Here is a 56518-nt window from a genome sequence, read left to right as displayed (position 1 = left end):
ATCGAGGAAATTCTCGGCGCGCTGCTCGACATTTCACGGCTCGACTCCGGCGCGATGACGCCATCAATCTCCAGCTTCCGCATGAGCGACCTGATGCGCTCGCTGGAGGTGGAATTCGCGCCGATCGCAAAAGCGCGAAAACTCAAACTGACCTTCGTGCCCTGCGCGCTGGCTGTCACGTCGGACCGCGTGCTGCTGCGGCGTCTGCTGCAAAACCTGATTTCCAATGCCATCAAATACACGCCCAAGGGGCGCGTGCTGGTCGGCTGCCGCCGCAAGGGAAAATCGCTGGAGATCGGGATCTACGATACCGGCCTCGGCATCCCGATTCTCAAGCGCACTGAAATCTTCAAGGAATTTCATCGCCTCGACCAGGGCGCGCGGATCGCGCGCGGACTTGGTCTCGGGCTATCGATCGTGGAACGGTTGGCCCGCGTCCTGAACCACGGCATCGCGGTCGATTCGAACCGCAGCGGCGGCTCGCGCTTTTCCGTGACAATGCCGATCGCCAAGACCATCACCCATACGGCGGCGTTGTCGGGCACCAACATGTCCACCAAAACGCCGATGAGCGGCACGCTCATTGTCTGCATCGAGAACGACCGCGCCATCCTCGACGGCATGAAGACCTTGCTCACCGGCTGGGACGCCAAGGTCATCGCGGCGGTGGACCCGGTCTCAGCCGCGGAAGCGATCGCCGCCACCGAGGAGCGGGTGACGGGACTGCTTGTCGATTATCACCTCGATCGCGGCAACGGCATCGCGGCGATCCGCGACATCCGCCAGCGGTTCGGCGAGGGAATTCCGGCCATTCTGATCACCGCCGACCGCAGCCCGCATGTCCGCGAGGCCGCGCGCGCGGACGGAATTGTTGTGCTCAACAAGCCGGTCAAGCCGGCAGCGCTGCGCGCCCTGCTCGGGCAATGGCGCACGCAGCAGATGGTGGCTGCGGAATAATTACTGCGTTGTATCGGCCTGCTTCCATTGTCCGCCGGATATTTTGGCGGCGGCAATCACGGCCTGGGTCCGGCTTTCGACACCCAGCTTTTGCAGGATGGCGGAGACATGCGCCTTGATGGTCGCTTCGGAGACACTCAGCTCATAGGCGATTTGCTTGTTGAGCAAACCTTCCGACAGCATCATCAGCACCCTGACCTGCTGTGGCGTCAGCGTCACCAGGCGGTCGCGCAGCCGCGTCATGTCGGGATCGGCCGCCGCGGACATATCGATGTCAGCCGGAATCCAAACGTCGCCGTTCATGACCTTGCCGATGGCCTCGCGCAACGTCTCGACGCCGAAGCGCTTGGGGATGAAGCCCGACGCACCGAAATCCATCGACCGGCGGATCGTGCCCGCATCGTCGCTGGCCGACACAATGACCACCGGAATTGCCGGGAATTGCGCCCGCAGGTAGATCAACCCGGAAAAGCCGCTGATTCCAGGCATCGACAGGTCGAGCAGGATTAGATCGACATCCGATTCGCGCTCAAGCAGCGCTGTCAATTCCTCGAACGATCCCGCCTCGTCGATGCGCGCGGATGCAACGACGGTCGCGACCGCTTGTCGCAGAGCGTCACGGAAAAGCGGATGGTCGTCGGCGACGACGAGATGCGTGCTGGAAGCGATGGTCATTTATCCCGTTTGCAATAGCCGAGTGAGCCCCACGGTAATACTGGATTCAAGTGTTTACCGCGCCGTTTAGTCTTGCAACCCGCGAGCGAAAACGACAAGCGCTCGTGCCCGCAAATGCAACGATTGTGCAGTGCAAGGTATGTCGGACCTCCATATGCGCTGGCCGAAAGTCTTATAGGGCGTTGTTTCACGCCGATGTTACCGTATTTGCGAACTTCTCGCGTTTTTGAACCGGCGAAAGAACGGCGCGCAGAAGCGATTTTTTCAGCAACACGTTTTGGGGAGCATTGAAATGGCCACTGTGACTACGACCTCGCCACGCGCGGGCGGCATGACGAAGGACGAACGTTTCGTCATCTTCGCTTCATCGCTCGGCACCGTTTTCGAATGGTACGATTTTTACCTTTACGGCTCGCTCGCCGCGATCATCGGCGCGCAGTTCTTCTCGGCCTATCCGCCAGCGACCCGCGACATCTTCGCGCTGCTCGCGTTCGCCGCAGGCTTCCTGGTTCGTCCGTTCGGCGCCATCGTGTTCGGCCGCATCGGCGACATCGTCGGCCGCAAGTACACGTTCCTCGTCACCATTCTCATCATGGGCCTGTCGACCTTCATCGTCGGCCTGCTCCCGAACGCTGCCACCATCGGCATCGCGGCTCCGATCATTCTGATCGCCCTGCGTCTGGCGCAGGGCCTCGCGCTCGGCGGTGAATACGGCGGCGCAGCTACCTACGTCGCGGAGCACTCGCCTCCCGGCAAGCGCGGCTACTACACCTCGTTCATTCAGACCACCGCGACACTCGGCCTGTTCCTGTCGCTGCTGGTGATCCTGTTCACCCGCACGATTCTCGGCGAGGCGGAATTCGCGTCCTGGGGCTGGCGCATTCCGTTCCTGCTCTCGGTCGTGCTGCTCGGCGTCTCGGTCATCATTCGACTGAAGCTGAACGAATCCCCCGTGTTCCAGAAGATGAAGGACGAGGGCAAGGGCTCGAAAGCGCCGCTGACCGAATCCTTCGGCAACTGGAGCAACGCCAAGATCGTTCTGATCGCGCTGCTCGGCGGCGTCATGGGTCAGGGCGTGGTCTGGTACACTGGCCAGTTCTACGCGCTGTTCTTCCTGCAATCGATCCTGAAGGTCGACGGCTACACCGCGAACCTGCTGATCGCGTGGTCGCTGCTGCTCGGCACCGGCTTCTTCATCGTGTTCGGCGCCCTGTCCGACAAGATCGGCCGCAAGCCGATCATTCTGGCAGGCTGTCTGATCGCGGCGCTGACCTTCTTCCCGATCTTCCGCATGATCTCGAGCAACGCCAACCCGCAGTTGGAAAAGGCCATCGAGACGGTGAAGGTTTCGGTGGTGGCGGATCCGAAGGGTTGCGGCGACTTGTTCAACCCGGTCGGCACCCGCGTGTTCTCGGCACCTTGCGATCTTGCCCGCGACTTCCTTGCGAAGTCCTCGGTCAAGTACGAAACCGTCGCTGGTCCGGCAGGCTCGCCCGTCGCCATCAAGATCAACGGAACGGACGTACCCTACACCACGCCGGCAGCATCTAACGCTGGTGCAACCGCCGCCCTACAGGCTGCCGGTTATCCGAAGCCCGGCGCCAACACGACACTCGTGAAGATGAGCAATCCGTTCGATATCTTCCGGCCGCAGGTGGCCGCGATTATCGGACTTCTGTTCATTCTCGTGATCTTCGTGACCATGGTGTACGGCCCGATCGCGGCGATGCTGGTCGAACTGTTCCCGACCCGCATCCGCTACACGTCAATGTCGCTGCCCTACCATATCGGCAACGGCTGGTTCGGAGGATTGTTGCCAGCAACGTCCTTCGCAATCGTGGCGTCGACCGGCGACATCTACGCCGGCCTTTGGTACCCGGTGATCTTCGCATTGATCACCGTGGTGATCGGCTTCTTCTTCCTGCCGGAAACCAAGGACGTCGATATCACCAAGTAAAATTCGAGGGTCAGACGGCATCGTCGCCTGACCCTCACATTCCAAACCACAACGGCCGCGGAACAACCCGCGGCCGTTTTTTTACGCCGATAAATCTCAGATCTCGGACAGTCTTTTCTGAAGACGGACGGCCATTTCGATCAGCCGGTCCCATACGCGATCGATCAGCGCCATCAGCTTTTCGTGTTCTGGCGGCAGTTGCAGTTCGATCTTCTTGTCGGGCGACGATTTGTTGTCCGGCAACGCCTGCGCGCTTTTCTTCGAATCTTCTTTCGCCAGCGGCGCGTCCGTCTTGCCGTTCACGGTGTCGCGCTGCGCGAGTTCGTCTTTCAAGCGCTTGTTGTCAGCCTGAAGCCGTCCGATCTCGGAATCGAGCGCCGCCCGTTCGTCCGGCACAAGGCGGCATGTCCACCCGCCACTATTGGTACAAGTGGAGACCGTTCCGTTGCGGGTATCGAGCCGCAGGAATCCATCCGGAACGGGTGACAGCACAAAACGGCCATTCTCGGTGTCAGGCGCTGACTGAGCCCGCGCCTCGCCGTTGAACATCAGCACCGATGCCACCGCCATTGCAGCAAGCACCCTCGCTGCAAGACAAGCCGGACGGCGCGACACCGGGAATGGTGCTTCAACGCGCAAGTCATGCCCGCGCATGACTTCAGCAAGCATGTCACTCACAAGCATGGGCTTCCTCGTCTGCTCGAAGCCGTCGCCTGCCTCAGACTTCGGAGGTGTAGGCTTTTCGGCCGGACTTCAACGCATCGGCCAGCAATTCGATCCGGTCCTGGCCCCAGAAAACCTCGCCGTCCAGCACCCAGCAGGGTGAGCCGAATACACCTGACGCAATGGCGTCCTGACGGTTCTGTTCGTAAGCGGCCCTGATTTCGTCCGAGACCGCATGCGCCACAATCTTTGCCCCCGGCAACCCCGCTTCATCCGCCAGCCGGGTCACTGTCGCCGGGTCCGCAAGATTGAGTTCTTGCTCCCAGAGCCCCACGAATGCGCGGCGCACGAACGGCTCGGGATTGAGCCCCACGGCGGCCGCCGCAACGGCCACGCCATCTGCAAGCCGGGGATCGGCTGGAAAAAATTGCGGCTTGAGATTGAACGTGAGACCGCGCTTGTCGCGCCAGCGCTGCAACTCCATCATCCGATAGCGCTGTCTGGCCGGATGACGTTTTGCCAGTGGCAAGCCTCCCGTTTCGGAAAAAACCTCGATCAGCTGAACCGGCTTGTAATTGACCTTGAGCTGGTGCGCGGCGGCGAGATCCTCAAACAATGCGTGCCCGATGTAGGCCCATGGCGACTGGGTGGAAAAATAGTAGTCGATCTGGCGCGCCATCTGGCCTCCGGCTGTCCGAATTCTGGAAATTGCGAAGCTATCACAACGAGCCGAAAACGCGCCCGTCAGCGCCGCATGGCATACCCTGTTATCGCAGTGCGGCGAGTGCGCGCAGCAGCAGGAATTTTTCCATAATTTTCCGAGATATTTCAATCTGATAGATGGTAATTAGGCAATCTTGACTTGACCGTAGGCCGTCAGTATGGTCCGCGCGGTTTCCGTGGGTGGCGGGGCGTTTTTCTCTGAAATCGCGCGACGGGCGTAGGTGTCGACAGCAATGGCGAACGGCACACACGGCAAGGGTCGCGGCGAAGGTGAGCAAGACAAGCCGACGGCCGACGAAGCTGCGCTCTCCGCAAGGCTCGACCGTCTGAATCATCGGCTTTCCGAAGTCCGGAAAGACCGCAAAATCCAGACCGATCAGTCGGGAAGCGGGGCAGGCCCCTCCAACGCATCCGCGATGGCACGGGGGTTTCGCCTCTCCTCCGAATTGATTGCAGGCGTGCTTGTCGGAGCGGTCATCGGCTGGGGTATCGACCGTCTATTGTCGACATCGCCCTGGGGTCTCATCGTGTTTTTTCTGCTTGGCTTCACCGCCGGTGTGATCAACGTGATGCGGGCAGCCGGCGTCGCAAACCGCGACGCGTCCGACCGCTCCTGACAGGGTCCCGCGACCGATCCTGGGAATCGCTTGGAATTTCAAGCCAGTTCGCTGGCGGGTGTTACTGTCCGGCATGCCGGCAAAGATGAAAGACGAACGTGGATGGCCGATCCGATCCATCAATTTGAGATCCACAAGATCTTCTCGCTGGGCCATATCGGCGGCCAGGAGATCGCGTTCACCAACTCGTCAGCCTACATGTTCGGCTCGGTCGCTCTCGTCGCGCTGCTGATGATCGGCGGCAGCGCCGGCCGCCGTCTGGTGCCGAACCGTATCCAGTCCCTCGCGGAACTGTCCTACGAATTCGTCGGGAATACGCTGAGGGAAAGCGTCGGCGAAGAAGGCATGAAGTTTTTCCCGTTCGTGTTCTCGCTGTTCGCCTTCATCCTGACCGCGAACCTCATCGGCCTCATTCCGTACACCTTCACCGTGACCAGCCATCTGATCGTCACGCTGGCGCTGGCGCTGATGGTGTTCCTGACCGTGCTGCTCTACGGCCTCTACAAGAACGGCTTCAAATTCTTCAAGCTGTTCGTCCCCTCGGGCATTCCCCTTTATATCCTGCCGCTGATCATGGTGATCGAGGTCATCTCGTTCCTGTCGCGGCCGGTGTCCCATTCCGTGCGTCTGTTCGCAAACATGCTGGCGGGTCACATCACCCTCAAGGTGTTCGCGGGTTTCGTCACGTCGCTGAGCGCGCTCGGCGCACTTGGCATTTTCGGTTCGGTATTGCCGCTGGCGATGACGACCGCGCTCACCGGCCTCGAATTTCTCGTGGCTTTCCTGCAGGCCTACGTCTTCACCATCCTGACCTGCATCTATCTGAACGACGCACTTCACCCGGGACACTGAATTCAAGACCCGGATTTCACTTCATCCAACGACACCAACATCCCAAGAAGGAGTTTCTACTATGGATCCAGTCGCAGCAAAGTACATCGGCGCCGGCATTGCATGTCTCGGCATGGGCGGCGCGGGTATCGGCGTCGGCATGATCTTCAGCCAGTTCCTCAACGGCGCGCTTCGCAACCCGTCCGCCTCGCAGGGCCAGTTCGCGAACCTGATCTTCGGCTTCGCCGTGACCGAAGCGCTCGGCATCTTCTCGCTGCTGATCGCGCTGCTGCTGCTGTTCGCCGTCTGATTTCGGATGATGCGTTGCCGCGGTCTCGATTGAGCCGCGGCTGACGCAAACAGGAGACGCTCATGGCGACGGGTCAGAGCACTGCAAAGGGCACGACCGCCCACACTGCGGCAGACGGACATGGCAAGGCGGGGTTCCCGCCTTTCCAGAAGGAAACGTTTGCCTCGCAGCTGGTGTCGTTCGCGATCGCCTTTGCGCTGCTTTACTTCATCGTGTCGAAGTTCGCGCTCCCGCGCGTCGGCGGCATCATCTCCAACCGCGAAGGCGTGATCGAAAACGATCTCGCCGAGGCGCAGAAGCTCAAGGACGAGTCTGACGAAGCCCTGAAGGCCTATGAAACCGAGCTCGCCAATGCGCGCGCGCGGGCTCAGGCCATCGGCTCGGAGACCCGTGACAAGCTGAATGCGCAGGCCGAAAGCGATCGCAAGACGCTGGAAGCCAGCCTCGCAACCAAACTCGCCGATGCCGAAAAGACCATTGCCGCAACCCGCACGACGGCGATGGGCAATGTCCGCTCGATCGCATCGGATGCGGCTGCGGCCATCGTCCAGCGCCTCACCGGCGTTGCGCCTGACAGCAAGGCTGTCGACAGCGCAGTCGATGCGTCCTTGAAGGGATAACGACGATGTTCGAAGCAGAATTCTGGGTCGCCGTCGCTTTCGTCCTTTTGATGGGCGTGTTCGGCTATTTCGGCGTTCACCGCACTGTTCTGAAGGCGCTCGACAATCGCCGCGACCGTATTCAGCGGGAACTCAACGACGCCCGCCGCCTCAAGGAAGAGGCTGCGAAGCTGGTCGAGGAATATCGCGCCCGCCGCGCCAGCGCGGAACGCGAAGCGCAGGAGATCGTCACCAGCGCCAAGGCAGAGGCTGAACGTATTGCAGCCGAAGCCAAGGTGAAGATGGAAGACTTCGTCGCTCGCCGCACCAAGACCGCCGAAGGCAAAATCGCGCAGGCAGAAAGCCAGGCGATCGCGGATGTCCGCGCAGCGGCTGCTGAGGCCGCAGTGACCGCGGCGTCGTCGATCATGACGCAGTCAGTCAAGGGTTCGGTCGCCGACGACCTGATCGCCAAGGGCATCCAGGACGTTCGCAGCAAGCTGAACTGACAACATTACCGCTTAAACGAAAGCCGGCCGCGACAATCTCGCGGCCGGCTTTTTGTTTGGGCGCATGATGCGCGTTATTTCTTCCGCTTGCGCGCGGCGGGCTCCGGCTTCAGCGCGGCCGGATCGAAACCGACATAGAAAATGTATTTGTCGTTCGCTGCCGCCGTCGGCGTCGGATAGGTGACGTCTTCGGCGACGAGGCTGAACTCGGTGTTCTCACCTTCCATCGTCACGGTGGTCCGGATCGCCTTGGTGGTGATGACCTTCTCCGGCGCGCCTTCCTGCACGACGGCTACGCGCATCGGCACATCGACGGTCGCGGGCGCACCCGCAGGCCCTGTGATGATGCGGCCCATGATGCCGATCCGCGCGGTGACCTGACCGCCCTGCAAATTACAGTCGCGCGCCGTGCGCGTGATCGATCCCTGATAGCGCAGGTCGTTGCCCGAGGCGGGCTTGCCCGGCAGCCCGACGGCCAGCGTGGATGCGCCGAACCGGATCGCGACGCTGGGACAGGTCAGATCGCTGTTCTCGGATGCCTGCGTCGATGGCGCGGACGTCGTGGTGGCTTCCTGCGACTTCGAACTGAATAGCTGGCTGAACCTGCTGCCGAACGACGATCCCGACGACGACGAATCGCCGGATGACGAGCCCGACGAGCCAAACATGCTGCCGCCGCCGCAGCCCGACAGCGCCGCGCTTGCCGCAACCGCCAGCACAGCAACTGCTGTGCGCTTCAAAAGCCTGTCACCCGCCATCATTGCTTCCAGTCGGCCCGAGAGATCAAAGAGAGATCGGAGAGAAAAATCGGAGAGGGATCGGAGACGGCCTTATAGCAGGGCAAAGACGGCGAACCAAAGGCGCTGCATCGCCAAGACGGCGGCTGGTTAACCGCGGAAATCCTCGTCCAGCAGGCCGTAGAGGTAATGGTCCTGCCAGACCCCGTTGATGCACAGATAGCGCCGGGCCAGTCCCTCGCGGGCAAACCCGCATTTCTCCAGCACCCGGATCGAGGACTGGTTGGTCGGGATACAGGCGGCCTCGATGCGATGCAGGTTGAGTTCGCCGAACAGGGTCGGCAACAGCACACGCAGCGCCCGGGTCATATAGCCCTTGCCGGCATGAGGCTGGCCGATCCAGTAACCGACGGTGCCGGCCTGCACGATCCCGCGCCGCACATTGGCCAGCGTTACCCCGCCGATGAGCGTGCCGTCGTCCTCCCGAAGCACCACGAAGGGATAGGCCCTGTCCTCGGACACGTCTTCGGCGTAGCGGCGCAGCCGCCTGCGGAAACCCGAGCGGGTCAGATCGTCGGACGGCCAGATCGGCTCCCACGGCGTCAGAAACGAGCGGCTGATCTCGCGCAACTCGCTCCATTGCCCGTAATCGGCCATTTGCGGCGCACGCAGCAGAAGCCCGTGTCCGCGCGGGGCGAGCGCCGGAGCCGTTGCCGAGGGAAGACGAAACAGGGCCATGCCGGACCCTCCCCGTATCCGGACGCCGATGGCGCGTCCGCGTAGTATTCCGTTAGCACAATTCTCCGCTTATTCCGAACTCCACCTGTGCGGACAGGTGCGCTCTACGATGGCCGCGAGACGACATACACGGCGCCCGTCAGCATCAAGGCCGCAACGGCAAGCGTGAGCGACAAGCCGGGATTGACGGTCAGATGGAAGATCATGAAGCCCGCAGTCATTCCGCCGAGCGCGGCCAGCTTCGCCTTGCGTGGAATGGCTCCGCGTGCGCGCCATTCCCGCAGGATCGGACCGAAGCGGCCATGCTGCAGCAGCCAGTTCTCGAACCGCTCGGACGAACGCGCAAAGCACGCCGCCGCCAAAATAAGGAATGGCGTCGTGGGCAAAACGGGCAGGAATGCCCCGATAAAACCCAGCGCGACGAAGAAAAATCCCAGGGCAAGAAAGACAGCCCGCAGCAGGCGCGGATAGCGAGAACCGTGTCCTGCGGGATCTGCGCTCACGTCATCACATGCCGAAACTGTCGCGCCGGTGAAGTTGCACCCTCAATGCAGAAGAGCTTTGGCCTTCGGCCGCGCCAGCCCTTCGGCAAGGCTGACAGCGGTGTCGAGGCCGCGCCCTGCCCCCAGCGCCACCACCGCCGGACGGCTGCGGCTGAGCAGCGCCCGCGCCGCGTTGCGCGTCGATTCAATGCTGACCGCATCGATCCGCGCGACCAGTTCTTCCGAGGTCAGCGGACGCCCGTAAGCCAGAATGTGCCGCGCCAGTTGCTCGGCGCGCGAGCTGCAGCTTTCCATTCCCATCAGAAGGCCCGCCTTCATCTGTGCCTTGGACCGGGATATTTCCGCTTCAGTGAGCGTTTCGACCGCGTTGTTCATTTCATCGACAATGACTTCCACCATCTCCGGCGCGTCGGTGGGATCGGTGCCGGTATAAAGCCCGAAGAATCCGGTATCGGAATAGGCCGCGTGGAAGGTGTAGATCGAATAGCAGAGCCCGCGCTTCTCGCGCACCTCCTGAAACAGCCGCGACGACATGCCGCCGCCCAGGATGTTGGTGAAGACCTGCAGGCTGAACAGCGACAGATCCGACTGCGGCACGCCTTCAAGCGCCAGCGTGAGATGCGCCTGCTCGAGATCGCGGTGAATGACGCGAGTGCCGCCCTTGCCGAACATCGCAGGCGTAGGCTTCGGTGCCGGCGTGCCGTCGAAACTCGCGAAACGCTGTTCGACTTCCGCAACCACATGCTTGTGATCGACAGCACCTGCGGCAGCGACGACCATTTCGGGGCCGCGATAATGCGTCGACAGATAGCCTTGCAGATTGTCGCGATTGAACGCGGCCAGCGTCTGCGGCGTACCCAGCAGGGAGCGGCCCATCGGCTGGTCCGGATAACACATTTCGCTCAGGTGCTCGAAGATCGCATCGTCCGGCGTATCCTGCGCCGCGCCGATTTCCTGTTCGATCACACTCTTCTCGCGCTCAAGTTCTTCGGCATCGAACGACGGGTTAGCGAGAATATCGGACAGCACATCGAGCGCCAGCGGCACGTCGGCCTTCAACACGCGCGCGTAATAGGCCGTCGTCTCGGTCGAGGTCGCCGCATTGAGGTCGCCGCCGACCGCCTCGATTTCTTCCGCGATCTGCTGCGACGTCCGCCGTGTCGTGCCCTTGAAGGCCATGTGTTCCAGCAGATGTGACATGCCGTGTTCATTCGGCTTCTCGTCGCGGCCGCCGACGCCGGTCCATACGCCGAGCGCGGAGGTCTCCAGATGCGTCATGGTGTCGGTGACAACGGTCAAACCCGAAGGCAGCTTGGTAACGTTGACGCTCATCCGGCGATCCCTTGCTTGGCGGCGCGGCTCACCGAGACGATAAACCGTTCGACCTCTGTCTGGTCGTTCTTCATGACCTTGATGTGTTCAGGCTTCGTCATCAGGCCGTCGAGCCACGCGGGCAGCGGCGGACGCATTCCGCACGCAGCCTCGACGGCATCCGGGAACTTGGCGGCATGCGCGGTCGAGAGCACAATGTTCGGCACCGTCGACACCGGCTTGTCCTGATCCGCGACCGCGAGCGCAACAGCGGTATGCGGATCGATCAGTTCGCCCGCCTCGCGCCACGCAGCGCGGATCGCCGCACTGGTCTCGGTCTCGTCGGCGCGTCCTGCGTCGAATTCGTCGCGAATTTGTTTCAACACCGCGTCGCTCAGCACAAAGCGTCCCGACTGCGCCAGTGAACCCATCAGCGCGCGCACAGCGGCGCTGTCGCGGCCGGTCGCCTCGAACAGCAACCGCTCGAAGTTCGACGAGATCTGAATGTCCATCGACGGCGACGTGGTGGCGTGAACCTGCTTGACCTCGTAAATGCCGGTCTTGAGCGTGCGCGCCAGAATGTCGTTGACGTTGGCGGCGATCCGCAGCCGCCTGACGGGAAGGCCCATGCGCTTGGCGACATAGCCCGCGAAGATATCGCCGAAATTTCCGGTCGGCACCGTGAAATCGACTTCGCGCGCAGGCGCGCCAAGCGCCACAGCCGACGTGAAGTAATAAACCACCTGCGCCACAATACGCGCCCAGTTGATCGAGTTGACGCCCGACAGCGAGACGGAATCGCGGAATTTGTGATGGTTGAACAGGCCCTTCACGATGCCCTGACAATCGTCGAAGTTGCCTTCGATCGCGAGCGCATGGACGTTGGCCGCGCCGCTGGTGGTCATCATGCGCCGCTGCACGTCGGAAATACGCCCGTCCGGAAACAGCACGATGAGATCGGCGTTGTCGCGACCGGCAAATGCATCGACCGCCGCACCGCCGGTATCGCCGGAGGTTGCAACCACGATGGTGGTGCGCTGTCCCCGTTTGGCCAGCACATGATCCATCAGCCGCGACAGCAACTGCATCGCCACGTCCTTGAACGCGAGCGTGGGGCCGTGAAACAGTTCCAGCACGAAACGATCCGGCGCGATCTGGCTGAGCGGCACCACGGCCGGATGGCGGAAGGTCGCGTAGGCTTCAAGCGCCATACGGCCGAGATCGGCTTCGGAAATTTCGTCCGCGACGAACGGGCGGATCACCTCGACGGCGACTTCCCAATAGGGGCGGCCAAAGAATCCGGCGATCGTTTCGCTGGAGAGCTGCGGCCAGACCTCCGGCACATAGAGGCCGCCGTCCCGGGCAAGCCCGGTCAGCATCACGTCGCAAAAGCCAAGGCGGGGAGCCTCGCCCCGTGTCGAAATATAGCTCGTCAAGCGATCCTCCAAAGGCTCAAGCCTAGTGCAAGCCTTTGATATTGAATGATGATTGACTTCACCCGCAGGGAAATCGAACCGCACCATATCGGCTGCGATCCGGCTTCACAAGGAAACCGGATCGCTCCGCGAGGCTCAGATGAGGCCCCGCCGCCGCCCTCTGACCCAGAAACCGAAGGCGATTGCGACCACCAGTGCGAGGCCGAACCATGTGATGGCATATTGCAGGTGATCGTCCTTGAGATGGACGTGCAACGGACCCGGTTTCGGGGTGCCCGACGGTGGCACCGGCGCTTCCAGATCGATATAGAACGGCGCCACGTCACCCCAGCCGAGCGCCTGCGCCATGGCGCGGTGATCGCGCGAGAACCACAGCCGCTTGGCAGCGTCCTGGTCCGGCGTGAACGTGCCGGGCTTTTCCGGAAAGCGAATGTAGCCGGTCATCGCGACCGGCGCGCCGGTCACGAGCCGCGTCACCGCGCGGTCCTGCTGCGCGCGATCCTGCATCGTGTTCTGCACGAAGCCCGCATTGATCACCACGACGCGGCCGTCAGCCAGCCGCGCCGGCATAAAAGCCCATGTGCCCGGCCCGGAAATGTCGTCGCGCACCGCCGAACCGGAACTGTAGATCATGGCGTCCGGCTTCGACTCGAAGGTCGCACTGAAAGAGACGCGCAGAAATTCGTCGTGCGCGGAATTGAGCGTGGGCCATTCCGCGGCAGATGGCAGCGCGCGCGGCGCGCCCGCAAGCCGCTCGGTGAGCGCCGCGATCAGCGCATGCTTTTCGTCCTTGCGGCGAAGTTGCCAGACGCCGAGGCTCGCCAGCACCGACACCATGATCAGCGCGATCAGCGCGAGGCCGAAAATGCCGCGCGCGGGCCTGGCCGTTTTCACCTGACTCATTTCGGGTCACGCCCGACGAGTTGTCCCTCGGCGGCCTTGTGATGATACTGAAGCGCGATCAGCAGCGCCTTCATCGACCGCAGCGGCAGCAATGTCGTTGCCAGGATCAGCGGCCCCCACAACGCAGCGTGGACCCAGAATGGCGGCTGGTACTTGATCTCGACGATCAGCGCGGAGCCGACCACAATGAAGCCCGCGATCATGATGATGAACACGGCCGGACCGTCTCCCGCATCGATGAAAGCGTAATCGAGACCGCAGGCCTCGCAGCGCGGACGCAACGTCAGAAACCCCGCATAGAGCTTGCCTTCGCCGCAGCGCGGACACTTGCAGGCAAGACCGCGCATCGCGGTTTGCGCCAGGGTCGCGGGAACGTGCTGGTCCATGCCCGTACTCGTCTCCAAAGAAAAAGGGCGGCACGGTGGCCGCCCTTCAATCTAGGTCTTTTGAACGACCATTGCGACGGTTAGTGCGCGCCGTGCGCCATGGTCGATGCGCCATGTCCCCAGACATAGATCACGACAAACAGGAACAGCCAGACCACGTCCACGAAATGCCAGTACCACGCGGCAAATTCGAAGCCGAGATGCTGCTTCGGTGTGAAATGGCCCGCATACGCGCGCAGCAGACACACCAGCAGGAAGATGGTGCCGACCAGCACGTGGAAACCGTGGAAGCCGGTCGCCATGAAGAACGTCGCGCCGTAAACGTTGCCGGCAAAGCTGAACGCGGCGTGGCCGTATTCATAGGCCTGCACGCAGGTGAACAGAGCGCCCAGGGCGATGGTGAGGATCAGTCCGTACTTCAGGCCCTTGCGGTCGCCTTCGAGCAGCGCGTGATGAGCCCAAGTCACCGTGGTGCCGGAGGTCAGCAGGATCAGCGTGTTGAGCAGCGGCAGATGCCACGGATCGAAAGTCTCGATGCCCTTCGGCGGCCAGACGCCACCGAACAGCGCCTCACGCGTGGCGTGAACCGGATCGGCCGGGAACAGCGCTGCGTTGAAATAGGCCCAGAACCACGCCACGAAGAACATCACTTCGGAGGCGATGAACAGGATCATGCCGTAGCGGTGATGAAGCTGCACGACGCGGGTGTGATCGCCCTTGTACTGCGCCTCGCGGATCACGTCCGCCCACCAGCTCGCCATGGTGTAGAGCACGCCGATGGTGCCGACGCCGAACACAATCGGCGCGCCGGCGAACATCTTGTGCATCCATGCGACGGCGCCCACGGCCATGATGAAAGCCGAGATCGAACCGACGACCGGCCATGGGCTCGGATCGACGAGATGATAATCGTGGTGCTTGGCTTGGCCCGTTGCCATGTGGTCTCTCCGTGATGCCGGTGTCATCCGGCGCGTGTCGTCGTTATGGTCGAAAACAGAAGATCAAAGGTTGCCCTTGCGCTTGTCCGTCTCCGTTGCCGCAAGCGGCTTTGGCGCAGGATCTTTCACAGGGTAGAACGTATAGGACAGCGTGATGGTGTTGAGGTCGTCATACTCATGATCCGCGACCAGCGCCGGATCGACGTAGAACACCACCGCCATCTCGCGCTTCTCGCCAGGACCGAACGATTGCTCGGTGAAGCAGAAGCAATTGATCTTCTGGAAGAACGAACCTGCCGTGAGCGGTGCGACGTTATAGGCGGCGACGCCCGTGGTCGCGCGCGCGGCCTGATTGGTCACCGTGTAGTAAGCGGTGACCACCTCGCCGATCTTGACGCTGATCTCGGTCTGCTCGGCCTCGAACTTCCAGGGCAGCCCGCCGCTCACATTCGAGTCGAACCGCACGGCGATCCGGCGCTCGAGCGTGCCTGCAGGCGCGGACGTCGCAACCTGCGTGGTGCCGTTGAATCCGGTGGCGCGGCAGAACCAGTCGTAGAACGGCACCGCTGCGTAGGAAGCGCCGACCATGAACGCCACGACGAAACCGCAGATCGACGCGACCATGATGTCGCGGCTGACCCGAGGCGTCTTCCTGGTGCTCGTTGGTTGCTGCGTCATGGGCTGCGTGTCGTTGTCCATTCGTTCAGTGCCGTCAGATCGGCCGTGAGAGCACGATCGGGCCCTTCACCAGCGTCACTGCGAAAAACAGGATCACCAGCACACCCAAGGCAAGTGCAATGGCAATGGAACGCTCGCGCTGGCGCTTTTTCTGCTCCGGCGTGAGAACGATGCCTTCTTGCGGCTTCTTGCTGTCCATGACGATACCCGCGCTCATGACCAGAACATCCGCGCGAGCGCCGCAACCACCACTTCACACAGCAGCACGGCAAACAACCCGAACAGATAGAGGATCGAAAACTTGAACAACGCGCGCGTCGCTTGCAGGCCGGCACTGCCGGTGCGCTCGCGATAAACGCGCACCGCGTACCACATCATGCCGGCGCCGAGGATGGCCGCCGTTACGCCGTAGACGGCGCTGAAATATCCCAGCGGCCACGGCGCGATCGCGACTGCGACCAGCAGGATCGTGTAGAGCAGGATTTGCAGCCGTGTCGCATCCGGGCCGGCAACGTTCGGCAGCATCGGGATGTTGGCGCGTCCGTAATCGTCGGTGCGGAACAGAGCCAGCGCCCAGAAGTGCGGCGGTGTCCACAGGAAGATGATGAGAAACAGCAGGATCGGCTCCGGCGACAGCGATCCGGTGGCCGCGGCCCAGGCCACCACCGGCGGCAATGCGCCGGCGGCACCGCCGATCACGATGTTCTGTGCGGTCCAGCGCTTCAGCCACATCGTGTAGACGACGACGTAAAAGAAGATCGTAAAAGCCAGCAGCGCACCCGCGAGCCAGTTCACGAGAATGCCGAGCGTCATCACCGAGAAGAACGCCAGCGTCAGACCGAAAGCAAGCGCCTCGCCGGGCAGGATACGCCCACGCGGAATCGGGCGGTTCGCGGTGCGCGACATCAGCGCATCGATATCGGCCTCGTACCACATGTTCAGCGCGCCGGCCGCGCCGCCGCCGACCGCGATGCAGAGGATCGACGTGATCGCCAGCACGGGATGAAAATGACCCGGCGCGATCACGAGTCCGACCAGCGCGGTGAACACCACCAGCGACATCACGCGCGGCTTCAGCAGCGCGATGTAATCCGCGACGCCCGCCTCGGAGATACGAGGCGACATATCTATCGCGCGATGGTCGACAGCCGACACTTGTTGCTCACTTCCCTGAACGTTTCAGCCGCCACGACCTTTCAGCCGTGGCGGATGCTTTACCCAGCCGCGAAATTACTGAACGCGCGGCAGAACTTCGAACTGATGGAACGGCGGCGGCGACGACAGCGTCCATTCCAGCGTGGTTGCACCGGCGCCCCACGGATTGTCGGCGGCCTGTTCCTTGCGGACGAACGCCTGGATCACGCCGTAGATGAAGATCAGCACGCCGAACGCGGAGATGTACGAGCCGATCGACGACACCAGATTCCAACCGGCGAATGCATCGGGATAATCGATGTAGCGGCGCGGCATGCCCGACAGGCCGAGGAAATGCTGCGGGAAGAACACCAGGTTCACGCCGACGAAGGTCACCCAGAAGTGCGCCTTGGCGATGGTCTCGTTGTACATGTAACCGAACATCTTCGGGAACCAGTAGTACCAGCCCGCGAAGATCGCGAATACGGCGCCCAGCGACAGCACGTAGTGGAAGTGGGCGACGACGTAATAGGTATCCTGCAGCACGCGGTCGACGCCGGCGTTGGCGAGCACCACGCCGGTCACGCCGCCGAGCGTGAACAGGAAGATGAAGCCCATCGCCCAGATCATCGGAGCGCGGAATTCGATCGATCCGCCCCACATGGTGGCGATCCACGAGAAGATCTTCACGCCGGTCGGCACCGCGATGACCATGGTCGCCGCGACGAAATAGGCCTGCGTCGCGGATGACATGCCCACCGTGTACATGTGATGCGCCCAGACCACGAAGCCGATGCCGCCGATGGCGACCATGGCGTAGGCCATGCCGAGATAACCGAACACAGGCTTGCGCGAGAAGGTCGAGACGATCTGCGAGATCATGCCGAAGCCCGGCAGGATCAGGATGTACACTTCGGGGTGACCGAAGAACCAGAACAGATGCTGGAACAGCACCGGATCGCCGCCGCCGTCGGCCGCGAAGAACGTGGTGCCGAAGTTGCGGTCGGTCAGCAGCATGGTGATGGCGCCGGCCAGAACCGGCAGCGACAGCAGCAGCAGGAACACGGTGACGAGAATCGACCACACGAACAGCGGCATCTTGTGCATGGTCATGCCAGGCGCGCGCATGTTGAAGATCGTGGTGATGAAGTTGATCGCGCCGAGAATCGACGATGCACCGGCGATATGCAGCGACAGGATCGCGAAATCGACCGCGGGACCGGGATGGCCCGAGGTCGAGAGCGGCGCGTACATCGTCCAGCCCGCACCGACGCCGTTCGCGCCCGGCTCGCCCTCGACGAAGGTCGAGATCAGGAGCAGCGCGAAGGAAGCCGGCAGCAGCCAGAACGAAACGTTGTTCATGCGCGGGAACGCCATGTCCGGTGCACCGATCATCAACGGCACGAACCAGTTGCCGAAGCCGCCGATCATTGCCGGCATCACCATGAAGAAGATCATGATGAGGCCGTGGGACGTCACGAACACATTGTAGGTGTGGGCTTCATGGAAGAGCTGCACACCGGGATACATCAGCTCGATGCGGATCGCGACCGACATTGCGCCGCCGATGACACCCGCGACGATCGCGAAGATAAGGTACATCGTGCCGATGTCCTTATGGTTCGTCGAATAGACATAACGCCGCCACCCGGTCGGGTGATCGTGCGCATGGTCGTCATGAGCGTGATCATGTGTTGCAGCGGAGGTGGCCATTTTCAAATCCTTTAAGCCTTGCAGTCCCGTCAGCCTTGCGACCGTGAGCGTCGTGCGCCCGGCCGCCCTTGTCCGTCGATGCGCTTACTGCGCGACAGCCCCGATCGAAGCGTAGGAATTCGCCGGAGTGCTTGCATACTTCTTCTTCGCGGCCTCGACCCATTTCGTGAAATCGGCGTCGCTCACAACCTTGATCGCGATCGGCATGTAGGCGTGGTCCTTGCCGCACAATTCCGAGCACTGGCCGTAGAACATGCCTTCCTTGGTCGCCTTGAACCATGTCTCGTTGAGACGGCCGGGAACGGCGTCGATCTTGACGCCGAATGCCGGCATCGCGAAGGAGTGGATCACGTCGGCGCCTGTGACCTGCACCCGGATCACCTTGTTCACCGGCACAACCACTTCGTTGTCGACGGCCAGAAGGCGCGGCTGCTTGTCGGCGACCATCAGCGAGTCGAATTCGAACTTGCCGTTGTCGGGATAGGCGTAGCTCCAGTACCACTGCTTGCCGGTGGCCTTGATCGTCAGATCAGCCTTCGGAATATCAAGCTGCTGGAAAAGCAGACGGAACGACGGTACGGCGATGCCGACCAGAATCAGGACCGGCACGATGGTCCAGACCACTTCGATCAGCGTGTTATGGGTGGTCTTGGAAGGGACCGGGTTCTTCTTGGCGTTGAACTTGACCGCCACGATGCCGAGCAAAATCGCGACGAAGACCGTGATCGCGGTGATGATCCAGAGCAGAAAATTGTGGAACCAGGTGATGTTGTCCATTACCGGCGACGCGGACGGCTGGAGCGCGTATTCCCAGGGCGAGGGCTGACCCAGCGTCCCGGCCGCGAAAGCTGCCCCTGCCGTTGCCAGCGCGGTGGCAGCCACCGCAAAACCCAGTACTCGGCGGCCGATTTGGCCCTTCGACATCTTCATGCCGCTCTCGCTCCTGCTCTCGTCGTCCCGGCGATCCCGCCGGGCGGCAAGATCTGCTTCTAAGCCTGCATTTTTAGGCGCGTTCAGGATTTCGGCCTTCGGCCCAAGGTTAGAACGCGTCGAATTTCCCGTTCCTCAAACCATAATTCCATGCCTACCGCAATGCACGTTATAAGGTGTCTGAAAGAGCCGAATCCCATTGGCAAATCGGCCAAAACTGACGGCCCTGCGGCGGGAGAATGCTTGACACTTGGATTGCTCGTTGTACCCACGGGCGACATAGGTGGCGAAAACCCGATTCGTGGCTGTAGAGGTGGTGCGTCCCGGCGATAACTTGCCCTCAAGACGCCGTCATTACCCTATCAATCCAGCCCTCAGGCAGGAGACGCTGGGGGAACTGCCGGGACAGGCCGTAATTGTCATGCCGGGAATGGCCGAGATCACTGCCAAGGAATTGAGCCTGATGGGCATGCGAAACCAACCTTTCTCAATCCGCAATCACGCGATCCTGCCGATTCGGCTCGCGATTGTCGCGGTGGCGACTCTTCTGGCGACTGCCGCTCCGGCCAGCGCGCAGGGAGCCGTCAAATCCGTCCACGGTGACTGGCAGATCCGCTGCGATACCCCCGCAGGCGCGCAGGGCGAGCAATGCGCCCTGATCCAGAGCGTCGTCGCCGAAGACCGTTCCAATGCGGGACTGACGGTTATTATTCTCAAAACCGCGGACCAGAAGAGCAAGCTGATGCGGGTGGTCGCGCCGCTCGGCGTCCTGCTGCCGTCAGGCCTCGGGCTCAAGCTGGACGATAAGGACGTGGGGCGCGCCGGTTTTGTGCGCTGCCTGCCGAACGGGTGTGTTGCCGAAGTCGTGATGGACGATACGCTGCTCAATCAGTTGAAAACCGCAAAAACCGCGACCTTCATTATCTTCGAGACCCCGGAAGAAGGCATCGGCTTCCCCCTCAGCCTGAAAGGGCTCGGCGAAGGCTACGACAAGCTGCCGTAGACTCTTCCGCGAGAGCCGGAAAATGCTCCCCTCGCCCTCCGGCACGATCGTCCCTATCTTGTGGGCCTGACCCTCGCCGCCATTTTTGCGGCTTCGGAGTTCCCGGGAGTTTTTTATGAGCCAATCGTCCGACACCGTCGCCGTCACCGCCTCCCTGCTCGATCGCGCCGGTCTCGACCGTGACGACGTGCGCAAGCAGGTCGTGCGCGGGCTGGAGGGAGCCGACGACGGCGAACTGTTTCTCGAATACCGCCAGTCCGAAGGGCTCGGCTTCGACAACGGCCGCCTCAAGCAGGCGACCTACGACACGGCGCAGGGCTTCGGCCTGCGCGCGGTCAAGAACGACGCAGTCGGCTACGCCCATTCCTCCGACGTATCGTTGCCCGCGCTGATCCGCGCCGCGGATGCAGTTCATGCGGTGCGCGGCGGCTATTCCGGAACATTCGCAACCGCCCCCGGCCACACCAACACGCGGCTTTATGGCGACGAGAATCCGCTCGACGGCCAGAGCTTCGAAAGCAAGGTGAAGCTGCTGGCCCAGATCGACGCCTATGTGCGCGACAAGGATCCTCGCGTTCGGCAGGTCTCCGTCAGCCTCGGCGCGACGTGGCAGATCGTGGAAATCCTGCGCCCCGATGGCGAGAGCTATCGCGACGTCCGCCCGCTGGTGCGCGTGAACATTTCCGTGGTCGCAGGCAACGGCGACCGGCAGGAAAGCGGCAGCCATGGCTACGGCGGACGCGAGGGTTATGCGCGCTTCATCGAGACCAAGGCATGGCGCTCGGCGGCCGACGGCGCGATCCGTCAGGCGCTGGTCAATCTGGAGTCAGTGCCCGCGCCCGCAGGCGAAATGGACGTGGTGCTCGGCCCCGGCTGGCCCGGCGTGATGCTGCACGAAGCCGTGGGTCACGGGCTCGAGGGCGACTTCAACCGCAAGCAGACCTCGGCCTTCTCGGGCCTGATGGGCCAGCAGGTCGCGGCCAAGGGCGTGACCGTGGTCGATGACGGCACCATCTCATCGAAGCGCGGCTCGTTGTCGATCGACGACGAAGGCACGCCAACCAATCGCACCGTGCTGATCGAGGACGGCATTCTCGTCGGCTACATGCAGGACCGCCAGAACGCACGGCTGATGAACATGAAGCCGACCGGCAACGGACGGCGCGAATCCTATGCGCATGTGCCGATGCCGCGCATGACCAACACCTACATGCTGGCCGGCGGCCGCGATCCCGCGGAAATTCTTGGCTCCGTCAAAAACGGAATCTTCGCCGCGAATTTCGGCGGCGGCCAGGTCGACATCGTTTCGGGCAAGTATGTCTTCCAGTGCACCGAGGCTTACAAAATCGAAAACGGAAAACTCGGCGCGCCGCTGAAAGGCGCAATGCTGATCGGCAACGGCCCCACCGACCTGCATCGCATTTCAATGGTCGGCAACGATCTGCAACTCGACGACGGTATCGGCACCTGCGGCAAACAGGGCCAGGGCGTGCCGGTCGGCGTCGGTCAGCCGACACTGCGGATGGATCGCATCACCGTCGGCGGCACCGGCTAGGCACAACCAGTTTCGGAAACGATCATGTCCGAGCACAGAGAAGAGCTGGAAATTCCGCGCACCGCGAAGCCGTCGCGGTCCTGGACCCGATCGCTTGTCGAAATCGTCGCGGCCTTCCTGATCGTGATGGCGGCAAAGGGCGCGCTCGCCGAGCCGTTTTACGTGCCGTCGGGCTCGATGGAGCCGACGCTGCTGATCGGCGATGCGCTGCTGGCGTCGAAATATCCCTACGGTTACAGCGCGGCATCGCTGCCGGTGAACGTGGCGCTCCCCGCGACCGGACGTGTATTCGGCGCGCTGCCCGATCGCGGCGACGTCGTGGTGTTCCGCTGGCCCGGCGACACGTCGCAGGTCTGGGTCAAGCGCGTGGTGGGTTTGCCGGGCGACCATGTGCAAATGCGCGACGGACATTTATGGATCAACGGCCAGCCCGTCTCATTGAAGCCCGACGGCCTCGGTCAGGCCGAGGACGAAGCAGGACGCAACAGGCCCGCGAAGCGCTTTGTCGAGACGCTGCCCGGCGGCCGCGCGCATACGCTGTTCAAGCATCGCGAGCACGGCTTCCTCGACAACACGCCCGACGTCACCGTGCCCCCGGACCACCTGTTCGTCATGGGCGACAACCGCGATAATTCAGCCGACAGCCGCGTGCGTGTCTCCGATGGCGGCGTCGGACTTCTGCCGGTCGCAAATCTCGTCGGCCGTGTCGATGCCATCGTCGGCTCGTGGGATCTCGGCATCAGAAGCCAGCCGGTGTGGACATGGTTGTCGGGATTCCGGATCGCGCGATCGTTTACGTCGGTGCATTGAGATCGCTGCGCGCGTATCCGCTAGAAATACGCGATTGAACGCCCGCAGATCGCGACCGCAATCCAGATCGCAAGCGACGCCATCGCCCCGGTCCGCGCGCCAGAAGGCAACGGAACCAGCGGCGGCAGATCCTTCACCTTCGGCGCGATGAGGATTTCGAACAGCGCTATGTTGAGCAGACCAAGTACAATCAGGCCGAGCTTGACCTGAAACACACGGTTCATGATGACGTGGCTGGCTTCCGCCGTGAACAGGAATGCACCCGACACGACAAGGCCGGCGAACCCGGCCAACGCGACGCGGCGCGCCATCTTCAGCACATAACCCGGTGAGGTCGCGGACAACGCTCCCGCCATCCGCATGTCCATCACGGCGATGGCGCCCGCGAACACCATCAGCGAGACGATGTGACCGACATTGGCGACCATGTAGAGCCAGCGCGATTGCCGGATGGCCGCGCCGAAAGCCGATGCCTCGATCGCGGAGAAGATCGCAGGCGCGGACTCCATCATCAGCGCAACTCGTAGGTCTTGCCGTCCACCGTAATCCGTTCCGCGCGCATCTCGTTCATCTCGATGGTCGAAGGATAGCCATAAGCCGACACCGTCTTGCCGACGGCCACGACTTCAGCCGGCGCGCCGCGCGCGATCATGCGCGATGTCGGCGCCAGCGTCACGGTCCATATTTTGTCCGCGCCCTTCACCGCGATAGTCGCGTGGGGATTCTCGAACGTGCTCGTCAGAATCGAGCCCTCCACCGTCACCGGTTTGCTGGCGTCGTAACTTCCCCAGCCATGATGTGCGACAGCCGTCATGGTCGTGACGGCGAGAATGAAAAATCCAGCGATTGCAAGGCAGCTATGTCTCATCGGAGCGCTCCTGACCGTTCGATCCAGCCCGAACAACCCAACTTAACGCGCAAATCGGATAATCGTTTGTCCCTGCGGAGCGGATTATCGCACCACGCCGGAAATGAACCCCGGCTTGCGGCGCGGCGGTTTCACGTGATCCTTCAGGAAACAGCGCGCTGATTTGCCGATATAACCCGGCCGCGCGTAGGTCCACGCCCGGCACTTGTTGTCGGCATCGCACGCTGCCTTGCATGTCGTGCCCTTCGGATCGACGCCCACTTCGAGATTGCGAAAATCGCCGCCGAGCCTGTCGGTCTCGACTTCCAGCGTGCTGTTGCGCGGCTCGACAACACCGGCGCCGCGAACGCCCGACACGCAGCAGTTGCTCGCGGTACGCGGCGGAACGCTGTTCTTCAGCCAGCAGATTGCGCCGTCTTCATTGACCAGCGGATAATTGAAACTCCACGCCCGGCATTTTCGGTCGCGCTCGCATTGCAGGGCGCAGACCGCAGGATCTCCGGACGGCACCACCGAGCGCGAATAGTCGCCGCCGGGCCGGTCGAAATTGGCTTGCGCGTGCGCGGGCTGACCCTGCACGACAAGCATCACGGCAAGCGCAATGGCGAATGACAAACATGCGTTCAAGCATGATCTGAAAGTACAGATTCGAAGCATGCCATCGCTTTCAGCGGGGGGACGGACGCCATCCGGTGAGCGATGGGCAAACGTCCGGGCGGACAACGCCTATTCAATCGCCGCGCTGATGTATGGCAGATGAACGGCAGATAAATGCCGGAACAACATTCTCGTGAACCGGCGCATCCCGATCGGCAAAGAACCGTGATGCTGTGTGCGGCCTCGCGCTAAGCCCTTGAGAAAACGCTAAAAAGCATACTCGTCATAGGCCGGCTCCACCGAGCCGCCCCAAGCGCCGTTGAATTTCGCGAGGAGCTGTTCGGCCGGCGTATGTCCGCATTCGATGATGCGGTCGAGCGGCTCCAGATACCGCGTCTCGTCGCGACCGAGATGATCAATTCTGCCGCGTCGGGCCAGACCTCTGTGCGCCAGCGCCATGCAGTCCTTGGCCACCTCGAACAGATAGCGGTTGCCGATTTTCGCCTTGAAGCCCAGCCGGGGGACGTCGTCGCGCAAGGCCTGGCGCTCCTGCACGGTCCATCGTCGGGCGATATCCCACGCGGCGTCCAGACTGTCGTTATCGTAAAGCAGCCCAACCCAGAACGCCGACAGCGACGGCAACTGCTGTGACGGCACGCCGTCGGCGCCGCGCATTTCGAGATACCGCTTCAGCCGCACCTCAGGGAAAATCGTCGAGAGATGATTGGCCCAGTCGGACAGCGTCGGCTTTTCGCCTGGCATCATCTTGTTCTTGCCGTCGAAGAAATCGCGGAACGACGATCCGGACACGTCGATGTAATCGTCGCCGCGCTTGACGAAATACATCGGCACGTCGAGCGCGTAATCGACCCAGCGCTCGAAGCCCATGCCGTCCTCGAACGCCCACGGAATCATGCCGGCGCGGGCATTGTCGGTGTCGCGCCAGATTTCGGAGCGGAACGAGAGGAAGCCATTCGGCTTGCCTTCGGTGAACGGTGAATTCGCGAACAGCGCGGTGGCCACCGGCTGCAGCGCTACCGACACGCGCAGCTTCTTGACCATGTCGGCTTCGGAGCAGAAATCGAGATTGGTCTGCACCGTGCAGGTCCGGTACATCATGTCGAGGCCGTACTGGCCCACCTTCGGCATGTAATCGGTCATGATCCGGTAACGGCCTTTCGGCATCACCGGAATCTGTTTGCGCGACCATGATGGCGTCATGCCAAGGCCGAGAAATCCGATGCCAAGCGGTGTCGCGATTTCGCGGACCTGCGCCAGATGCGCCATCAGTTCGGACGAAGTCTGATGCACGGTCTCGACCGGCGCGCCGGACAATTCGAACTGACCGCCCGGCTCCAGCGAGATGGCGCCGCCGCCGGTCACATCGTAAAGCCCGATAATGTTGCCGTTCTCCGTGATCGGCTCCCAGCCGAGCAACAGCTTCATGCCTTCGAGAAGAGCGCCGATACCCCGCGCGCCTTCATAGGGGACGGGCTTGTGGCCTTCCAGCGTGAACGGTGTTTTCTCGTGCTCTGTGCCGATGCGGAATTCGGATTTCGGCTTCACGCCCGCTTCCAGCCACGCGACCAGTTCGTCACGCGACTGCAACGGCGTCATATCAATCTGGTCACGCGCCATGAGACATCCGGGTAAGAAGCGTAGCTGTCATTTTCAGCGCGCGATGCAGGGAAGTGCGACGGATGCAGGCATCCGTAGCCACGAGAGGTAAACAAAGGATCATCGGGCGGACGTGGTTTCTTTGGCAGCGTCCCTGGAGACCGCAACAGCTTGCGGCGCGCCGGCGCAGCAGCCGAGCCTGTCGAGCAGACCGCTCAGCCTGACCGCATCGGCGTCCGACAGTTTCGAGCCGATGTGACGTTCGATCGCCGCGGAATACGAGTTCCACATCCGCTTCTGCAACTCGCGTCCGGCGTCCGTGATCTCGACGAACAGGCCGCGCTTGTCCTTCTCGCACTCGCGACGCACGGCAAGGCCTTCCTCGACCAGACGATCGATCAGGCGCGAGGTGGAATACTGCGGCAGCAACATCTGCTTCTCGAGTTCGACCGGGCGCAGTTCACCGCTCGGCGCGCGCGACAGTTCGAGCAGCGCGTCGTACCAGGCGAGCGGCGGAAATCCCGCCTTCTTGAGATCCTGCTCGACAGCGCCGAGCACCTTGCCTTGAACCCGCATCAGGCGGATCCAGACATCCGTCGCTTCGGTGGATGGTTTGCGTTTCATGGTATCGTCCATGCCGTGGGGACAGCCGAGCTTACCCCAATAAATGCAGTTGCATCAATCTTGACTTATGACAGCATTTAGTGGACCGCCATGGGTATTGCCAATGCCCCGGCCTCTCGAATCTTCAAAAGGATACCTCCCATGAAACTCTATTATTCCCCCGGCGCCTGTTCGCTTTCGCCCCATATCGCCCTGAAAGAGGCCGGTATCCCGTTCGATCTGGTCAAGGTCGACCTCAAGGCCAAGAAGCTCGAGGACGGCAGCGACTACAAGGCGATCAACCCCAAGGGCCAGGTCCCGGCGCTGGGCATGGACAACGGCGAAATGCTGACCGAAGGCCCGGTGATCGTGCAGATGATCGCCGACAAGGTTCCGGGCAAGAATCTGGTGCCCGGCAACGGGACCGCGGAGCGCTACCGCCTGCAGGAGTGGCTGAATTTCGTCAGCACCGAATTGCACAAGAATTTCAGCCCGCTGTTTCAGCCGGCGCTTTCGGACGACACCAAGGCGTTCTTCAGGGACCGGATCATGGGCAAGTTCGCCTACATCAACGACGCGCTCGCGGGTAAGGATTACCTGATGGGCAAGCAGTTCACCGTGCCGGACGGCTATCTGTTCACGATGCTGCGCTGGGCGGACGGCATGAAGATGGATCTTTCGGGCCTGAAGAACCTGATGGCGTTCAAGGACCGCGTCGGCGCGCGTCCGAAAGTGCAGGAAGCGCTCGCCGCTGAAGGACTGATGAAAGCTTCGTAAGCGCGATCATATCCGAGAATGAAAAAGGCGGGATCATCGATCCCGCCTTTTTCATTCTTACGAAGCGATATTTACGCCGCGAGCTTTTTCGGCGGGAAGCGGCCGTAGAAGGTCTCGCCCTTGGCCGCCATATCGATCAAAAGCTTCGGCGGCGTGAACCGCGAGCCGTACTTCTTCTCCAGCTTGTGGCACAGCTCGACAAAGTTCTTTGTGCCCATGAAGTCGATGTAGGACAGCGTACCGCCAGTGAATGGCGCGAAGCCGAATCCGAGGATCGAGCCGACATCGGCCTCGCGCGGATCGGTGATGACATGATCCTCAACCGTGCGCGCGGCTTCCACCGCCTGCACCACGAGGAAGCGCTGCTTCAACTCCTCGATGTCCAGCGTATCCGGATCGAGGTGCTTGGGCTGCAAGGTGGACAGTTCGGGCCACAGCTTCTTCTGGCCCTTGCCCTTCTCGGGATAATCGTAGAAACCCTTGCCGTTCTTGCGGCCAAGGCGTCCGCGCTTCTCGACCATTTCGACCAGCAGCTTCTTCTGATCCTGATCGACTGCCTGCGTGCCGATGTCGGCCTCGGTGGCTTTCAGAATCTTCAGCGCAAGGTCGATGGCGATTTCGTCGTTGAGCGATAGCGGCCCGACCGGCATGCCGGCCATCTTGCCGACGTTCTCGATCATCGCCGGTGGCACGCCTTCCAGCAGCATCTCGTAGCCTTCGCCGATGTAGCGCAGGACGCAACGGTTGGCGAAGAAGCCGCGCGAGTCATTCACGACGATCGGCGTCTTCTTGATCTGGCGGACGTAATCCAGCGCGGTCGCGAGCGCGACCTCGCCGGTGTTTTTGCCGACGATGATTTCCACCAGCATCATCTTCTCGACCGGCGAGAAGAAGTGAATGCCGATGAACTTCGACTGATCCTTCCACTCTTCGGCCAGCGAATTGATCGGCAGCGTCGAGGTGTTGGTCGCAAAGATCGCATCCGAGCGCAGCAGCGGCTGCGCCTTGGCATAGGTCTCCGCCTTGACGTTGCGATCTTCGAACACGGCTTCGATGACGAGGTCGCAGTCCTTGATCGCGTTGTAGTCCGGGGTCGCGGTGATGCGCGCGAGAATTGCATCGCCGTCAGCCTGCTTCATGCGGCCCTTGGACACTGCGGCATCGACCGCAGCCTTGGCGTGACCCTTGCCCTTGTCGGCGCTGTCCTGATCGCGATCAATCAGTACGACCTCGATGCCGGCCTGCGCGGACACAAAGCCGACGCTCGCGCCCATGAAGCCGGCGCCAATGACGGCGAGCTTCTTCACCTTCGTGGCAGGCACGTTCTGCGGACGGCGTGCGCCCTTGTTGAGTTCGCCCATCGACACGAACAGGCTGCGGATCATCGCCGCCGCCTCCTTCGAGCGCAGGATCTTCGAGAAGTAGCGCGACTCGACGCGCAGCGCGGCATCCATCGGCAATTGCAGGCCTTCATAGACGCACTGCAGGATCGCGCGGGCCGCCGGATAATTGTCGTAGGTCTCGCGGCGCAGGATCGCGTTGGCCGGCGGGAAAAACTGCATTCCAGCTTTCGAGTAGACCGGCCCGGCGGGCAGCTTGAAACCCTTCTCATCCCAGGGCGCGACCGCCTTGCCGCCGGCCTTGATCCAGTCCTTCGCGGTCTTGATCAGATCGGCCGCAGGTACCACCGCGCCGACGATGCCCGAGGCAAGAGCCTTCTTGAGGTCGATGGCGTCGCCCTTGAGCAGCATCTGCAGGGCTTCCATCGGCTGAAGCATGCGCGGGAGCCGCTGAGTGCCGCCGCCGCCGGGGAAAAGCCCAACCTTGATTTCAGGGAGGCCAAGGCGTGTCTTGGGATTCTCGGAGGCCACACGATAGTGGCAAGCCAGCGTCAGTTCGAACGCGCCACCGAGCGCGAGGCCGTTGATCGCGGCAACCCACGGCTTGCCGGAGGTTTCGATGTTGCGCAGCGCCTGCGACAGCTTGCGGACTTCATCGAACACATATTTGTTGGCGATTTCCTCGCCCTTGGCTTTCAGCAATTCCAGATAGGCGCGGTTCATGCCTTCCAGCATGGTCAGGTCCGCACCACCGGAAAATGCTTCCTTGCCGGAGGTGATGACGACGCCCTTGATCGCGGCATCCTTGGTCGTGGCATCGACAATGGCCGCCAATTCGGTGCTGGTGGTCTCGTCCAGCACGTTCATCGACTTGCCAGGAATGTCCCACGTCACCAGCGCAATGCCGTCGGCGTCGGTCTCAACCCTGAAATTCTTGTAAGTCATGTGCTGTTCCTCAAACCCGCTCGATGATGGTCGCGGTGCCCATGCCGCCGCCGATGCACAGCGTGACGAGGGCCGTCGACTTGTTGGTGCGCTCCAGTTCGTCGAGCACGGTGCCGAGGATCATCGCGCCGGTGGCTCCGAGCGGATGGCCCATGGCGATCGCGCCGCCGTTGACGTTGATCTTGTCGTTGTCGATCTCGAAGGCCTGGATATAGCGCAGCACCACCGATGCGAACGCCTCGTTGAGTTCGAACAGATCGATGTCCGAAAGCTTCATGCCGGATCGCTCCAGCACTTTCTTCGTTACGTCGACCGGACCGGTCAGCATCATCGCGGGCTCCGAGCCGATATTGGCGAAGGCGCGGATTTTTGCACGCGGCTTCAGCCCGCGCTTCTTGCCGGCTTCCGCGCTGCCGAGCAGCACTGCGCCTGCGCCGTCAACGATGCCCGACGAGTTGCCGGCATGATGCACGTAGTTCACGGCCTCGATTTCCGGATGCGACTGCACGGCGACCGCGTCGAAGCCGCCCATTGCGCCCATCGCCGCGAACGAGGCCTGCAACTGCCCGAGCGACTGCATGGTCGTCGAAGGACGCATGTGTTCGTCCTTGTCGAGGATGGTGATGCCGTTGATATCCTTCACGGGGACTACAGAGTTCTTGAAGCGGCCCTCGTTCCAAGCCTTTGCGGCGCGCTGTTGGCTCTGCACGGCGTAGGCATCGACGTTGTCGCGCGAGAAGCCGTACTTGGTGGCGATCAGATCCGCCGCCACGCCTTGCGGCATGAAGTAGCTCGGCACGGCCATTGACGGGTCCATCGGCCATGCCGCGCCCGACGACATGATGCCGACGCGGCTCATGGATTCCGCCCCGCCGCCGATCGTCAATTCGTGTTGGCCGGACATCACCTGTGCCGCGGCGAAATTCACCGCATCGAGACCCGATGCGCAGAAGCGATTGATCTGGATGCCCGGCACCGAGGTGTCGAAGCCCGCGTTCATGGCTGCAAAGCGTGCGATGTCGCCGCCCGCCTCGCCGACCGGATCGACCACGCCGAGCACGACGTCGTCGATGCTGTCGGGCGCGAGGTTGTTGCGTTCCTTGAGCGCCTTCAGCGGCGCGGTCGCCAGCGCGAGCGCCGTCACCTCATGGAGGGAGCCGTCGGATTTGCCTTTACCGCGCGGCGTGCGGACATGATCGTAGATAAATGCCTCAGGCATAACGCCCTCCTTCGAGTCCCGGTTGTTGACGTTGTCGCGTTGGAGACCCGCACTGAATCTGCGCGGGATATTTCAAGAAATCAGAACGCCTCGGCGGGCAGCTCCATCATCGAGCCTGCGCCGGTCTGGATGCGCGACAGGCGCAGCGAGGTTTCCGGCAGCATCCGCTCCATGAAGAACTTGCCCGTGACGAGCTTGGCCTTCAGGTAAGGCTCCTCACCGGATTCCGCCAGCTTGGTCTGCGCGACTTTCGCCATGCGCGCCCACATGTAGGCGAGCGACACGAGGCCGAAAAGATGCAGGAAATCGGTGGAAGCCGCACCCGCATTGTCGGGTTTCGCCATCGCATTCTGCATCAGCCACATGGTCGCCTGCTGCAAATGCTGCAGCGAGGCGCTCATCGGCGCGATGTAAGGCTTCAGCGCTTCGTCCGCGGCGTTGTCCTTGGCGAAAGCCGAGACCTCGTTGAAGAACGCCGTGATGGCGCGTCCGCCGTCGCGGCCGAGCTTGCGGCCGACCAGATCCAGCGCCTGGATGCCGTTGGCGCCTTCATAAATCATGGCGATACGCGCATCGCGCACGAATTGCTCGACGCCCGTTTCCTGAATGTAGCCGTGACCGCCGTACACCTGCTGCGCCGCGACCGCGTTGGCGAAGCCGACATCGGTCAGCATGCCTTTGACCACCGGCGTCAACAGACCCATGTGATCGTCGGCGGCCTGACGCTCCTTCGCATCGTCGGAGCGATGCGCAAGATCGCTTTTCAGCGACGTCCACACCACCAGCGCGCGCGCCGCCTCGTTGAAGGCGCGGATCGACATCAGCGTGCGGCGAATGTCGGGATGCACGATAATCGGATCGGCGGGCTTGTCCTTGGCCTGCGGCCCGGTCAGCGCGCGGCCCTGCAGGCGGTCCTTCGCGTAGGCCGCTGCGTTCTGGTAGGCGACCTCGGATTGCGCGAGGCCCTGCACGCCGACGCCGAGTCGCGCCTCGTTCATCATGACGAACATCGCCGCCATGCCCTTGTTTTCTTCACCGACCAGTGTGCCGACCGCGTTGTCGAAATTCAGCACGCAGGTCGAATTACCGTGGATGCCCATCTTGTGCTCGATCGAGCCGCAGGAGACGCCGTTCGGCTCGCCGCTGAGTGAACCATCCGCCTTGAGCTTCACCTTCGGCACCACGAACAGCGAGACACCCTTGATGCCCGCGGGCGCGCCTTCGATGCGCGCCAGCACCAGATGCACGATGTTCTCGGTCAGATCCTGCTCGCCACCGGAAATGAAAATCTTGGTGCCGGTGATCTTGTAGGTGCCGTCGCCCTGCTTCACCGCCTTGGTGCGCATCAGGCCCAGATCTGTGCCGCATTGCGGCTCGGTGAGATTCATGGTGCCGGCCCATTTGCCGGCCATCATGTTCGGCACGAACGTCGTCTTCTGCTCGTCCGAGCCGTGAACCAGCAGCGCCGCCATCGCACCCATGGTCAGTCCGCCATACATGGAGAACGCCATGTTGGACGAACACAGGAATTCGTTGACGGCCTGCGACAGAGTCACCGGCAGACCCTGGCCGCCGTATTCCGCCGGACCCGACAGGCCGAGCCAGCCGCCATCCGCCAGTTGCCTGAACGCGTCCTTGAAGCCCGCGGGCGTGGTAACGCGGCCGTCGTCATGGCGCGTGCAGCCTTCGAGATCGCCGGAGTGATTGAGAGGCTGAAGCACCTTTTCGGAAAACTTGGCGGCTTCATCGAGGATCGCCGCGCGGACGTCCGCCGACGCATCGCTGAATCCGGGAAGGTTGTTGTAGCGGTCGATCTGGAAAACGTCGTTGAGAAGGAAGGTCACATCTTCGACGGGTGCTTTGTAGATCGTCATGGAATGTCTCTCAGTTCACAATGGACGCGGATTGCACGAGTTGTTTGGCGATGAACCGCCTCAGCACATGGACTGCCGTCAATGACCTCACCATGACATTGAAATGCGCGATGCGCGCCATCATCGGCGAGCGCGAGGCGCCATTCATACTGACGCCTTCGATCGCGTTGTTGAATTTAACCACCGCAGAATTGCATTGCCCATCCGCCGACAAGACCCGCCTGCGCAAGTGCAATATTCCGCCTAGGCATCCATACACCTCTGTACGGAGCCTAGCGTGCGGCAGCTTTTTGTGTCAATACACTTGTGTATGGTTGAAGCTGCCGAATCTTCACTCGCGAAAGACCGCCTTACCCGAGAGCAATGGATTGCCCACGGACTGCGGACACTTGCCCGGCAGGGGGCCGCCGCTCTGAAAACCGGCATGCTGGCCGAAGGGCTACAGGTCTCGAGGGGCAGTTTCTACTGGCACTTCGAAAGCATTGCCGATTTTCGCGCTCAACTGCTGGCGACCTGGCAGGAGCGCGCGACAGATGGAGTGATCCGCGAGATCGATTCGTCGATCGTAGGGCCCGCGCGCCTGACTCATTTGATGAAACTGGCTTTTAATGAAGACAGAAGCCTTGAGCGCGCCTTCCGCTCATGGGCCGCCTCAAATGCCGATGCCGCCAAAGTCGTCGCAACCGTGGATGCCGGGCGGGTTGCCTATATCGCCAAGCTTCTTCGCGAATCCGGCGTCGAGGCACGGGTGTCGATCCCCCGCGCGGAGTTCATTTACTGGGCCTATATCGGGCAGTCGTCCGTCATGAATTCCGCTCACGGAACAATAACGGAAGCGGATCTCGGCGATCTCAGCGGTCTGTTTTCCCGGCCGTCCTCAAGCTGACGCCTCAGGCCTGAAAATTAATAATAGTGGCGCCGCCGACGTTTCATTAACCCGGTATTTACCGTAACGCGAAAAAGTCGGGACTGGAAACAGGCGTCTCGCGTCGAAATTTGCTTGTCTCTTCAAAGGGACGCGAGGACCTGAAGCGCTGAGGCAGGAGCTGGCGCCAGGACCGGACCAAGGCATGACATCGCGCGTATCGTGGAGTGTTGACGGAATCGAGCCATCGGTCCGCGAAAGGGCCGAAGCTTCTGCGCGCCGTGCCGGTATGTCCTTGGGAGATTGGCTGAATTCCGCAATCGGCAGCCCCGGTGCGGACCCCCGAAGAGCCGATCCCCGCGAGGCCCAGGACGTCGCCGAAATCCACAAGCGGCTGGATTCCATCGCCCGTCAGGTCGAACACATCTCGCGTGCACCGGGCGCCCCCAAGAGCGATCCCGCCGTCGCCCGGCAATTGAACGACGCCATTTCGCGGCTGGACGCCCGGCTGTCGCAGATTTCTGACGGCTCCCCCGCAAACGTTCCCTATCGCGCCGCATCAGCAGCGCGCACCGCCCCCAGTATGTCGGCGATGGATTTCTCGATTGCGGAAATCGTTGCGCGGCAGGGCGAACTCGACGGCATGCCCTCGCGCGCGGCGCGGATGCCGCCACCCTCTTTCATCAACCATGCGCCGCCAATGCAGCCGCAGGCCGATTTTTCCGGACTGGAGCGGCAGCTCTCGCAGATCACGAGTCAGATCGCGGCGCTGAACCGTCCCGACGGCATCGAGCAGTCGATCGCCGCTTTCCGCAGCGAACTGGCCGAAATCCGTCTCGCCATCACCGAAGCCTTGCCGCGCCGCGCGATCGAATCGCTGGAAGGCGAAATCCGCTCGCTGGGACGGCGCATCGACGAAACCCGCTCCAGCGGCATCGACTCAACGGCGCTGTCCGGGATCGAACGCGCGCTATCGGACATCTACAGCGAACTGCGCACGCTCAAGCCCGCCGAACAACTCGCTGGCTTCGACGATGCGATCCGCAATCTCGGCGGCAAGATCGACACCATCGTGCGATCCAGCCACGATCCCGCAACAGTTCCTCAGCTTGAAGACGCAATCGCCGCACTCCGGTCAATCGTGTCCAACGTCGCATCGAATGATGCGCTGAACGAACTCGCCGGCCACGTCCAGACGTTATCGATCAAGGTCGATCAACTCGCGCGCGCGGGCGGCAACGGCGACATCCTGTCCGCGCTCGAACAGCGCATCGCCGTGCTGACCACGGCGCTGGAGCAGCGCGACCGCCCGGCTGCCGGCGACACGATCTATTTCGACAACGCCGTCCGGACGATTTCGGACCGGCTCGATCATCTTCAGGTCGGCAATGACAGCGCATCCTCGCTGAGCCATGTCGAGCAGCGCGTGCACCATCTGCTTGAGCGGCTTGAGATGTCGGACTCGCGCGGCGGAAATCTTGCGCGGGTCGAGGAAGGCCTGTCCGACATTCTGCGCCATCTCGAGACCCAGCGCGTGTCCGGCGCAGCTGCGGATCAGGGATACCGCGCCGCCGCGCCGATGGATGGCGATCTGGTCGATACCATCAAGCGCGAACTGACCGATATCCGTTATAGTCAGTCGGAAACCAACCGGCACACGCAGGACTCGCTCGAAGCCGTTCACAACACGCTCGGCCATGTGGTCGATCGTCTCGCGCAGATCGAGGGCGACTTGCGCAGCGCGCGCGCCGCAGCCCCTGCCGCGCGCGAGATGCCGCGCGACATTCCGATGCCCGCGCCCGCCATGCGCGAGACCTCCGCGCCTGAATCGCCGCGCCCGGCTGCGTCCTTCATGCCGGTGCCGCGTCCGGAAATGCCGAATCCCGCTGCGGCACAGGCCCCAATCGCGCGTCTGCAAGCCACGCAGGCTGCCGCCGCAACTTCTCATATGCCTGCGGCGGCCATGACGTATGCGCAGGCCGATGCAGACGAACCCGCCGCTCAGGTGCGGCCACCGTCGCCGCCGCGCAGTCCGATCGATCCAAGTCTGCCGCCGGATCATCCGCTGGAGCCGGGCACCCGCCTGCAATCGGCGCGCGCTGGATCGTCTCCCTCCGAGCGCATCGCCGCGTCGGAAGTCGTCCTGAACGAGATTTCCACAAGCGCGCAGGCGCCCGTCAGTTCAACAAACTTCATTCAGGCCGCGCGCCGCGCCGCGCAGGCTGCCGCCGCAGCCCCTCCCGTGCCTGCCGGGCCCAAGGCAAATCGCGTCACCGCGCTCAACGATGCCGCGCGCAATGCCGCCAAGGTTGCGACCATCGGGGATTCCGGAATCTCCTCGAAGATCCGCGCGCTGCTGGTCGGCGCCAGCGTGGTCGTGATCGTGCTCGGCACGGTCAAGATGGGCATGAACCTTCTCAGCGGTCACGATAGCGCGAACCCATCGCTGCCTGCCGAGTCCAGCGTCAACCAGCCGGCGACACCGCCCGCAGGCGACAGCGGTCCGCGATCCGACATCGCGCCGCCCGCGATGCCCTCGATCACGTCGCCGACGCCGCTCGATCGTCAGTCGATGAATGCGCAGCCCCAGGTTCTCTCGGTCCCCGCCGCGGCGCCGTTTGAGCCGGTCGCCGCACCGGCGGCGGCTCCGGCTTTGCCCGATGTGACCGGATCCATCGCCAAGCCGAACGAGCGAATTTCGGTCACGATTCCTCCCGCAGCGAAGAGCAACGCCAAGGTCGCGCTCGTTCCGGTGGCGGACAAACTGCCCGAAGCCATCGGCGGCGCGGCGCTACGCACCGCGGCCAACAAGGGCGATCCGGGCGCGGCCTTCGAGATCGGCATCCGCTACGCAGAAGGGCGTGGCGTCGCCCCGGATTATGCAACGGCGGCGAAATGGTATGAACGCGCCGCCCAGGGCGGCGTGGTGCCCGCGACTTTCCGGCTGGGAACGCTTTACGAGAAAGGCCTCGGCCTCAAGAAGGATATCGAGACCGCACGTGGGTATTATCTGCAGGCCGCCGAGAAGGGCAGCGCCAAGGCGATGCACAATCTCGCGGTGCTCGATGCGGACGGCGGCGGCGTGGGACCGAACTACAAGAGCGCGTCGCAGTGGTTTCGCAAGGCTGCGGAACGGGGCGTCGCCGACAGCCAGTTCAACCTCGGGATTCTCTACGCGCGCGGCATCGGCGTCGAACAGAACCTCGCGGAGTCCTTCAAGTGGTTCAGCCTCGCCGCCGCCCAAGGTGATGCGGATTCCGGCCGCAAGCGTGACGATGTCGCCAAGCGGCTCGATCCTCAATCGCTCGCAGCCGCGAAGCTTGCGGTTCAGACCTTCACGCCCGAGCCGCAGCCCGACGAGGCCAACGCCGTGGGCGCTCCTGCCGGCGGATGGGATGCCGCGACAGCGCCGAAGCCTGCTGCCAAGCCGGCCGTCGGCAAAAGCGCGTCCCGCTAAGATCAGCCTTTTCGTTGTCCCTGGAAGCCGTAACGCGCGCGGTCCCGTCGTGGACCTCCCGCGTTAAGATTAACGCAGCTGATGTGTTCTGAAACCACATCACGCATTTTTCGGCGCCGCCCTCCGATTCTTTAACGCACCCGCGGACGATTTCAGTTAAGCAGAAGTGCGGCGCATGACCCCGCGTCGCGGCGAAATCCCTGCTGCGAGGGGTTTCCGGAGCATGATGCCGAAAAGCGTGAAGCGGTTTGCGGACCCCTCCATGCTTTAGCACCACAACCGGGGCCTCGCGCCAAAAATCAAGCGAACGCGCGCGTGCAACTTTTCCTTCCTGTCGCCGACATTCCGGTCAATGTCTTTCTCATCCTGGCGATGGGCGCGGCGGTCGGATTCGTGTCCGGCATGTTCGGCATCGGCGGCGGTTTCCTGATGACACCGCTGCTGATCTTCATCGGGATCGCACCTGCGGTCGCCGTCGCCTCGGTCTCCAGCCACATGGCGGCCTCATCGTTCTCCGGCGCGCTGTCCTATTGGCGCCGGCGCGCCATCGACCCGGCCCTGTCCCTGATCCTGCTTTGCGGGGGCGTCACCGGAACGGCGTTTGGCGTCTGGATCTTCGCGCTGCTGCGCTCCGTCGGCCAGCTCGATCTCATCATCGCGCTGTCTTACGTTGTGCTGCTGACCGCCGTCGGCACGCTGATGTTCCTGGAAGGATTCCGCGCCATCTTGCGCGCGCGCGGCGGCGACACGGCCATCAAGCGGCGGGCACGGGCGCAAGGCTGGATCCTCAGCCTGCCGCTGAAGATGCGCTTCAAGCGCTCCAAGATCTATCTGTCAGTAATCCCCGTCGTCGGGATCGGTTTTATCGTCGGCTTTCTCGGCGCCATCATGGGCGTCGGCGGCAGCTTTCTCCTGATTCCGATCATGATCTACATCCTTCGCGTACCGACTTCGACGGTGATCGGCACATCGATGGCGCTGACGCTGGTCACGATGGTGATCGCGACCGTGCTGCATTCGGTCACCAACCATCTGGTCGATGCAGTGCTGGCGCTGGTGCTGATGGTGGGCGGCGTGATCGGCGCGCAGTTCGGCGCGCGGGCCGGCCAACGCATCCGCGGCGAACATTTGCGCCTGCTGCTCGGGCTTCTGATTATGTCGGTCGGCATCCGCTTCGCCGTCGAACTGGTGATCCGACCGAACGAGCTCTATTCCATCCGCGAGCTTGGGGGCGGCGGATGATGAATCGCTCAACCCTCTATTCAGCCGCGCTGATGCTCGCCGTTGCTGCCAGCGGAACGGCGCGCGCCGAGAACCTGATCGTTTCGGTGTCCAACCACCGCGTCACCGTCACCCCGAACTATTCCGGCGAGGAGCTTGTGCTGTTCGGCTCGATCGAACGCGATGGCAAATCGCTGCCGACCGGAACCGGCTACGACATCGTCGTCACGGTCAGCGGACCGCGCGCCGACATGGTGACACGGCGCAAGGAGCGCAAGCTCGGTATCTGGATCAATGTCGACTCCCGCGAATTCATTCAGGTCCCTGCCTATCTCGGCATTTTCACCAACCGGCCCGTCGACAACATCGCATCTCCGGATGTGCGGCGGCGACAGCAAGTCGGACTGACCAGCATATCGCTGCCGCAACGCATGGGGCCGGATATCGCCAATACCGTCGCAAGCGACCCGTTCCGCTCCGCGTTCGTGCGGCTTCGCACCGATCACGGACTCTACCGGGAGGAAACCAGCGCGGTGACCTTCCTGACGCCGACCTTGTTCCGCACCGGGATTCCGCTGCCCGCCGAAGTGCCGATCGGCACTTACGACATCGACATCAAGCTGTTCGCGAACGGCGCGCTGGTGACCCGGACCGACACCGCATTTGAAATCGTCAAGGTCGGCTTCGAGCAATTCGTTGCCAACGCCGCGCGTCAGCACGGACTGCTCTACGGACTCGCAACCGCGCTGATGGCGATCATGACCGGCTGGCTCGCCTCGGTGGTCTTCCGCAGAGACTAAAGCAAAAATCCCGCGATCATCGCGATCACGCAGACCGCCATGACCGCGGTCGAGAGCCAGCCCAGCCAGTACAAGGGGCCCGCAATGATGAACTTGCTCATCACATCGCGGCGGCGCGCGAGAAACATCAGCAGCACCATGACCGGAACGGCGAGCACGCCGTTGATCACCGCGCTCCAGTACAGTGCTGAAATCGGGCTGATCGGTGTGAAGTTGAGCGCAATTCCGATGGCCGCCGAGAGCGCCAGCACCGAATAAAACGCCACCGCCTCGCCCGGCCTGCGGGCTAGACCGACCGTCCATCTGCGGCCTTCGCCGATGGCGTAGGCCGCAGAGCCAGCCAGCACCGGCACCGCGAGCAGGCCAGTGCCGATGATGCCCAGCGCAAAAATGAATTCCGCGAAATTACCCGCGATCGGCTTCAGCGCCTCGGCCGCCTGCGCGGAGGTTTCGATATTGGTCTTGCCGGTCGCATTCAGCGTTGCCGCCGCGATGATGATGATCGAAATCGCGATCAGGTTTGAGAACGCCATGCCGACAATCGTGTCGGCGCGAATGCGGCGAAATTCCTTCAGCGCGCCGTAATGTTTCTCGGCAAGCGGCTGCTTGTTGTGATCGACACGCTGGTCCTCGGCTTCCTGCGACGCCTGCCAGAAAAACAGATAGGGCGAGATCGTGGTGCCGAGTATAGCCACCAGCGTGGTCAGGAAAGCCGACGTCCACTGCACATGGGGGATGGCGATGCCGCGCAACGCATCGCCCCACGAGACCTTGGTCACAAGCAGTGCGGCGACATAGGCGAACAGACTGAGCGTCAGCCATTTCAGCACGGCGCTGTAGCGCTTGTAGTCAAGAAAAATTTGCGCCACGACCGAGGCGACACCGAACACCAGCACATAAAGAAATCCGGGGCCGCCGATCAGGAGCTTGAGCGCATCGCCCATCGCTGCGAGATCAGCCGCGATGTTGATGGTGTTGGCGACAAACAGCAGCGCCACGATGATGTTCAGCACCCAGGCCGGATAATGCCGGCAGACGTTGCCGGCGATGCCGCGTCCCGTAACACGGCCGACACGACCGGAAATTTCCTGAATGGCCACCATCAGCGGAAAGGTCAGCAGCATGGTCCAGCCGATGCCGTAGCCGAGTTGCGCGCCGGCCTGACTGTAGGTGCCGATGCCGGAAGGATCGTCGTCCGATGCGCCGGTGATGAGGCCCGGACCGAGCTTCTTCAGCATTCCACGCAGGCTGAAAGGTTCTGATTGCTTGTCTTTCGGCGCGGCCGGCTCCCGCTCCAGTTTCTTTCGATGATCGATTTTGTGATGTGTCATGCCCGTGCCCTGCCGCGGCTGACAACGGCCCCGGTGCGCCCCGGTTCCCTACGAGGCGCACTGCCTTGTCCTGTCAAGCGCGCAGCGACGACGGACGCGTGACGAGGTAGATGCCGAGCGCGACCGGAACGAGGCCGAGAACATCCGCCAGCGAGACATGCTCTCCGATCAGGAGCCAGCCGAACAGTACACCGAGCGGCGGCATCAGGAAATGATAGGAGCTTGCCGCGGTTGCGCCCATCACCCGGATCAGATGCTGCCACAACAGATAGCCGACGATGGAACCGAGCACGGTGAGATAACCCAGCGACGCCAGCAGTTTCCAGCTCGGCACGATCTCGGCGACGCTTTCGAACGAGAACGCGAACGGGATCAGCATCAGCCCGCCGGCGACGTTCTGCACCGCGTTGCCGATCAGCATCCCGCCCTGCGGCGCGAGCTTCTTGTAGAGAATGGTGCCCGCGACGATCGAGAGCAGCGCGCAGAATGTGAAAATTAGACCTGACGCGCTGTCCTGGCCGGTGCCAGTGGACAGGCGATGCACGACGATGAAGCCGACACCGCCAACGCCGAGCACAAGGCCGATGACCTTTTGCAACGTCAACCGCTCGCTGAGAAACATGGCCGCGAGCACGGCGGTCAACACCGGGTTAGCGCTGACCACCAGCGTGCCGAGCCCGGCGGAGACCGTGCGCAATCCGACATAGCCGAAGCCGAGATACATCGCGTTGTTGGCGATGCCGATGACGGCGAAGGCCAGAAGATCGCGCTTGGTCAAACTGATTTCACCGGGCTTCAGCGCCGCGAGCCCCAGCATTACGGCACCGGCCAGCAGAAAGCGCACCATCAGCAACAGCAACGGCGGACAATCCGTGAGCGCCACCTTGGCGACGGCGAAAGACAGGCTCCAGACCACGCAAAACAGGGCGATCTGGAACGGCAGCCAGTTGCTGCGGGCGGCCGGAGCGGACAATGGAACGGCGATGGACATGGAAAGTCTCCTTCGCCACCCGAAATAGGCCCTGACATTGTCATTTGGAAATTAAATGATAAAATCGACATCAGTGGATATATAAATAGGTGCGGCCATGCTCGATCTCGAACTCCTGCGCAGCTTCGTCTCGGTGGTGGATTCCGGCGGCTTCACCCGCGCCGGCGAGCGGGTCCACCGCACCCAGTCTACCGTGAGCCAGCAGATCAAACGACTGGAAGACGATTTCGGTCGTGTGCTGCTCAACCGGTCCGGCAAGACGGTGACAGCGACCGAGGACGGCGAGCGCCTGCTGTCTTATGCCCGGCGGATTCTCGCGCTGGCGGAAGAAGCACGCGACGTTCTCGCCCGGCCAGAATCGGAAGGCGCGGTGCGGCTCGGCATTCCCGAGGACTTCGCCGCCTATCGGCTCCCGCAACTCCTGGGAAATTTCGCACGTGCGCGGCCCGGCCTGCGGCTCGATGTCCGCGCCGATCAGAGCAAATATCTGCGCCGCGATCTCGAACGCGGCGACATCGATCTCGCGCTCATCAAGCGCGACGCCGGAGAGAAAGGCGGCATCGCGGTGTGGCCGGAACGCGTTCACTGGGTGACCAGCAAGAAGAATCCGATCGACGCGAAGGCGCAGTCTCTCCCGCTGGTGTTCTTCGCGATCGGATGTCTCTACCGGACGCGCGCGATCCACGCGATCGAAGCCGGCGGACGCAACTGGCACATGGCCTATACCAGTTCCAGCCTGTCCGGCATTCAGGCCGCGGTCGCCGCCGGGCTTGGGCTCAGCATCTTGCCAGAAATCGCTATTCAGGCCGATCATCGCGTGCTGACGGCGAAGGACGGATTCGCACCCATCGACAAGACAGAGGTCGCACTGATGGCATCGCCCGATGCCAGCCCAGCTACACTGCGGCTTGCCGAGAAGCTCGCGGAATTTTGCAGTCAGGTGCAGGCCAAGGCCGCATAAAGCTAATAGCAGCGCGACGCCGCGATGCTGTGAACGCGGCGATCGCCGAGCACATGGGCCGTGAAGGCCATCGTCTGGAAGATCGCCGCGAAGGCTACATCGCGAATGCTCAGGCCACCGGTATAGGCGCCGAACGCCGGCATCACCGCGCGCTCGCCGTCGCTGGCGAAACACCTTCGCTCCACCGAACGTCCGCGCGTCGAAACCCGTGCCTTCGGATGCAGGTGCCCTGCGATTTCACCGATGGCCCCCGTGGGCTCATGGCGAAATACAATGGGGCCGATGGCGACTTCGTCCGCGACCACACCACCGAGATCGCGCGGCAGTGCCGGATCGTGATTGCCGGAAATCCAGATCCAGTCGCGACGCGCCTGCAAGGCCGACAGCGCCTCGCGATCATCCGGCGACAACCGCGCGTGAGCCTCGCGGTCATGGAAGCTGTCACCGAGCGCTATCACCGTGCGGGGATCGTGGCGCGCGATCACCGCACTCAGGCGTGCGAGCGTCGCCGCGGTGTCGAACGGCGGCAGCAGCACGCCCCGCATGGCAAAGCTGGAACCCTTTTCGAGATGCAGGTCCGAGACGATCAGAAGCCGCTCGTCTTCCCAGAAGAGCGCGCCGGCAAGATCGGCGGCAAAGGTGACGCCCGCGACAGTGACGGCTGGAATTCGATCTGTCGCCTGCGCCGCCTGCATCTCGCATCAGTCCTGATCGGGCGACATCGCCTCTTTCACGAGTTCGTCGGCGGCTTCCGCCAGCAACTCGTCGGAGGCTTCGCCATAAACCTGTTCGCGTCCGATTTCCAGCATCACCGGCACGGCCAAAGGCGAAACCCGGTCGAGTTCCTTGTGGGTGATTCGCCCCTTGATGCGGATCAGCATATCGCTGAGTCGGCGAATATCCAGCAGGCCGGTTGCGGCATCCGCCCGCGCCGCGCGGAGCAGCACATGGTCGGGCTGATGCTTGCGCAGGACATCGTAGACGAGATCGGTCGAGAACAGCACCTGCCGCCGCGACTTCTCCTCGCCGGTGAAACGCCGCGCGATCAGCCCGGAGATCACGGCACAGGTGCGGAACGTGCGCTTCATCAGCGCCGACTCCGCAAGCCACGCCTCGAGATCGTCGCCCAGCATGTCGGGATCGAACAGTGCATCCAGATCGAGGCGGCCGTTCCGGATCATCGACGACATGTCGCCGAGCGACCACACCGCCAGCGCATACTCATTAGCGACAAAGCCGAGCGGCTTCGCCCGTCCACGCTCCAGCCGCCGGGTCAGCAACATGCCGAGCGTCTGATGCGCAAGACGGCCTTCGAACGGATAGCAGACGAGATAATGCTTGTCGGCGCGCGGAAACGTTTCGACCACGAGTTCGCGCGGCCCCGGCACGCGGGAGAAAGCCGCCTGCAATGACAGCCATTCGCGCACCTGATCCGGCAGGCCTTTCCACGCAGGCGGATCGGCCAACAACAGACGCACGCGCTCGGCAAGATATGTGGACAGCGGAAACTTGCCGCCGGCATAGGACGGCACTTTCGCGTTGGCGTCGTTGCTGCGCGAAACATAAACCTCGTCCTCCATCAGCGCCTCGTAGCGCACGACCTCGCCGCCGAACACGAAGGTGTCGCCGGGCACCAGACCCTCGATGAAATATTCCTCGATCTGCCCGAGCATCCGCCCGCCCCGCGCGATGGCGCCCGTCGATCCTGAACCCTTGCTTCGACCCCGCACCAGCTTCACCTTCAGCATCGGCTCTTCGACGATGGTGCCGACGTTGAGCCGATAGCTCTGGCGCACGCGCGGATTGGTGACGCGCCACCTGCCGTCCTTGTCCTGCTTGATCTTCGCGAAGCGCTCGTAGCTTTTCAGCGCGTAACCGCCGGTGGCGACGAAATCGATCACGTCGTCGAAATCCTTGCGCGCCAAATCCGCATAGGGCGCAGCGCTTCTGACCTCGTCATAAAGCGCATCGGCCAGGAACGGCTCACCGCAGGCGCGCCCGAGCACATGCTGCGCCAGCACGTCGAGCGAACCGGCGCGCTGCGGCGGCGTATCCTGCGCGTTCTCCGCCACAGCATCGATGGCGGCCCGGCATTCCAGCACTTCAAAGCGATTCGCCGGAACCATGACCGCGCGCGAAGGCTCGTCGAGGCGGTGATTGGCGCGGCCGATCCGCTGCATCAAACGTGACGCGCCTTTCGGCGCGCCGACATTGATGACCAGATCGATGTCGCCCCAGTCGATGCCCAAATCCAGCGACGACGTGCAGACCACGCCGCGCAGCTTGCCTGCGGCCATCGCGTCCTCAACCTTGCGACGCTGCGCGACATCGAGCGAGCCGTGATGCAGCGCGATCGCAAGGCCGTCCTCGTTGATGCGCCACAAATCCTGAAACAACATCTCCGCCTGCGCGCGGGTGTTGACGAACATCAGCGAGGTCTTGTTGGCCTTGACCAGATCGTAAATCTCATTGAGCGCATGGCGCGCCATGTGACCGGCCCACGGCAGCCGCTCTTTGGTGTCGAGCATCTCGACAATGGGCGCGGCTCCGGCATCGGCGATCACAAGATCGGCCATGCGTTCCGTGCCACTCGATTGCAGCATCAGATAGCGGCGCAGGTCGTCCGGCACCGCAACAGTCGCCGACAGGCCCACCGTGGTCGCCTGCGGCGCGAGCCGCCACAGCCGGGCGAGCCCCAGCGACAGGAGATCGCCGCGCTTCGAGGTCACCAGCGCGTGCAGTTCGTCAAGCACAATGCGCTTGAGGCTCGACAACAGATACGGTGCGTCGTCAGACGACAGCAGCAAGGCGAGTTGCTCCGGCGTCGTCAGAAGAATGTCCGGCGGATACTTGCGCTGACGCTGACGCCGCGACACCGGCGTGTCCCCGGTGCGGGTCTCGACCCGGACCGGCAGTTTCATGTCGGCGATAGGACGCTCAAGGTTGCGCGCGATGTCGACCGCGAGCGCCTTCAGCGGCGAGATGTAGAGCGTATGCAAGCCGCTGCTGCGCGTCACACCGCGCCCTGTGGAGACGGTCTTCGGGCTCAGCCGCGACGTTGGCGCACCCAGTTCCACCAGCGTCGGCAAAAATCCGGCCAGCGTCTTGCCCGCGCCGGTCGGCGCGATCAGCAGCGCCGAACGATCGTCCCGCGCTTTCGCCAGGAGATCGAGCTGATGGACTCGCGGCGACCATCCCCGCGCCGCAAACCAGCGCAGGAAATTTTCTGGCAGCAGCTCAGGCGATACCGGGGTTTTGGTGTCCACGGCCTAGAGCTAAGCCGTCTTTCGCCCTCGGTCGAGGGCGGAGAACGACGGCTGCGAGCGCCGCGCTTACTTCGCGCGCTACCCGGCTGAGGGAGCCGATATTGCTGCTCTGCTCAAGAGAAAGCGATGATACGCATCAATGCATCGCTGCCCCGACAAAATGGCAGACACCAACACCAAAGTTCCAAATGTTTATAAAGTGTTAGTGAATTTTATGCCGCGCGATGTGGCTCATGGGTGACAGCCGAAGCAGCGATCGGGGTGTAACTATGAATGATCGAAGTTGGACGTCTTGGGGTGTCATGAAAAAAATTCTGGTCGCAGCAACACTCATCGGAACCACGGTCGCCGCGCAGGCCGCTGATCTTCCTGCCAAGGCGCCCTATTACAAAGCACCGGTTGCTCAGGTCTACAATTGGACCGGCTTTTATCTCGGCGTGAACGCAGGCGTCGGCATCGGGCGCAGCAACACCAACCTCATCGATCCTGTCGGCGGTACGGTTGAGTCGTCCCGCCTGGGTGGCATGGGCGCGCTCGGCGGCGGACAGATCGGCTACAATTGGCAATACGGGAACCTGCTCGGTTTCAGCAATGTCGTGCTCGGCCTTGAAGCCGACATCCAGGGATCAGGCCTCCGCGATAACCGCACCTGTCTGGGCGCTGGTGACTGCGTTCTCGCCGGCACCCAATTCGACCAGAAACTCGGCTGGTTCGGCACCGTGCGCGGCCGTGTCGGTCTCGCGACCGGACCTGTGCTCAGCTACTTCACGGGCGGCTTTGCCTATGGCGGCGCCGACACCGCAGCCAGTATCATCGGAGCGCCGGGACTGTCGTCCAGCACAAGCAACACCCTGACAGGCTGGACCATCGGCAGCGGCGTCGAAGCCGCACTGGGCGGCAACTGGACCGGCAAGATCGAATATCTGTATCTCGATCTCGGCAACCAGAGCGGCGGCGTCCCGGGCGTCTATGCCTACGGTTCCGATATCCGCGAACATATTTTCCGCGTCGGCCTGAACTATCGCATCGGTGGCACCAGCCTTTATGCTGCCGCCCCGGCTGCCAACTGGGCCGGTCTCTACGGCGGTCTGAATGCCGGCGGCGCAACGGCTCTGAATCGTAGTTCTTTGGCTGGCCCCGGTGCTCTCGAGAGATTCAACCTGAGCCCGGACGGCCTCATGGGTGGCGTTCAGGTCGGCTACAATTTCCAGGCCGCGAATTGGGTCTATGGCCTGGAAGCCGATTTCCAGGGATCGACCCAGCAGGACAACCGCGCTTGCGTGGCGAGCTGTTCGGCGGCGGGCATTGCGGTCTATGACCAGAAGATGCAGTGGCTCGGCACGGTTCGTGGCCGCCTCGGTTACTCGGTCGGAGACAGCCTGTTCTACGCCACCGGCGGTCTCGCCTACGGCAACGTCAAAACCCGCATTCAGGCAGGCGGCGGCGGCTTTGCGGACGTGACCTTCGACAAGACCAGAACCGGTTATGCCGTTGGCGGCGGCGTTGAATCGCCATTCGATTTGTTCGGCCTGTTCGGCCGGAACTGGACCTCGAAGACTGAATATCTGTTCGTCGATCTCGGCCGCGCGACGGATACCTTTACGGTTGGCGGAGCTGATTTCGCGACAACCAGCAAGGTGCAGGAGCACATCTTCCGCACCGGCCTGAACTATCACTTCAATTCGCCTGTGGTTGCGAAGTACTGATCGCAACATCCCTCATGACGAAAAACCCCGGCGCAAAACGCCGGGGTTTTTTGTTGGTGGAATGCCCTGCCGGAACGATCAGGTCTTGCTCGCCGTCACGACCAGACCCGGCACATTTTCTCCTGCCTCGGTGCGGGTGGACGCGGACGTGATCGCACACATCGTTAGGCCCACGCCCAGGACCGCCCTGCGCAAATAGTCCGCGCCGTGCGCGTAGCGCAGCCCACGGCCGAGAATGACGCCATCGCCCGCGTGCGTCTCCACCGTGAAGGCCAGCAGGCCATTCGGCCTCAGCACGCGCTCTGCTTCTAGCAACAGCGGCTCAAGCTGCGGCACATAGACAAAGGCATCGGCCGCCATGACAAGATCGACGCTGGTCGCACCCTCGGCCTGCAGACCTTGCAGCATGTCGGTGACATCCAGCCGCGCATAAAGGCCGGTGGCGCGCGCACGTTCGATCATTCCGGGCGAAAGATCAATGCCGATGAACTCATCCACCAGCGAGGCGAATTCCTGCGCCGCAAGCCCGGTCCCGCATCCGAGATCGATCGCGCGTTTGAAATACACCGGCAGCTTTGCCGCATGGCGCGCAGCCAGCACGGCTTTCAGCAACACCTGCGGGCCGCAGTAATCCAGATCCTGCACCAGCGTCTTGTCGAACCTTGGTGCGTACTGATCGAACAGCGCGCGGACATAGCCGGGTGGCATGGAGGAGACTTCTTCCGCGCCGAGCCGCATCAGGCGCAGCTTGGCGCCGTGCCGGTCATCGCTATCGGCCTCGCACGCATGGTTATACGCGACAATCGCCTCGTCCCACGCACCAAGTTGTTCGCGTAAATCGCCGAGCGCGAACCATGCCGACGCAAATCGCGGCTCGAGTTCAATCGCCTGCTCCATCAGCTCCGCCGCAGCGGCGAGATCGCCCCGCAGCATCAGGTCGCGTCCGAAATCGAACCGCCGGTCGGCGATCAGGTTTCCCGAAGACAGGAACAAGGACGCGGGCATGGACTTGATATGAACCTTCAGGAGAGAGCCTCGCGGGATTTACCAGACTCCAACGGACTTATGGAGTGACTATATAGCGCGGATGGTAAGGCAGATGCGCCCCCAAGACATCCTGATGCCCGTCGCCGCCGGCCTGTGCTGCAAGCCCGGCGGCTTTCATATCGACCCGGTGCGGCCGGTCGAGCGGGCGCTTATTACCCATGGCCATTCCGACCACGCCCGCCCCGGCCACGGCGCGGTGCTGGCCACGCAAGAAACCCTCGATATGATGCGGCTGCGCTATGGCGACAATTTCGCGGGCAGCACGCAAGCCATCGCCTACGGCGAAACGCTCAAGGTCGGCGGCGTCACCGTGACGTTTTATCCGGCCGGCCATGTGCTCGGGTCAGCACAGATCGCGGTGACCCACGGCAAAACCAAGATCGTCGCCTCGGGCGACTACAAGGACGCGACCGATCCAACCTGCGCACCGTTCGAGGTGGTCCCCTGCGACGTATTCATCACCGAAGCGACGTTTGGATTACCTGTCTTTCGCCATGGGGACGCTGCGGGCGAGATTGCGAAGCTGCTGGCATCCGTCGCGCTGTTTCCGGAACGCGCGCATCTGGTCGGGGCCTATTCGCTCGGCAAGGCGCAGCGCGTGATCGCCCTCATCCGCGCAGCCGGCTACGACGCGCCGATCTACCTGCATGGCGCGATGGAGAAGATCACGCGTTACTACGAGAGCCGCGGCATTCCGCTGGGTGATCTGCGAATGGCGAAGGGCATGAAGAAAGCCGACCTCGCCGGCACCATCACGCTCGCGCCGCCCTCGGCCATCACCGATATCTGGACGCGGCGATTTCCCGATCCGGTTGCGGCATTTGCATCAGGCTGGATGCGGGTGCGGGTCCGCGCGCGGCAAAAGGGCATCGAGTTGCCGCTGGTGATTTCCGATCACGCCGACTGGGACGGACTGTGCGCGACCATCGACGCGACCGGGGCGGGCGAGGTCTGGGTGACGCATGGGCAGGAAGACGCGCTGGTGCACTGGTGCCAGTCGAAGGGTTTAAAGGCACGGCCGCTTGCCCTGGTCGGCTATGGCGATGAAGACGAAGAGGCCGTGGCGGCCGACGAGGCATCGCCGTCATGAACCGGTTTGCGCAACTGCTTGATCGCCTGGCCTACGAGCCCGGCCGCAACAACAAGCTGCGCCTGATCACGAACTACTTTCGCGAGGTGCCGGACCCCGATCGCGGCTGGGCGCTCGCGGCATTGACCGGCGCGTTGTCGTTCCGCCACGCCAAGGCGGGATTGATCCGCGACCTGATCGCCGCGCGCACCGATCCGGAACTGTTCGCACTGTCCTACGATTACGTCGGCGATTTGTCGGAGACTGTCGCCCTGATGTGGCCTGCCAACCAGCGCGCCACCAATTCCCCGCCGCCACCGACGCTGACCGACGTGGTCACCACCTTCAACACGCTGGGCAAGACGGAAATCCCGGCGCAGCTGGTGCGCTGGCTCGACGAGCTTGATGAAACGGGACGGTGGGCGTTGCTGAAGCTTGTTACCGGCGGTTTGCGCATCGGCGTCTCGGCGCGGCTGGCGAAAACTGCCGCTGCGGCACTCGGCGGCAAGGATGCGCACGATGTCGAACTGATCTGGCCGGGGCTCGCGCCGCCGTATCTCGACCTGTTCGCGTGGCTCGAGGGCCGCGCAGACAAACCCGTCAATCTCGATCCCGCGCCGTTCCGTCCGGTGATGCTGGCGCACGCCATCGAAGACTCAGACTTCGCCAATCTTGCGCCGGAGGATTTCACGGCAGAATGGAAATGGGACGGCATCCGCGTGCAGGCGGTGAGCGGACGCGACGAGAACGATCACATCGTGACACGGCTTTATTCACGCACAGGCGAGGACATCACCAGGAGCTTTCCCGATCTGGTGCCGTCGCTGAGATTGCCCGGCGCGCTCGACGGCGAGTTGCTGGTGCTGCGCGACGGCCGGGTACAGACGTTCAATGTCCTGCAACAGCGCCTCAACCGGAAATCCGTGACGCCGAAGCTGATGAAGGATTATCCGATCCATCTGCGCGCCTACGATCTGCTCAGCGACGGCGCCAACGACCTGCGCGCGCTGACATTCACCGAGCGTCGCGTGAAACTGGAACATTTTATTGCGCAGCTTGGCGATCCCCGTATCGATCTCTCGCCGCAAGTTTCTTTCAAGACATGGGAGGATCTCGCCGCCGCACGCGCCGACCCGGCGAGTGCCGGAGCAGGAGAGGATTCGGAAGCTGTCGAGGGCGTGATGCTGAAACGCCGCGATGCCGCCTATCTGCCGGGCCGTCCGAAGGGCCAGTGGTGGAAATGGAAACGTGATCCGCACATCATCGACGCGGTGCTGATGTATGCCCAGCGCGGCCACGGCAAGCGCTCGTCGTATTACTCCGACTACACGTTCGGCGTCTGGACCAAAGGCGACGACGGCGATCAGCTCGTCCCCGTGGGCAAGGCCTATTTTGGCTTCACCGATGAGGAGTTGATTCAAATCGACCGCTTCATCCGCCGTCACACCACCGAAAAATTCGGCCCGGTGCGTCATGTGGTGCATGAACCGGATCAAGGGCTGGTGTTCGAGGTGGCGTTCGAGGGGTTGGCGCGTTCCGCGCGGCACAAGTCCGGTGTTGCCATGCGATTTCCCCGCATCAGCCGTTTGCGCTGGGACAAACCGCCGCGCGACGCCGACCGGCTGGAGACACTTGAACGAATGTTAATCTCCGAGGCGAAAATTCCGTCTGTCGCAGCCGTCGATAACCATTGACGCAGCGCAGACAGTTCCCATGTGGCGTGCTAGTGTGGGCGCCGCGCACACGACCATTCAGGAGACGACGATGCCGGACGACGTGAGGGAATTGCCAGCCAGAAACGACGACACCCTGTCGCGCTTTCTCGGCGGTTCGCCGCTGGCGGTGCTGGTGCGGCTGGTATTGCTGTCGCTGCTCGTCGGCGTGGTGCTCGCCGCGATCGGCTTCGATCCGTGGAATATCGTCTACAGCATTCGCCGGCTGGTCGACTGGATCTGGAATCTCGGCTTCGACGCCATCAACGGCCTGTGGCGCTACTTCCTGCTGGGCGCGGTGATTGTAATCCCGGTCTGGCTGATCTCGCGGCTGTTCAACACCAATCGGCCGCGCTGATTGAGGGACGCCGCTAAAGTCACGACCGCGCAGGTTTTCAGCATCGCCGGACCGGCGATGCTGGCCAACCTGACGACTCCACTCCTTGGTGTCGTCGCGACAGCCTCTATCGGAAGACTGGGTGAACCCGCGCTACTCGGCGGCGTGGCCGTGGCATCGGTCGTTTTCGATTGCCTGTTCTGGCTGTTCGGATTCCTCCGCATGGGCACCGTCGCGTTTACCGCGCAAGCTTTGGGCGCGCGGGACGATGCGGAAATTCGCGCGACCTTGTTCCGCGCCATCATTATCGCGACAGCCATCGGCCTGTTCCTGATTGCCGTCCACAAGCCGCTGGGCGCTATCGCTTTCTCGTTGATGGGCGGCAGCGAACCGGTGACCGCCGCGGCTCGCGAATACTTCGCAATCCGGCTGTGGTCTGCACCGCTCGCGCTCTGCAATTATGTCCTTCTGGGCTGGTTCGTCGGTCAGGCGCGCGCGAAAACCGCGCTGGCGCTGCAAATCCTGATCAACGTTGCAAACATCATCGTGACAGTCTGGCTGGTGCTTGTACTGAACAAGGGAATCGCAGGCGCGGCGATTGCCGCGATACTGGCCGAAACCATCGGATTTGTCGTGGGCGCGGCGCTGGCCTGGCGCCTGCTCGGCCGCATGTTCGACATCAGCGTTGAGCGGCTTTTCGACCGCGAGCGGCTTTTGCACATGTTCGCGGTGAACCGCGACATTCTCATCCGCACGGCAGCCCTCATTGCGGCGTTTCTGTTCTTCACCTCACAAGGCGCGCGCGCCGGCGATAACGTGCTGGCGGCGAATGCCGTGCTCAATAATTTTCTTCTCATCAGCGCATTCTTTCTCGACGGGATCGCAAATGCCGCCGAGCAAATCTGCGGACGCACTTATGGCCAGCGCAACCGCGAAGGTTTCCTGACCGCGACCAAACTCGTGATCTTGTGGGGCTCGGTTTTCGCGCTCGCCGTCGCAGCCGCGTATTTCGTCTTTGGATCGGCCTTGATCGAGGTCATGACATCGAATCTCGAGATTCAGCGCCTGGCAAACGACTATCTCGTCTTTGTGGTTCTCGCGCCGATCCTCGGCGTGTTCGCATTCGCCTATGACGGCATTTTCATCGGCGCAACCTGGGCGCGCGACATGCGCAATCTCATGCTGCTGTCGCTGGTGATCTTTCTTGCGGCGTGGGCGCTGACACGTCCGCTGGGCAACGCTGGCCTCTGGATTGCGCTGCTCGTTCACTACGTCGCGCGTGGCGGCCTGCAGGCGCTGCGCTATCCGGCGCTGCTGAAGGCTTCGTTCGGCGACCGCGCCCTCACTCCGGCCACGGCTCTGCGGTGATGGTCGCGGCATCCGCGCCGACGATTTCGGAAAGACTGTCGCGCCCGGTTCGCCGCAGCGTGGACAGGAGATCCGCCTTGATGTCCTCGACCAGCCCGAGCCCCTTGTAGATCAGCGACGAGTAAAGCTGAATCAGACTGGCCCCCGCGCGGATCTTCATCAGCGCGGCCCCTCCGGAATCGATGCCGCCGACGCCGATCAGCGGGAAGGCGCCTTCCGCCCGCACATAGGTTTCCGCCACCATGCGTGTGGACAGCTTTAACAGTGGCCGTCCCGACAATCCGCCCTGCTCTTTCGCACGCGCCTGCTCGCGCAGCGACGCCGGCCGCGATAGCGTGGTGTTGGCGACGATCATGCCATCGACACGCCGCGAACGGGCGATGTGCACCACGTCGTCAAGCTCCTGCAACGTCAGATCCGGCGCGATCTTCAACAGCAGCGGCGAATCGCCGGCGTTCTTGCGTACCCGCTCGCGCGCATCGACCACCCGCGCCAGCAGATCGTCCAGCGCGGCGGCCTGTTGCAGGTTGCGCAAACCCGGCGTGTTGGGCGACGACACATTGACGGTGAAATAGCTCGCCACCGGCGCAAACAGTTCGATCAGCCGGACATAATCGGCTGTGCGATCCACCGCATCCTTGTTGGCGCCGATGTTGACGCCGACGATGCCGCCGAGACGCGCCCGCGCGGCAAGCCTGCGCAGCACGGCTTCCGCGCCGTCATTGTTGAAACCCATGCGGTTGATGACGCCGGAATCCTGCTCCAGACGAAACAGCCGCGGACGCGGATTGCCTGCCTGCGGTTTCGGCGTCACCGAGCCGATCTCCACAAAGCCGAACCCCAGCCGCAGCAGCGCGTCGGGCGCTTCAGCGTTCTTGTCGAAACCCGCGGCCATGCCGACAGGATTGGGGAAATTCAGGCCGAAGGCGCGTACTGCGAGCTTGGGATCATCAGCGCGGGGCTTCGCGGGCGGCAGGAACCGCAAACCGCCGACCGCCAATCGATGAGCGTCCTCCGGATCGAGCCGGCGCAGCAACGGCAATGTGAGGGCGTCGAAGGCGCGGATCACGGGACAAGCTCCGGAATATCGTGCGAACCGTCGGACCGGGCGCGCAGGTCGAAAATCTGCGTCACGGCGCCAAGATCAAGTTCGCCGTAGAGATGCGGAAACAATTCGCCCCCGCGCGAAGGCTCCCATTTCAACGCGTCGCCGAGCGCATCGGCGTCGATGGCAATCAGGAAAAGCCCGGTCTGCCCCACGAAATGTTTGGCGACCGTCCCTGCAACCTGCGAGGCCGTCGAGAAATGGATGAACCCGTCACGCCGGTCGTCGGCGCTTCCGCGAAAGGTGCCTTGGCGTTCGGCCTCGCGCCAGGCCGAGGCCGGACAGACTTTATAGATCGTGGACACAGCGATCGATTCTCGTGAATTATTGATTTCTTTGGGCTTTTCCGGAGGCTTGCCGAACGCCCGGCAGACCGTATCGGCGCACTCCAGTCACTTCAAGGCCGGTATTCAGGGAACAGCACCCGATTGCAGAAGCCGTCGATTCGAGGTAATAATTCCTAGAATCTGATCAAATTCACTGCCCCGGTCCGGTCGGCTGGGCCACTCTCCGGCCACACCCATGCTTACTCACGATCAAATCTGGAATGCGCTGGATCGCCTCGCCGAACGCGCGGGGTTGTCGGCCTCCGCACTGGCGAAACGCGCCGGGCTCGACCCGACAACCTTCAACAAATCGAAACGCGTCACACCGGACGGGCGCGAGCGCTGGCCATCGACTGAATCTGTGGCGAAGGCGCTGGCGGCAACCGGCACGACGGTCGACATCTTCGTGCAACTGATCGAGGACACCGCCCGTGCCGTGCAGGCCGTGCCGCTGCTGGGATTCGCCGAAGCCGGCACCGGCGGTTATTTCGACGATGGCGGCTTTCCCGTCGGCAAGGGCTGGGACGAGGTCGGGCTTCCGTCCGTCAATGACGAGCACGCCTATGCGCTGGAAATTTCAGGCGATTCGATGAAGCCGGCCTATCGCGACGGCGACGTCATCATCGTCTCGCCGGGCTCGCCAATCCGGCGCGGCGACCGCGTAGTCGTCAAGACCAAGGACGGCGAGGTCACGGTCAAGGAACTGAAACGGCGGACCGCGAAAGTGATCGAGTTGCAGTCGCTCAATCCGGCGCACAAGGACCGCGTCATCGACGCCAAGAACGTCGAGTGGATCGCGCGCATCGTCTGGGCGAGCCAGTAAGTTATCCAGCTCGCTTCAGCGCCGCGTCGATCATCGCGATGGCATTCGCGATACCATAGACCGCGACGAACGATCCGAAGCGCGGGCCTTTCTCCTGGCCCAGCAGCACCTGATAGAGCATGTTGAACCAGTCGAGCGACACGCCCGGACGGCCATCCTTGCCCTTCTTGACCTGATCGAGAAACGGCTCGCGCCGGCCGATTTCATAGACCACGTTCTGGATATCCTCGGCGGATGCCTCCGGCGGCAACTGCGCGAGCGCGTTGCGCAGATCGGTCAAGGCCGCTCGCTCGCTGTCGGACGGCTCGCGGAACTTCTTCGTCGGAGCCACGAAGTCGCGATAATAATTGATCGCATAGCCGACCATGGCATCGAGTTTCGGATGAGTCTGCGGCGTCACACCCGGACGATAGCGTCCGATGAAGCCCCACAGCGTTTCGGCATTCTCCGCGTTGGACGACGACACCAGCGTCAGCAGCAACTGGAACGTGACCGGCATGTCGGCGAGCGGCGGCTGCCCGGCGTGAATGTGCCAGACCGGATTGCTCAGGCGCTGCTTGCCGTCCTGGCGCGGATAACCGTCGATGAACTGCTGATAGTCGTCGACATTGCGCGGGATCACATCGAAATACAGCCGCTTCGCCGCCTTCGGCTCGCGGTACATGAACAGCGACAGCGATTCCGGCGAGGCGTAACGCAGCCACTCGTCGATGGTGAGGCCGTTGCCCTTCGACTTGGAAATCTTCTGGCCCTTGTCGTCGAGAAACAGCTCGTAATTGAATCCTTCCGGCGGCGTGCCGCCAAGCGCCGAGCATATCTTCCCAGACAGCTTCACCGAGTCGATCAGATCCTTGCCCGCCATTTCATAATCGACGCCGAGCGCAACCCAGCGCATCGCCCAGTCCGGCTTCCACTGCAACTTGCAGTGCCCGCCGGTGACCGGAACGGTGACACGCTCTTGGGTGTCGGGGTCATCATAGGACACCGTGCCGGCCTTGGCGTCATGCGCGACGATCGGCACCTGAAGCACGATACCGGTGCGCGGCGAGATCGGCAGGAATGGTGAATAACTTGCGGCACGCTCCTCGCGCAGCGATGGCAGCATGATCGCCATCACCTTGTCGATGTTCTCCAGCATCTTCAGCAGCGTCGCGTCGAAACGGCCTGACTTGTAGTATTGCGTCGAGCTGGCGAATTCGTATTCAAAGCCGAAGGTGTCGAGAAACGCGCGCAGCCGCGCGTTGTTGTGTTCGCCGAAGCTCGGATGCGTGCCGAACGGATCGCGCACCTGTGTCAGCGGCTTGCCGAGGTCCTGCGCGAGCAGCTCCTTGTTCGGCACATTATCCGGAACCTTGCGCAGCCCGTCCATGTCGTCCGAGAACGCCAGCAGCTTGGTCTTGATCTTGTCGTCGGTGAGCACGCGAAACGCATGACGCACCATGGTGGTGCGCGCCACCTCGCCGAAGGTGCCGATATGCGGCAGCCCCGATGGGCCATAGCCGGTCTCGAACAGCACTTCGTCCTTCGGCTTTTTCTTCAACCGCGCGACAATCTGCTTCGCCTGTTCGAACGGCCAGGCATTGGATTGTTCGGCAAGAGCGCGCAGGTCGCTCGCGGTTGCAGGCATTTCAATCGACATCAAGGGTCTCCGCGCAGGGAAATCAGGTCGGCTGCCGG

General features: G+C 62.6%; 56 protein-coding genes (2 of these 56 running past the window's edge). 22 read left to right on the top strand and 34 right to left on the bottom strand.

The annotated features are described in order from the left end of the window. On the top strand, window positions 1-957 hold the 3' end of the coding sequence (locus tag AC1RKJ_RS15135) for a PAS domain-containing hybrid sensor histidine kinase/response regulator (RefSeq protein ID WP_492791748.1). 2553 nt of this gene lie to the left of the window's left edge; only the last 957 of its 3510 coding nucleotides appear in the window; its start codon lies beyond the left edge, outside the window; its stop codon occupies window positions 955-957. Here AC1RKJ_RS15135 and AC1RKJ_RS15130 read toward each other — a convergent pair whose 3' ends face one another. After that, a complete protein-coding gene (locus AC1RKJ_RS15130; RefSeq protein WP_492791747.1) occupies window positions 958-1632 on the bottom strand; it encodes a response regulator in 675 nt (224 codons plus the stop codon). It lies immediately after the preceding gene. Window positions 1633-1924: 292 nt separating this feature from the next. On the opposite strand from AC1RKJ_RS15130, the gene AC1RKJ_RS15125 reads away from it, so the two are divergent. Then, entirely contained in the window at window positions 1925-3589 is a 1665-nt protein-coding gene (locus tag AC1RKJ_RS15125) for an MFS transporter (protein ID WP_492791746.1), read from the top strand. 96 nt (window positions 3590-3685) lie between these two features. On the opposite strand, the gene AC1RKJ_RS15120 is transcribed toward AC1RKJ_RS15125, so the two are convergent. Beyond that, window positions 3686-4159: a hypothetical protein gene (locus tag AC1RKJ_RS15120; RefSeq protein WP_492792763.1), complete on the bottom strand. Its 474-nt coding sequence runs from the start codon at window positions 4157-4159 to the stop codon at window positions 3686-3688. 148 nt (window positions 4160-4307) lie between these two features. After that, window positions 4308-4931: a 2-hydroxychromene-2-carboxylate isomerase gene (locus tag AC1RKJ_RS15115; protein ID WP_492791745.1), complete on the bottom strand. Its 624-nt coding sequence runs from the start codon at window positions 4929-4931 to the stop codon at window positions 4308-4310. A gap of 277 nt (window positions 4932-5208) precedes the next feature. Between AC1RKJ_RS15115 and AC1RKJ_RS15110 the strand changes: the two genes are divergently transcribed. From AC1RKJ_RS15110 to AC1RKJ_RS15090, 5 genes are all read left to right on the top strand, one after another. Then, window positions 5209-5592 carry an AtpZ/AtpI family protein gene (locus AC1RKJ_RS15110; RefSeq protein WP_492791744.1) on the top strand — a complete coding sequence of 128 codons (384 nt, stop codon included), beginning with the start codon at window positions 5209-5211 and terminating at the stop codon, window positions 5590-5592. 102 nt (window positions 5593-5694) lie between these two features. Continuing rightward, window positions 5695-6444: a F0F1 ATP synthase subunit A gene (locus tag AC1RKJ_RS15105; RefSeq protein WP_492791743.1), complete on the top strand. Its 750-nt coding sequence runs from the start codon at window positions 5695-5697 to the stop codon at window positions 6442-6444. Window positions 6445-6505: 61 nt separating this feature from the next. Next, window positions 6506-6733, top strand: coding sequence for a F0F1 ATP synthase subunit C (locus tag AC1RKJ_RS15100; protein ID WP_006022884.1), 228 nt, complete (start codon window positions 6506-6508; stop codon window positions 6731-6733). A 62-nt stretch (window positions 6734-6795) separates the two neighbouring features. Beyond that, window positions 6796-7353: a F0F1 ATP synthase subunit B family protein gene (locus tag AC1RKJ_RS15095; RefSeq protein WP_492791742.1), complete on the top strand. Its 558-nt coding sequence runs from the start codon at window positions 6796-6798 to the stop codon at window positions 7351-7353. Window positions 7354-7358: 5 nt separating this feature from the next. After that, entirely contained in the window at window positions 7359-7841 is a 483-nt protein-coding gene (locus AC1RKJ_RS15090; protein ID WP_492791741.1) for a F0F1 ATP synthase subunit B family protein, read from the top strand. A gap of 74 nt (window positions 7842-7915) precedes the next feature. Here the strand turns inward: AC1RKJ_RS15090 and AC1RKJ_RS15085 are convergent, their stop codons facing one another. The 13 genes from AC1RKJ_RS15085 to coxB all read right to left on the bottom strand — a co-directional run bounded on the left by AC1RKJ_RS15085 (window position 7916) and on the right by coxB (window position 19248). After that, a complete protein-coding gene (locus AC1RKJ_RS15085) occupies window positions 7916-8599 on the bottom strand; it encodes a hypothetical protein (RefSeq protein WP_492792762.1) in 684 nt (227 codons plus the stop codon). 129 nt (window positions 8600-8728) lie between these two features. Continuing rightward, window positions 8729-9316, bottom strand: coding sequence for a GNAT family N-acetyltransferase (locus AC1RKJ_RS15080; RefSeq protein ID WP_492791740.1), 588 nt, complete (start codon window positions 9314-9316; stop codon window positions 8729-8731). A 104-nt stretch (window positions 9317-9420) separates the two neighbouring features. After that, window positions 9421-9819: a YbaN family protein gene (locus AC1RKJ_RS15075; RefSeq protein ID WP_492791739.1), complete on the bottom strand. Its 399-nt coding sequence runs from the start codon at window positions 9817-9819 to the stop codon at window positions 9421-9423. Between the two features lie 42 nt (window positions 9820-9861). Continuing rightward, window positions 9862-11151 (bottom strand): M16 family metallopeptidase, encoded by a 1290-nt coding sequence (locus AC1RKJ_RS15070; RefSeq protein WP_492791738.1) that lies wholly within the window; start codon window positions 11149-11151, stop codon window positions 9862-9864. After that, a complete protein-coding gene (gene thrC / locus AC1RKJ_RS15065) occupies window positions 11148-12566 on the bottom strand; it encodes a threonine synthase (RefSeq protein ID WP_492791737.1) in 1419 nt (472 codons plus the stop codon). The genes AC1RKJ_RS15070 and thrC overlap by 4 nt, the downstream gene beginning before the upstream one ends. Window positions 12567-12701: 135 nt before the next feature. Continuing rightward, on the bottom strand, window positions 12702-13469 hold the full coding sequence (locus AC1RKJ_RS15060) for an SURF1 family protein (protein WP_492791736.1): 768 nt from the start codon (window positions 13467-13469) through the stop codon (window positions 12702-12704). After that, window positions 13466-13855 (bottom strand): DUF983 domain-containing protein, encoded by a 390-nt coding sequence (locus tag AC1RKJ_RS15055; protein WP_492791735.1) that lies wholly within the window; start codon window positions 13853-13855, stop codon window positions 13466-13468. The genes AC1RKJ_RS15060 and AC1RKJ_RS15055 overlap by 4 nt, the downstream gene beginning before the upstream one ends. 80 nt (window positions 13856-13935) lie before the next feature. Further along, entirely contained in the window at window positions 13936-14793 is an 858-nt protein-coding gene (locus AC1RKJ_RS15050; RefSeq protein ID WP_492791734.1) for a cytochrome c oxidase subunit 3, read from the bottom strand. A gap of 63 nt (window positions 14794-14856) precedes the next feature. Further along, window positions 14857-15471, bottom strand: coding sequence for a cytochrome c oxidase assembly protein (locus AC1RKJ_RS15045; protein ID WP_492791733.1), 615 nt, complete (start codon window positions 15469-15471; stop codon window positions 14857-14859). A gap of 34 nt (window positions 15472-15505) precedes the next feature. Next, window positions 15506-15688, bottom strand: a complete 183-nt coding sequence (locus AC1RKJ_RS15040; protein WP_492791732.1) for a cytochrome c oxidase system small membrane protein — start codon at window positions 15686-15688, stop codon at window positions 15506-15508. Further along, on the bottom strand, window positions 15685-16626 hold the full coding sequence (locus AC1RKJ_RS15035) for a heme o synthase (RefSeq protein WP_492791731.1): 942 nt from the start codon (window positions 16624-16626) through the stop codon (window positions 15685-15687). The genes AC1RKJ_RS15040 and AC1RKJ_RS15035 overlap by 4 nt, the downstream gene beginning before the upstream one ends. Window positions 16627-16701: 75 nt before the next feature. After that, entirely contained in the window at window positions 16702-18318 is a 1617-nt protein-coding gene (gene ctaD, locus AC1RKJ_RS15030; protein ID WP_492791730.1) for a cytochrome c oxidase subunit I, read from the bottom strand. An 84-nt stretch (window positions 18319-18402) separates the two neighbouring features. Beyond that, window positions 18403-19248, bottom strand: coding sequence for a cytochrome c oxidase subunit II (coxB, locus tag AC1RKJ_RS15025; protein WP_492791729.1), 846 nt, complete (start codon window positions 19246-19248; stop codon window positions 18403-18405). Window positions 19249-19711: 463 nt separating this feature from the next. Here coxB and AC1RKJ_RS15020 point away from each other — a divergent pair, with 463 nt between their 5' ends. The 3 genes from AC1RKJ_RS15020 (at window position 19712) to lepB (ending at window position 22616) form a co-directional block, all read left to right on the top strand. Continuing rightward, window positions 19712-20251 carry an invasion associated locus B family protein gene (locus AC1RKJ_RS15020; protein WP_492792761.1) on the top strand — a complete coding sequence of 180 codons (540 nt, stop codon included), beginning with the start codon at window positions 19712-19714 and terminating at the stop codon, window positions 20249-20251. 115 nt (window positions 20252-20366) lie between these two features. Further along, the gene (tldD, locus tag AC1RKJ_RS15015) at window positions 20367-21806 is read left to right on the top strand and encodes a metalloprotease TldD (protein ID WP_492791728.1); all 1440 of its coding nucleotides are present in this window, start codon (window positions 20367-20369) and stop codon (window positions 21804-21806) included. Between the two features lie 24 nt (window positions 21807-21830). Further along, window positions 21831-22616: a signal peptidase I gene (gene lepB, locus AC1RKJ_RS15010; protein WP_492791727.1), complete on the top strand. Its 786-nt coding sequence runs from the start codon at window positions 21831-21833 to the stop codon at window positions 22614-22616. Between the two features lie 20 nt (window positions 22617-22636). On the opposite strand, the gene AC1RKJ_RS15005 is transcribed toward lepB, so the two are convergent. The 5 genes from AC1RKJ_RS15005 to AC1RKJ_RS14985 form a co-directional block, all read right to left on the bottom strand. After that, window positions 22637-23128, bottom strand: coding sequence for a DUF6644 family protein (locus AC1RKJ_RS15005; protein ID WP_492791726.1), 492 nt, complete (start codon window positions 23126-23128; stop codon window positions 22637-22639). Next, window positions 23128-23484 carry a DUF6152 family protein gene (locus AC1RKJ_RS15000; protein ID WP_492791725.1) on the bottom strand — a complete coding sequence of 119 codons (357 nt, stop codon included), beginning with the start codon at window positions 23482-23484 and terminating at the stop codon, window positions 23128-23130. The genes AC1RKJ_RS15005 and AC1RKJ_RS15000 overlap by 1 nt, the downstream gene beginning before the upstream one ends. A gap of 84 nt (window positions 23485-23568) precedes the next feature. Continuing rightward, the gene (locus tag AC1RKJ_RS14995) at window positions 23569-24072 is read right to left on the bottom strand and encodes a PAN domain-containing protein (protein WP_492792760.1); all 504 of its coding nucleotides are present in this window, start codon (window positions 24070-24072) and stop codon (window positions 23569-23571) included. 276 nt (window positions 24073-24348) lie between these two features. Continuing rightward, window positions 24349-25719 carry a glutamate--cysteine ligase gene (locus AC1RKJ_RS14990; RefSeq protein WP_492791724.1) on the bottom strand — a complete coding sequence of 457 codons (1371 nt, stop codon included), beginning with the start codon at window positions 25717-25719 and terminating at the stop codon, window positions 24349-24351. A 99-nt stretch (window positions 25720-25818) separates the two neighbouring features. Next, a complete protein-coding gene (locus AC1RKJ_RS14985) occupies window positions 25819-26322 on the bottom strand; it encodes a MarR family winged helix-turn-helix transcriptional regulator (RefSeq protein WP_492791723.1) in 504 nt (167 codons plus the stop codon). Between the two features lie 141 nt (window positions 26323-26463). On the opposite strand from AC1RKJ_RS14985, the gene gstA reads away from it, so the two are divergent. Continuing rightward, on the top strand, window positions 26464-27078 hold the full coding sequence (gene gstA, locus AC1RKJ_RS14980; RefSeq protein WP_492791722.1) for a glutathione transferase GstA: 615 nt from the start codon (window positions 26464-26466) through the stop codon (window positions 27076-27078). A 71-nt stretch (window positions 27079-27149) separates the two neighbouring features. Here gstA and AC1RKJ_RS14975 read toward each other — a convergent pair whose 3' ends face one another. From AC1RKJ_RS14975 to AC1RKJ_RS14960, 4 genes are all read right to left on the bottom strand, one after another. Next, window positions 27150-29363, bottom strand: coding sequence for a 3-hydroxyacyl-CoA dehydrogenase NAD-binding domain-containing protein (locus AC1RKJ_RS14975; RefSeq protein ID WP_492791721.1), 2214 nt, complete (start codon window positions 29361-29363; stop codon window positions 27150-27152). Window positions 29364-29373: 10 nt separating this feature from the next. After that, complete coding sequence (locus AC1RKJ_RS14970; protein WP_492791720.1) at window positions 29374-30582, bottom strand: acetyl-CoA C-acetyltransferase; 1209 nt, start codon at window positions 30580-30582, stop codon at window positions 29374-29376. Window positions 30583-30662: 80 nt separating this feature from the next. Then, the gene (locus AC1RKJ_RS14965) at window positions 30663-32456 is read right to left on the bottom strand and encodes an acyl-CoA dehydrogenase C-terminal domain-containing protein (protein WP_492791719.1); all 1794 of its coding nucleotides are present in this window, start codon (window positions 32454-32456) and stop codon (window positions 30663-30665) included. A gap of 10 nt (window positions 32457-32466) precedes the next feature. Next, window positions 32467-32604, bottom strand: a complete 138-nt coding sequence (locus tag AC1RKJ_RS14960; RefSeq protein ID WP_492791718.1) for a hypothetical protein — start codon at window positions 32602-32604, stop codon at window positions 32467-32469. A gap of 162 nt (window positions 32605-32766) precedes the next feature. Between AC1RKJ_RS14960 and AC1RKJ_RS14955 the strand changes: the two genes are divergently transcribed. The 4 genes from AC1RKJ_RS14955 to AC1RKJ_RS14940 all read left to right on the top strand — a co-directional run bounded on the left by AC1RKJ_RS14955 (window position 32767) and on the right by AC1RKJ_RS14940 (window position 38799). Then, the gene (locus AC1RKJ_RS14955) at window positions 32767-33342 is read left to right on the top strand and encodes a TetR/AcrR family transcriptional regulator (RefSeq protein WP_492791717.1); all 576 of its coding nucleotides are present in this window, start codon (window positions 32767-32769) and stop codon (window positions 33340-33342) included. 184 nt (window positions 33343-33526) lie between these two features. Continuing rightward, on the top strand, window positions 33527-36778 hold the full coding sequence (locus AC1RKJ_RS14950) for a tetratricopeptide repeat protein (RefSeq protein ID WP_492791716.1): 3252 nt from the start codon (window positions 33527-33529) through the stop codon (window positions 36776-36778). 315 nt (window positions 36779-37093) lie between these two features. After that, window positions 37094-38020, top strand: a complete 927-nt coding sequence (locus AC1RKJ_RS14945; protein WP_492791715.1) for a sulfite exporter TauE/SafE family protein — start codon at window positions 37094-37096, stop codon at window positions 38018-38020. After that, on the top strand, window positions 38020-38799 hold the full coding sequence (locus tag AC1RKJ_RS14940; protein ID WP_492792759.1) for a TIGR02186 family protein: 780 nt from the start codon (window positions 38020-38022) through the stop codon (window positions 38797-38799). Before AC1RKJ_RS14945 ends, AC1RKJ_RS14940 begins: the two co-directional genes overlap by 1 nt. Here the strand turns inward: AC1RKJ_RS14940 and AC1RKJ_RS14935 are convergent. Beyond that, window positions 38796-40130, bottom strand: a complete 1335-nt coding sequence (locus AC1RKJ_RS14935; protein WP_492791714.1) for an Nramp family divalent metal transporter — start codon at window positions 40128-40130, stop codon at window positions 38796-38798. The genes AC1RKJ_RS14940 and AC1RKJ_RS14935 overlap by 4 nt on opposite strands. A gap of 73 nt (window positions 40131-40203) precedes the next feature. Continuing rightward, on the bottom strand, window positions 40204-41121 hold the full coding sequence (locus AC1RKJ_RS14930; RefSeq protein ID WP_492791713.1) for a DMT family transporter: 918 nt from the start codon (window positions 41119-41121) through the stop codon (window positions 40204-40206). 97 nt (window positions 41122-41218) lie between these two features. Between AC1RKJ_RS14930 and AC1RKJ_RS14925 the strand changes: the two genes are divergently transcribed. After that, a complete protein-coding gene (locus AC1RKJ_RS14925; RefSeq protein WP_492791712.1) occupies window positions 41219-42082 on the top strand; it encodes a LysR substrate-binding domain-containing protein in 864 nt (287 codons plus the stop codon). A gap of 2 nt (window positions 42083-42084) precedes the next feature. Here AC1RKJ_RS14925 and pdeM read toward each other — a convergent pair whose 3' ends face one another. Both pdeM and AC1RKJ_RS14915 read right to left on the bottom strand, forming a co-directional pair. Then, window positions 42085-42777 carry a ligase-associated DNA damage response endonuclease PdeM gene (pdeM, locus tag AC1RKJ_RS14920; protein WP_492791711.1) on the bottom strand — a complete coding sequence of 231 codons (693 nt, stop codon included), beginning with the start codon at window positions 42775-42777 and terminating at the stop codon, window positions 42085-42087. A 6-nt stretch (window positions 42778-42783) separates the two neighbouring features. Continuing rightward, window positions 42784-45348 carry a ligase-associated DNA damage response DEXH box helicase gene (locus AC1RKJ_RS14915; RefSeq protein WP_492791710.1) on the bottom strand — a complete coding sequence of 855 codons (2565 nt, stop codon included), beginning with the start codon at window positions 45346-45348 and terminating at the stop codon, window positions 42784-42786. 302 nt (window positions 45349-45650) lie between these two features. On the opposite strand from AC1RKJ_RS14915, the gene AC1RKJ_RS14910 reads away from it, so the two are divergent. Then, window positions 45651-47054, top strand: coding sequence for an outer membrane protein (locus AC1RKJ_RS14910; RefSeq protein ID WP_492791709.1), 1404 nt, complete (start codon window positions 45651-45653; stop codon window positions 47052-47054). Window positions 47055-47132: 78 nt separating this feature from the next. Here AC1RKJ_RS14910 and AC1RKJ_RS14905 read toward each other — a convergent pair whose 3' ends face one another. Beyond that, window positions 47133-48059 carry a class I SAM-dependent DNA methyltransferase gene (locus tag AC1RKJ_RS14905; protein ID WP_492791708.1) on the bottom strand — a complete coding sequence of 309 codons (927 nt, stop codon included), beginning with the start codon at window positions 48057-48059 and terminating at the stop codon, window positions 47133-47135. Between the two features lie 94 nt (window positions 48060-48153). Here AC1RKJ_RS14905 and AC1RKJ_RS14900 point away from each other — a divergent pair, with 94 nt between their 5' ends. From AC1RKJ_RS14900 to AC1RKJ_RS14885, 4 genes are all read left to right on the top strand, one after another. Beyond that, a complete protein-coding gene (locus AC1RKJ_RS14900; protein WP_492791707.1) occupies window positions 48154-49191 on the top strand; it encodes a ligase-associated DNA damage response exonuclease in 1038 nt (345 codons plus the stop codon). Next, window positions 49188-50864 (top strand): cisplatin damage response ATP-dependent DNA ligase, encoded by a 1677-nt coding sequence (locus tag AC1RKJ_RS14895; protein ID WP_492791706.1) that lies wholly within the window; start codon window positions 49188-49190, stop codon window positions 50862-50864. Before AC1RKJ_RS14900 ends, AC1RKJ_RS14895 begins: the two co-directional genes overlap by 4 nt. Window positions 50865-50934: 70 nt before the next feature. Next, a complete protein-coding gene (locus tag AC1RKJ_RS14890) occupies window positions 50935-51240 on the top strand; it encodes a DUF6460 domain-containing protein (protein WP_492792758.1) in 306 nt (101 codons plus the stop codon). A gap of 57 nt (window positions 51241-51297) precedes the next feature. Beyond that, window positions 51298-52587, top strand: coding sequence for an MATE family efflux transporter (locus AC1RKJ_RS14885; protein ID WP_492792757.1), 1290 nt, complete (start codon window positions 51298-51300; stop codon window positions 52585-52587). Here AC1RKJ_RS14885 and AC1RKJ_RS14880 read toward each other — a convergent pair. Both AC1RKJ_RS14880 and AC1RKJ_RS14875 read right to left on the bottom strand, forming a co-directional pair. Further along, window positions 52562-53656: a quinone-dependent dihydroorotate dehydrogenase gene (locus AC1RKJ_RS14880; RefSeq protein WP_492791705.1), complete on the bottom strand. Its 1095-nt coding sequence runs from the start codon at window positions 53654-53656 to the stop codon at window positions 52562-52564. The two genes, AC1RKJ_RS14885 and AC1RKJ_RS14880, sit on opposite strands and share 26 nt — an antisense overlap. Next, window positions 53653-53997: a DUF952 domain-containing protein gene (locus AC1RKJ_RS14875; RefSeq protein WP_492791704.1), complete on the bottom strand. Its 345-nt coding sequence runs from the start codon at window positions 53995-53997 to the stop codon at window positions 53653-53655. The genes AC1RKJ_RS14880 and AC1RKJ_RS14875 overlap by 4 nt, the downstream gene beginning before the upstream one ends. 217 nt (window positions 53998-54214) lie before the next feature. On the opposite strand from AC1RKJ_RS14875, the gene AC1RKJ_RS14870 reads away from it, so the two are divergent. Continuing rightward, on the top strand, window positions 54215-54841 hold the full coding sequence (locus tag AC1RKJ_RS14870) for a S24 family peptidase (RefSeq protein ID WP_492791703.1): 627 nt from the start codon (window positions 54215-54217) through the stop codon (window positions 54839-54841). A 1-nt stretch (window position 54842) separates the two neighbouring features. On the opposite strand, the gene AC1RKJ_RS14865 is transcribed toward AC1RKJ_RS14870, so the two are convergent. Both AC1RKJ_RS14865 and AC1RKJ_RS14860 read right to left on the bottom strand, forming a co-directional pair. Continuing rightward, window positions 54843-56480: a lysine--tRNA ligase gene (locus AC1RKJ_RS14865; protein ID WP_492791702.1), complete on the bottom strand. Its 1638-nt coding sequence runs from the start codon at window positions 56478-56480 to the stop codon at window positions 54843-54845. A 22-nt stretch (window positions 56481-56502) separates the two neighbouring features. Continuing rightward, on the bottom strand, window positions 56503-56518 hold the 3' portion of the coding sequence (locus AC1RKJ_RS14860) for a Pr6Pr family membrane protein (protein WP_492791701.1). Its footprint extends 638 nt past the window's final position; only the last 16 of its 654 coding nucleotides appear in the window; its start codon lies off the right edge, out of view; the stop codon is at window positions 56503-56505.

Source organism: Afipia sp. GW822-FHT04G07 (assembly GCF_058800765.1).
The sequence above is the reverse complement of the archived record's forward strand: the minus strand, read 5'-3'. Positions and strand labels throughout refer to the sequence as shown.

Coding starts and splice junctions, on each gene's coding strand:
- pdeM (WP_492791711.1), bottom strand. CDS start 42,777: ATGCAGGCGGCGCAGGCGACAGATCGAATTCCAGCCGTCACTGTCGCG.
- AC1RKJ_RS15120 (WP_492792763.1), bottom strand. CDS start 4,159: ATGGCGGTGGCATCGGTGCTGATGTTCAACGGCGAGGCGCGGGCTCAG.
- coxB (WP_492791729.1), bottom strand. CDS start 19,248: ATGAAGATGTCGAAGGGCCAAATCGGCCGCCGAGTACTGGGTTTTGCG.
- AC1RKJ_RS14985 (WP_492791723.1), bottom strand. CDS start 26,322: ATGAAACGCAAACCATCCACCGAAGCGACGGATGTCTGGATCCGCCTG.
- AC1RKJ_RS14995 (WP_492792760.1), bottom strand. CDS start 24,072: ATGCTTGTCGTGCAGGGTCAGCCCGCGCACGCGCAAGCCAATTTCGAC.
- AC1RKJ_RS15125 (WP_492791746.1), top strand. CDS start 1,925: ATGGCCACTGTGACTACGACCTCGCCACGCGCGGGCGGCATGACGAAG.
- AC1RKJ_RS14990 (WP_492791724.1), bottom strand. CDS start 25,719: ATGGCGCGTGACCAGATTGATATGACGCCGTTGCAGTCGCGTGACGAA.
- AC1RKJ_RS14965 (WP_492791719.1), bottom strand. CDS start 32,456: ATGACGATCTACAAAGCACCCGTCGAAGATGTGACCTTCCTTCTCAAC.
- AC1RKJ_RS15005 (WP_492791726.1), bottom strand. CDS start 23,128: ATGATGGAGTCCGCGCCTGCGATCTTCTCCGCGATCGAGGCATCGGCT.
- AC1RKJ_RS15055 (WP_492791735.1), bottom strand. CDS start 13,855: ATGGACCAGCACGTTCCCGCGACCCTGGCGCAAACCGCGATGCGCGGT.
- AC1RKJ_RS14960 (WP_492791718.1), bottom strand. CDS start 32,604: ATGAATGGCGCCTCGCGCTCGCCGATGATGGCGCGCATCGCGCATTTC.
- AC1RKJ_RS15020 (WP_492792761.1), top strand. CDS start 19,712: ATGGGCATGCGAAACCAACCTTTCTCAATCCGCAATCACGCGATCCTG.
- AC1RKJ_RS14975 (WP_492791721.1), bottom strand. CDS start 29,363: ATGACTTACAAGAATTTCAGGGTTGAGACCGACGCCGACGGCATTGCG.
- AC1RKJ_RS14955 (WP_492791717.1), top strand. CDS start 32,767: ATGGTTGAAGCTGCCGAATCTTCACTCGCGAAAGACCGCCTTACCCGA.
- AC1RKJ_RS14970 (WP_492791720.1), bottom strand. CDS start 30,582: ATGCCTGAGGCATTTATCTACGATCATGTCCGCACGCCGCGCGGTAAA.
- AC1RKJ_RS15115 (WP_492791745.1), bottom strand. CDS start 4,931: ATGGCGCGCCAGATCGACTACTATTTTTCCACCCAGTCGCCATGGGCC.
- gstA (WP_492791722.1), top strand. CDS start 26,464: ATGAAACTCTATTATTCCCCCGGCGCCTGTTCGCTTTCGCCCCATATC.
- AC1RKJ_RS14935 (WP_492791714.1), bottom strand. CDS start 40,130: ATGACACATCACAAAATCGATCATCGAAAGAAACTGGAGCGGGAGCCG.
- AC1RKJ_RS15070 (WP_492791738.1), bottom strand. CDS start 11,151: ATGAGCGTCAACGTTACCAAGCTGCCTTCGGGTTTGACCGTTGTCACC.
- AC1RKJ_RS14895 (WP_492791706.1), top strand. CDS start 49,188: ATGAACCGGTTTGCGCAACTGCTTGATCGCCTGGCCTACGAGCCCGGC.
- AC1RKJ_RS14900 (WP_492791707.1), top strand. CDS start 48,154: ATGCGCCCCCAAGACATCCTGATGCCCGTCGCCGCCGGCCTGTGCTGC.
- ctaD (WP_492791730.1), bottom strand. CDS start 18,318: ATGGCCACCTCCGCTGCAACACATGATCACGCTCATGACGACCATGCG.
- AC1RKJ_RS15100 (WP_006022884.1), top strand. CDS start 6,506: ATGGATCCAGTCGCAGCAAAGTACATCGGCGCCGGCATTGCATGTCTC.
- AC1RKJ_RS14925 (WP_492791712.1), top strand. CDS start 41,219: ATGCTCGATCTCGAACTCCTGCGCAGCTTCGTCTCGGTGGTGGATTCC.
- AC1RKJ_RS15110 (WP_492791744.1), top strand. CDS start 5,209: ATGGCGAACGGCACACACGGCAAGGGTCGCGGCGAAGGTGAGCAAGAC.
- AC1RKJ_RS15090 (WP_492791741.1), top strand. CDS start 7,359: ATGTTCGAAGCAGAATTCTGGGTCGCCGTCGCTTTCGTCCTTTTGATG.
- AC1RKJ_RS15060 (WP_492791736.1), bottom strand. CDS start 13,469: ATGAGTCAGGTGAAAACGGCCAGGCCCGCGCGCGGCATTTTCGGCCTC.
- AC1RKJ_RS14910 (WP_492791709.1), top strand. CDS start 45,651: ATGAAAAAAATTCTGGTCGCAGCAACACTCATCGGAACCACGGTCGCC.
- AC1RKJ_RS15040 (WP_492791732.1), bottom strand. CDS start 15,688: ATGAGCGCGGGTATCGTCATGGACAGCAAGAAGCCGCAAGAAGGCATC.
- AC1RKJ_RS15085 (WP_492792762.1), bottom strand. CDS start 8,599: ATGGCGGGTGACAGGCTTTTGAAGCGCACAGCAGTTGCTGTGCTGGCG.
- AC1RKJ_RS15045 (WP_492791733.1), bottom strand. CDS start 15,471: ATGACGCAGCAACCAACGAGCACCAGGAAGACGCCTCGGGTCAGCCGC.
- AC1RKJ_RS15000 (WP_492791725.1), bottom strand. CDS start 23,484: ATGAGACATAGCTGCCTTGCAATCGCTGGATTTTTCATTCTCGCCGTC.
- AC1RKJ_RS14930 (WP_492791713.1), bottom strand. CDS start 41,121: ATGTCCATCGCCGTTCCATTGTCCGCTCCGGCCGCCCGCAGCAACTGG.
- AC1RKJ_RS14890 (WP_492792758.1), top strand. CDS start 50,935: ATGCCGGACGACGTGAGGGAATTGCCAGCCAGAAACGACGACACCCTG.
- AC1RKJ_RS15050 (WP_492791734.1), bottom strand. CDS start 14,793: ATGGCAACGGGCCAAGCCAAGCACCACGATTATCATCTCGTCGATCCG.
- AC1RKJ_RS14885 (WP_492792757.1), top strand. CDS start 51,298: ATGCTGGCCAACCTGACGACTCCACTCCTTGGTGTCGTCGCGACAGCC.
- AC1RKJ_RS15080 (WP_492791740.1), bottom strand. CDS start 9,316: ATGGCCCTGTTTCGTCTTCCCTCGGCAACGGCTCCGGCGCTCGCCCCG.
- AC1RKJ_RS14950 (WP_492791716.1), top strand. CDS start 33,527: ATGACATCGCGCGTATCGTGGAGTGTTGACGGAATCGAGCCATCGGTC.
- AC1RKJ_RS15095 (WP_492791742.1), top strand. CDS start 6,796: ATGGCGACGGGTCAGAGCACTGCAAAGGGCACGACCGCCCACACTGCG.
- tldD (WP_492791728.1), top strand. CDS start 20,367: ATGAGCCAATCGTCCGACACCGTCGCCGTCACCGCCTCCCTGCTCGAT.
- AC1RKJ_RS14940 (WP_492792759.1), top strand. CDS start 38,020: ATGAATCGCTCAACCCTCTATTCAGCCGCGCTGATGCTCGCCGTTGCT.
- lepB (WP_492791727.1), top strand. CDS start 21,831: ATGTCCGAGCACAGAGAAGAGCTGGAAATTCCGCGCACCGCGAAGCCG.
- AC1RKJ_RS15130 (WP_492791747.1), bottom strand. CDS start 1,632: ATGACCATCGCTTCCAGCACGCATCTCGTCGTCGCCGACGACCATCCG.
- AC1RKJ_RS14865 (WP_492791702.1), bottom strand. CDS start 56,480: ATGTCGATTGAAATGCCTGCAACCGCGAGCGACCTGCGCGCTCTTGCC.
- AC1RKJ_RS14905 (WP_492791708.1), bottom strand. CDS start 48,059: ATGCCCGCGTCCTTGTTCCTGTCTTCGGGAAACCTGATCGCCGACCGG.
- AC1RKJ_RS15105 (WP_492791743.1), top strand. CDS start 5,695: ATGGCCGATCCGATCCATCAATTTGAGATCCACAAGATCTTCTCGCTG.
- AC1RKJ_RS14870 (WP_492791703.1), top strand. CDS start 54,215: ATGCTTACTCACGATCAAATCTGGAATGCGCTGGATCGCCTCGCCGAA.